General features: G+C 71.2%; 45 protein-coding genes and 3 pseudogenes (1 of these 48 running past the window's edge). 16 read left to right on the forward strand and 32 right to left on the reverse strand.

The features are described from left to right. The first annotated feature begins 1,119 nt into the window (after nucleotides 1-1,119). The 3 genes from ACWD5Q_RS15870 (at nucleotide 1,120) to ACWD5Q_RS15880 (ending at nucleotide 4,189) form a co-directional block, all read left to right on the forward strand. Nucleotides 1,120-1,962 carry an alpha/beta fold hydrolase gene (locus ACWD5Q_RS15870; RefSeq protein WP_451427572.1) on the forward strand — a complete coding sequence of 281 codons (843 nt, stop codon included), beginning with the start codon at nucleotides 1,120-1,122 and terminating at the stop codon, nucleotides 1,960-1,962. Between the two features lie 419 nt (nucleotides 1,963-2,381). Further along, on the forward strand, nucleotides 2,382-3,572 hold the full coding sequence (locus tag ACWD5Q_RS15875; RefSeq protein ID WP_451427573.1) for a Glu/Leu/Phe/Val dehydrogenase dimerization domain-containing protein: 1,191 nt from the start codon (nucleotides 2,382-2,384) through the stop codon (nucleotides 3,570-3,572). Beyond that, entirely contained in the window at nucleotides 3,569-4,189 is a 621-nt protein-coding gene (locus ACWD5Q_RS15880) for a TetR/AcrR family transcriptional regulator (RefSeq protein WP_451427574.1), read from the forward strand. Before ACWD5Q_RS15875 ends, ACWD5Q_RS15880 begins: the two co-directional genes overlap by 4 nt. A 337-nt stretch (nucleotides 4,190-4,526) precedes the next feature. On the opposite strand, the gene ACWD5Q_RS15885 is transcribed toward ACWD5Q_RS15880, so the two are convergent. Beyond that, the gene (locus ACWD5Q_RS15885) at nucleotides 4,527-5,312 is read right to left on the reverse strand and encodes an SGNH/GDSL hydrolase family protein (protein WP_451427657.1); all 786 of its coding nucleotides are present in this window, start codon (nucleotides 5,310-5,312) and stop codon (nucleotides 4,527-4,529) included. A 181-nt stretch (nucleotides 5,313-5,493) separates the two neighbouring features. Next, nucleotides 5,494-7,566, reverse strand: coding sequence for an alpha-galactosidase (locus tag ACWD5Q_RS15890; RefSeq protein ID WP_451427575.1), 2,073 nt, complete (start codon nucleotides 7,564-7,566; stop codon nucleotides 5,494-5,496). 195 nt (nucleotides 7,567-7,761) lie between these two features. Here ACWD5Q_RS15890 and ACWD5Q_RS15895 point away from each other — a divergent pair, with 195 nt between their 5' ends. Beyond that, nucleotides 7,762-8,559, forward strand: coding sequence for a tyrosine-protein phosphatase (locus ACWD5Q_RS15895; RefSeq protein ID WP_451427576.1), 798 nt, complete (start codon nucleotides 7,762-7,764; stop codon nucleotides 8,557-8,559). Nucleotides 8,560-8,607: 48 nt separating this feature from the next. Here the strand turns inward: ACWD5Q_RS15895 and ACWD5Q_RS15900 are convergent, their stop codons facing one another. The 20 genes from ACWD5Q_RS15900 to ACWD5Q_RS15995 form a co-directional block, all read right to left on the reverse strand. Continuing rightward, the gene (locus ACWD5Q_RS15900) at nucleotides 8,608-8,727 is read right to left on the reverse strand and encodes a DUF6126 family protein (RefSeq protein WP_451427577.1); all 120 of its coding nucleotides are present in this window, start codon (nucleotides 8,725-8,727) and stop codon (nucleotides 8,608-8,610) included. Beyond that, nucleotides 8,724-9,341 (reverse strand): helix-turn-helix domain-containing protein, encoded by a 618-nt coding sequence (locus ACWD5Q_RS15905; protein WP_451427578.1) that lies wholly within the window; start codon nucleotides 9,339-9,341, stop codon nucleotides 8,724-8,726. The genes ACWD5Q_RS15900 and ACWD5Q_RS15905 overlap by 4 nt, the downstream gene beginning before the upstream one ends. A 75-nt stretch (nucleotides 9,342-9,416) precedes the next feature. Further along, entirely contained in the window at nucleotides 9,417-10,814 is a 1,398-nt protein-coding gene (locus ACWD5Q_RS15910) for an aspartate aminotransferase family protein (RefSeq protein ID WP_451427579.1), read from the reverse strand. Continuing rightward, nucleotides 10,811-12,706 carry a 1-deoxy-D-xylulose-5-phosphate synthase gene (gene dxs, locus ACWD5Q_RS15915; RefSeq protein ID WP_451427580.1) on the reverse strand — a complete coding sequence of 632 codons (1,896 nt, stop codon included), beginning with the start codon at nucleotides 12,704-12,706 and terminating at the stop codon, nucleotides 10,811-10,813. Before dxs ends, ACWD5Q_RS15910 begins: the two co-directional genes overlap by 4 nt. A 29-nt stretch (nucleotides 12,707-12,735) precedes the next feature. Continuing rightward, nucleotides 12,736-13,893 (reverse strand): flavodoxin-dependent (E)-4-hydroxy-3-methylbut-2-enyl-diphosphate synthase, encoded by a 1,158-nt coding sequence (gene ispG / locus ACWD5Q_RS15920; protein WP_451427581.1) that lies wholly within the window; start codon nucleotides 13,891-13,893, stop codon nucleotides 12,736-12,738. A 4-nt stretch (nucleotides 13,894-13,897) separates the two neighbouring features. Beyond that, nucleotides 13,898-14,929 carry an adenosyl-hopene transferase HpnH gene (hpnH, locus tag ACWD5Q_RS15925; RefSeq protein ID WP_451427658.1) on the reverse strand — a complete coding sequence of 344 codons (1,032 nt, stop codon included), beginning with the start codon at nucleotides 14,927-14,929 and terminating at the stop codon, nucleotides 13,898-13,900. A 5-nt stretch (nucleotides 14,930-14,934) separates the two neighbouring features. Further along, nucleotides 14,935-15,576, reverse strand: coding sequence for a phosphorylase family protein (locus tag ACWD5Q_RS15930; protein WP_451427582.1), 642 nt, complete (start codon nucleotides 15,574-15,576; stop codon nucleotides 14,935-14,937). After that, entirely contained in the window at nucleotides 15,573-17,573 is a 2,001-nt protein-coding gene (shc, locus tag ACWD5Q_RS15935; RefSeq protein ID WP_451427583.1) for a squalene--hopene cyclase, read from the reverse strand. The genes ACWD5Q_RS15930 and shc overlap by 4 nt, the downstream gene beginning before the upstream one ends. A gap of 188 nt (nucleotides 17,574-17,761) precedes the next feature. Then, nucleotides 17,762-18,898 carry a polyprenyl synthetase family protein gene (locus ACWD5Q_RS15940; RefSeq protein ID WP_451427584.1) on the reverse strand — a complete coding sequence of 379 codons (1,137 nt, stop codon included), beginning with the start codon at nucleotides 18,896-18,898 and terminating at the stop codon, nucleotides 17,762-17,764. Between the two features lie 2 nt (nucleotides 18,899-18,900). Beyond that, a complete protein-coding gene (gene hpnE, locus ACWD5Q_RS15945) occupies nucleotides 18,901-20,346 on the reverse strand; it encodes a hydroxysqualene dehydroxylase HpnE (protein ID WP_451427585.1) in 1,446 nt (481 codons plus the stop codon). Beyond that, nucleotides 20,343-20,483, reverse strand: a complete 141-nt coding sequence (locus tag ACWD5Q_RS15950; protein ID WP_451427586.1) for a DUF6380 family protein — start codon at nucleotides 20,481-20,483, stop codon at nucleotides 20,343-20,345. Before ACWD5Q_RS15950 ends, hpnE begins: the two co-directional genes overlap by 4 nt. Then, entirely contained in the window at nucleotides 20,483-21,433 is a 951-nt protein-coding gene (gene hpnD / locus ACWD5Q_RS15955; RefSeq protein ID WP_451427587.1) for a presqualene diphosphate synthase HpnD, read from the reverse strand. Before hpnD ends, ACWD5Q_RS15950 begins: the two co-directional genes overlap by 1 nt. Beyond that, entirely contained in the window at nucleotides 21,430-22,314 is an 885-nt protein-coding gene (gene hpnC / locus ACWD5Q_RS15960; RefSeq protein WP_451427588.1) for a squalene synthase HpnC, read from the reverse strand. Before hpnC ends, hpnD begins: the two co-directional genes overlap by 4 nt. Before the next feature lie 379 nt (nucleotides 22,315-22,693). Beyond that, nucleotides 22,694-23,482, reverse strand: a complete 789-nt coding sequence (locus ACWD5Q_RS15965) for an ABC transporter ATP-binding protein (protein ID WP_451427589.1) — start codon at nucleotides 23,480-23,482, stop codon at nucleotides 22,694-22,696. After that, nucleotides 23,475-24,404 (reverse strand): ABC transporter permease, encoded by a 930-nt coding sequence (locus ACWD5Q_RS15970; protein ID WP_451427590.1) that lies wholly within the window; start codon nucleotides 24,402-24,404, stop codon nucleotides 23,475-23,477. The genes ACWD5Q_RS15965 and ACWD5Q_RS15970 overlap by 8 nt, the downstream gene beginning before the upstream one ends. Before the next feature lie 100 nt (nucleotides 24,405-24,504). After that, complete coding sequence (locus ACWD5Q_RS15975; RefSeq protein ID WP_451427591.1) at nucleotides 24,505-25,407, reverse strand: glycosyltransferase family 2 protein; 903 nt, start codon at nucleotides 25,405-25,407, stop codon at nucleotides 24,505-24,507. Further along, nucleotides 25,404-26,183 carry a CDP-alcohol phosphatidyltransferase family protein gene (locus ACWD5Q_RS15980; RefSeq protein WP_451427592.1) on the reverse strand — a complete coding sequence of 260 codons (780 nt, stop codon included), beginning with the start codon at nucleotides 26,181-26,183 and terminating at the stop codon, nucleotides 25,404-25,406. Before ACWD5Q_RS15980 ends, ACWD5Q_RS15975 begins: the two co-directional genes overlap by 4 nt. Next, on the reverse strand, nucleotides 26,161-27,222 hold the full coding sequence (locus ACWD5Q_RS15985) for an iron-containing alcohol dehydrogenase family protein (protein ID WP_451427593.1): 1,062 nt from the start codon (nucleotides 27,220-27,222) through the stop codon (nucleotides 26,161-26,163). The genes ACWD5Q_RS15980 and ACWD5Q_RS15985 overlap by 23 nt, the downstream gene beginning before the upstream one ends. Further along, nucleotides 27,210-27,962 carry a phosphocholine cytidylyltransferase family protein gene (locus ACWD5Q_RS15990; RefSeq protein ID WP_451427594.1) on the reverse strand — a complete coding sequence of 251 codons (753 nt, stop codon included), beginning with the start codon at nucleotides 27,960-27,962 and terminating at the stop codon, nucleotides 27,210-27,212. Before ACWD5Q_RS15990 ends, ACWD5Q_RS15985 begins: the two co-directional genes overlap by 13 nt. Beyond that, entirely contained in the window at nucleotides 27,959-29,821 is a 1,863-nt protein-coding gene (locus ACWD5Q_RS15995) for a DUF5941 domain-containing protein (RefSeq protein ID WP_451427659.1), read from the reverse strand. The genes ACWD5Q_RS15990 and ACWD5Q_RS15995 overlap by 4 nt, the downstream gene beginning before the upstream one ends. 414 nt (nucleotides 29,822-30,235) lie before the next feature. Between ACWD5Q_RS15995 and galE the strand changes: the two genes are divergently transcribed. Together galE and idi are read left to right on the forward strand one after the other, a co-directional pair. After that, entirely contained in the window at nucleotides 30,236-31,216 is a 981-nt protein-coding gene (galE, locus tag ACWD5Q_RS16000) for a UDP-glucose 4-epimerase GalE (protein ID WP_451427595.1), read from the forward strand. A 356-nt stretch (nucleotides 31,217-31,572) separates the two neighbouring features. Further along, a complete protein-coding gene (gene idi / locus ACWD5Q_RS16005; protein WP_451427596.1) occupies nucleotides 31,573-32,166 on the forward strand; it encodes an isopentenyl-diphosphate Delta-isomerase in 594 nt (197 codons plus the stop codon). A 114-nt stretch (nucleotides 32,167-32,280) separates the two neighbouring features. Here idi and ACWD5Q_RS16010 read toward each other — a convergent pair whose 3' ends face one another. Continuing rightward, a complete protein-coding gene (locus ACWD5Q_RS16010; protein WP_451427660.1) occupies nucleotides 32,281-32,790 on the reverse strand; it encodes an ATP-binding protein in 510 nt (169 codons plus the stop codon). A 290-nt stretch (nucleotides 32,791-33,080) separates the two neighbouring features. Here ACWD5Q_RS16010 and ACWD5Q_RS16015 point away from each other — a divergent pair, with 290 nt between their 5' ends. Next, the gene (locus tag ACWD5Q_RS16015; protein WP_451427597.1) at nucleotides 33,081-33,830 is read left to right on the forward strand and encodes an enoyl-CoA hydratase/isomerase family protein; all 750 of its coding nucleotides are present in this window, start codon (nucleotides 33,081-33,083) and stop codon (nucleotides 33,828-33,830) included. Here the strand turns inward: ACWD5Q_RS16015 and ACWD5Q_RS16020 are convergent. Next, nucleotides 33,808-33,918: pseudogene (locus ACWD5Q_RS16020) on the reverse strand (DJ-1/PfpI family protein); the annotation flags it as partial. The gene ACWD5Q_RS16015 and the pseudogene ACWD5Q_RS16020 sit on opposite strands and share 23 nt — an antisense overlap. A 99-nt stretch (nucleotides 33,919-34,017) precedes the next feature. Here ACWD5Q_RS16020 and ACWD5Q_RS16025 point away from each other — a divergent pair. Both ACWD5Q_RS16025 and ACWD5Q_RS16030 read left to right on the forward strand, forming a co-directional pair. After that, nucleotides 34,018-34,884 (forward strand): SCO6745 family protein, encoded by an 867-nt coding sequence (locus tag ACWD5Q_RS16025; protein WP_451427598.1) that lies wholly within the window; start codon nucleotides 34,018-34,020, stop codon nucleotides 34,882-34,884. 325 nt (nucleotides 34,885-35,209) lie between these two features. Then, complete coding sequence (locus ACWD5Q_RS16030) at nucleotides 35,210-37,600, forward strand: Tex family protein (RefSeq protein WP_451427599.1); 2,391 nt, start codon at nucleotides 35,210-35,212, stop codon at nucleotides 37,598-37,600. An 89-nt stretch (nucleotides 37,601-37,689) separates the two neighbouring features. On the opposite strand, the gene abc-f is transcribed toward ACWD5Q_RS16030, so the two are convergent. Further along, nucleotides 37,690-39,330, reverse strand: coding sequence for a ribosomal protection-like ABC-F family protein (abc-f, locus tag ACWD5Q_RS16035; protein WP_451427600.1), 1,641 nt, complete (start codon nucleotides 39,328-39,330; stop codon nucleotides 37,690-37,692). 265 nt (nucleotides 39,331-39,595) lie between these two features. Further along, nucleotides 39,596-41,008 (reverse strand): annotated as a pseudogene (locus ACWD5Q_RS16040) (CocE/NonD family hydrolase C-terminal non-catalytic domain-containing protein); the annotation flags it as partial. Nucleotides 41,009-41,230: 222 nt separating this feature from the next. Between ACWD5Q_RS16040 and ACWD5Q_RS16045 the strand changes: the two are divergent. Beyond that, nucleotides 41,231-42,724: a M1 family metallopeptidase gene (locus ACWD5Q_RS16045; RefSeq protein WP_451427601.1), complete on the forward strand. Its 1,494-nt coding sequence runs from the start codon at nucleotides 41,231-41,233 to the stop codon at nucleotides 42,722-42,724. Between the two features lie 221 nt (nucleotides 42,725-42,945). Here ACWD5Q_RS16045 and ACWD5Q_RS16050 read toward each other — a convergent pair whose 3' ends face one another. Continuing rightward, nucleotides 42,946-44,412, reverse strand: a complete 1,467-nt coding sequence (locus ACWD5Q_RS16050; RefSeq protein WP_451427602.1) for an amino acid permease — start codon at nucleotides 44,410-44,412, stop codon at nucleotides 42,946-42,948. 254 nt (nucleotides 44,413-44,666) lie between these two features. Here ACWD5Q_RS16050 and ACWD5Q_RS16055 point away from each other — a divergent pair, with 254 nt between their 5' ends. Further along, nucleotides 44,667-45,386, forward strand: a complete 720-nt coding sequence (locus tag ACWD5Q_RS16055) for a MerR family transcriptional regulator (protein WP_451427603.1) — start codon at nucleotides 44,667-44,669, stop codon at nucleotides 45,384-45,386. A 78-nt stretch (nucleotides 45,387-45,464) separates the two neighbouring features. Here ACWD5Q_RS16055 and ACWD5Q_RS16060 read toward each other — a convergent pair whose 3' ends face one another. The 3 genes from ACWD5Q_RS16060 to ACWD5Q_RS16070 form a co-directional block, all read right to left on the reverse strand. Next, on the reverse strand, nucleotides 45,465-47,663 hold the full coding sequence (locus tag ACWD5Q_RS16060) for a 3-hydroxyacyl-CoA dehydrogenase NAD-binding domain-containing protein (RefSeq protein ID WP_451427604.1): 2,199 nt from the start codon (nucleotides 47,661-47,663) through the stop codon (nucleotides 45,465-45,467). A gap of 57 nt (nucleotides 47,664-47,720) precedes the next feature. Then, on the reverse strand, nucleotides 47,721-48,935 hold the full coding sequence (locus ACWD5Q_RS16065) for an acetyl-CoA C-acetyltransferase (RefSeq protein ID WP_451427605.1): 1,215 nt from the start codon (nucleotides 48,933-48,935) through the stop codon (nucleotides 47,721-47,723). A 262-nt stretch (nucleotides 48,936-49,197) separates the two neighbouring features. Further along, entirely contained in the window at nucleotides 49,198-50,337 is a 1,140-nt protein-coding gene (locus ACWD5Q_RS16070; protein ID WP_451427606.1) for a CaiB/BaiF CoA transferase family protein, read from the reverse strand. A gap of 247 nt (nucleotides 50,338-50,584) precedes the next feature. Between ACWD5Q_RS16070 and ACWD5Q_RS16075 the strand changes: the two are divergent. Next, nucleotides 50,585-51,759: pseudogene (locus ACWD5Q_RS16075) on the forward strand (saccharopine dehydrogenase family protein). A 118-nt stretch (nucleotides 51,760-51,877) separates the two neighbouring features. Here the strand turns inward: ACWD5Q_RS16075 and ACWD5Q_RS16080 are convergent. Beyond that, a complete protein-coding gene (locus ACWD5Q_RS16080; protein WP_451427607.1) occupies nucleotides 51,878-52,585 on the reverse strand; it encodes an endonuclease V in 708 nt (235 codons plus the stop codon). 34 nt (nucleotides 52,586-52,619) lie between these two features. Then, nucleotides 52,620-52,943, reverse strand: a complete 324-nt coding sequence (locus ACWD5Q_RS16085; RefSeq protein ID WP_451427608.1) for a plasmid stabilization protein — start codon at nucleotides 52,941-52,943, stop codon at nucleotides 52,620-52,622. A 355-nt stretch (nucleotides 52,944-53,298) separates the two neighbouring features. Between ACWD5Q_RS16085 and ACWD5Q_RS16090 the strand changes: the two genes are divergently transcribed. The 4 genes from ACWD5Q_RS16090 to ACWD5Q_RS16105 form a co-directional block, all read left to right on the forward strand. Continuing rightward, nucleotides 53,299-53,715: an SsgA family sporulation/cell division regulator gene (locus ACWD5Q_RS16090; RefSeq protein WP_451427609.1), complete on the forward strand. Its 417-nt coding sequence runs from the start codon at nucleotides 53,299-53,301 to the stop codon at nucleotides 53,713-53,715. Nucleotides 53,716-54,207: 492 nt separating this feature from the next. Then, nucleotides 54,208-55,836 (forward strand): ABC-F family ATP-binding cassette domain-containing protein, encoded by a 1,629-nt coding sequence (locus tag ACWD5Q_RS16095; RefSeq protein ID WP_451427610.1) that lies wholly within the window; start codon nucleotides 54,208-54,210, stop codon nucleotides 55,834-55,836. Nucleotides 55,837-56,324: 488 nt separating this feature from the next. Further along, the gene (locus ACWD5Q_RS16100) at nucleotides 56,325-57,299 is read left to right on the forward strand and encodes an acyl-ACP desaturase (protein ID WP_451427611.1); all 975 of its coding nucleotides are present in this window, start codon (nucleotides 56,325-56,327) and stop codon (nucleotides 57,297-57,299) included. A 187-nt stretch (nucleotides 57,300-57,486) separates the two neighbouring features. Beyond that, nucleotides 57,487-57,671 carry the 5' portion of a hypothetical protein gene (locus ACWD5Q_RS16105; protein ID WP_451427612.1) on the forward strand. Its footprint extends 283 nt past the window's final position, so the window shows 185 of its 468 coding nt (coding positions 1-185); it begins with the start codon at nucleotides 57,487-57,489; its stop codon lies off the right edge, out of view.

Consider the following 57,671-nt stretch of genomic DNA (forward strand, 5'->3'; position numbering starts at 1 on the left):
CCCCGCCTCGGCCGATCAGCACCCCGCGCCACCAAACGCAGCACCCCCGGCTACCGCACCCTCCGCCCCGACGAGCCACCCACCAGCCGCGTCACACACGACATCCACATCCACCGCCTCGACCCCGAGGAGAAGATCAACGCCGAGCTGCAAAAGGCCGCTTAGGAAGCGACGTTGGGCTGTCATGTGGGCGCCGCCTCGTTCAGTTCCGTCCGCTAGGCGACGGCGAAGAAATCGGGTTGGACGCCTGCTCAACGCGGAAAACTCGCCGATACCAGTCCAGGCCGTCTTCCAGGTGGGCGACAGTGAAGGAAAGGTGGCGAATACCCGCGATCGTTGGCCCGGCGCCATGAGCCATAGTTCAATTCCCATCGTTTTCTGTGGAGACCGGCATTTAGCCTGGATACTCACGTCGCCCCCTGTAACAGGGTCAATCCGGGAGCTTCATTCTGCACCTCTGCTGCGTCCAGTCGAGTGGTCCGCGACGGCGCCGCTGCGGGCAGCACGCGCCAGAAGGCGCTCCAGGGTCGCGTGTGAGGGTGGCCGTCGGCGTGACGGGGTCGGCTTCCTGCACCCACAGGGGGTCACGGCCGGCGAGCTTGTGCACGGTTGACGGTGAGGCGTCGAGTCCTTGACCGTCGATCGTGATCGTCCGGTCGGGGAACTCGACTCGTGCGTGGCACCGCAGGTTGTTCGACGAACACGCCGCTTTCCCCGTGGAACTCACAGTCGCGGCTTGACACGCCAGGCGTCTGAGGTGTCTTTCTCGGTCCGGCAGCCGCCATCTGGTGTTGTATGCGACTCGCCCGCCTCACCACGTAGGGCATGGTCTTAAGACTGTGCGAGACAGATCAATGAGTAATTCGATGTGCGAGTGGGCGTCATACGCGGATCTCTGAGTAACCTCTCGGCTTGACCGCCATCGATTCAGGGCTACGCTGATCTGGCACCTTGACGTCGGCTCCCCGCTTTCCGCGCCGGAGACTCCCGTTCGGGTTCGCGCCGCCGCCCGGATACGGCAATCGCGGCGGCTATGGTCGACGCCTTGCGCACGATCCTTACCGTTCTCAGTGGCCTAAAAGGCCGATTTCACCTTGTACGCCGAGGAAGTGAAAGCACATGACGGCCATTGGGATCTTGAAATTTGGCGAGGGCAGACTGGCCATCGCAGTGGCGGTGCTCTCCGCCGTGACCGTGGTACCGGCTCACACCGCAGACGACCTCGGCAGGGCCCCGGGGGGCCAGAAGCCGACCGTGGTGCTCGTACACGGAGCATTCGCCGACGGGTCCAGCTGGAACGGAGTGGTGCAGCGCCTGCAGCGGGACGGCTACCAGGTCATCGCCCCGCCCAACACGCTGCGCGGCATACCCCAGGACTCGACGTACCTGAACAGCCTCCTGAAGACCATCAAGGGGCCGATCGTCCTCGTCGGACACTCCTACGGCGGCGAGGTGATCTCGCAGGCGGCCGCCGGACTCGACAACGTCAGGGCACTGGTGTACGTCAACGCGATCATGCCGGACAAGGGTGAGTCGTTCGCCGGCCTCTCCGGCAAGTTCCCGGCCACCCCGATCACCAAGGCGTTCAAACAAGTGCCGTTCCGCAACGGTGACGGCACCACGGGCACGGACGTGTACATCCAGGCCGCCGAGCTCCACGCGACCTTCGCTCAGGACCTCCCGCAGCAGCAGGCGTCAGTCATGGCGGCGACGCAACGCCCGATCGCGCAGTCGGCGTTCACCGACAAGCTCACCGCAGCGGCCTGGCGGGACAAACCGGTCTACGTGCTCATCGGCAGGCAGGACCGGGCCATAGACCCGAGCCTCGAGCGGTACGAGGCCAAACGCGCACACGCGCGCAGGACGGTGGAGATCAACTCCTCGCACGTGTCCCTGGTCTCCCACCCCCAGGCGGTCACGGATCTCATCGTGAGCGCCGCCCGCGACTCCGGTCACCGGTAGGCGAACGGGCAGCACCCCGAGCTCACGCGGCGAGGGGCCTCCCACACACCGGAGGCCCCTCGCCGACGTACCCGCTCGACCTACGTGCACGTACCCGGAAGCACCAGGGCGGGAGTTGAGGAGCCGGCCGCGGCCACCCACGACGCTACGAGTTCCACCTCAGTGAGGTTTTGAAGTGTGCGGCCTTGCCCGCGTAGCGACGGTGGAGGCGGTGGCATCCGGTGCCGGCGTCCGGCCGCGTGATGGAGTACCCGGCGAGCCTGGGGTGGACTCACCCTTGCGTCGGCAGGAAGGCAGGGCCCGGGCAGCCCCGCGCCGCGGGCGCGGGCCGGTCCACCGGCTCGGCGCACGATGGGCCGGCCCGTCCGCTCCGGGAGGCCTACGCGGGCAACTGAACGGCTGGTCAGTACAGTGTGCGCATGACCATCGATCGGAACGCTCCCCTCATGACGCTCGTCTGGACCGACCATGTCACCGGCCGGCGCGGCTACCTCGTCGTCGACCGGCTCGTCCGCGGGGTCGCCAGCGGCGGGCTGCGGATGCGGCCGGGCTGCACGCTGGACGAGGTCGCCGGGCTGGCCCGCGGCATGACCATGAAGGAGGCGCTCCACTACAACCCCGAGAGCCGCTACGTCCCGTTGGGTGGCGCCAAGGGCGGTATCGACTGCGATCCCCGGGCCCCGGAGGCGTACGACGTCCTCGTACGCTATCTGCGCGCCATGAAGCCGTACGTCGAGAGCGTCTGGACCACCGGCGAGGACCTGGGGCTCACCCAGGATCTGGTGGACCGGGCGGCGGCCGAGGTGGGGCTCGTGTCGTCGGTGCAGGCGGTGTATCCGCTGCTCGACGACGAGGCGGCGGCGCGCCGCCGCCTCGCTGACGCGTTCGCGGTCGAGGTGGACGGGATCGGGCTGGACGGGCTGGTCGGCGGGTGCGGGGTCGCCGAGTCCGTCCTCACCGCCCTGGACCGGGCCGAAGTGCCCTACGCGGGAACGCGCGTGGCCGTGCAGGGGTTCGGCACCATGGGCGGGGCCACGGCGCGTTTCCTGGCGCGGGCCGGCCTCGCGGTCGTCGCCGTCGCCGACATCAAGGGCACGATCGCCCATCCGGACGGGCTCGACGTGGAGGCGCTGCTCGCGGCGCGCGACGCGTACGGGACGGTGGACCGGGCGGCGTTGCGCCCCGACGACCGGGAACTGCCGGACGACGCCTGGCTGTCGGCTGAGGCGGAGGTGCTCGTACCGGCGGCGGTGTCGTACGCGGTCGACACGGTGAACCAGGTACGGATCGGCGCTCGGTGGATCGTCGAGGCGGCCAACATGCCGGTGCTGCCGGAGGCGGAGGAGCTGCTCGCGGCGCGCGGGGTGACCGTGCTGCCGGACGTGGTGGTCAACTCCGGGACGAACGCCTGGTGGTGGTGGACGCTGTTCGGCGACGTCGAGGCGGACGCGGACGAGGCGTTCGCGTACACGCGGCGGGCGATGCGGGAGCTGGTCGGCCGGATGCTCGACCGCGCGGAGGCGGACGGGACGAGTCCGCGAGCGGCCGCGCACGCCCTCGTAGCGGACCGGCTGCCGGTGATCGCGGAACGGTTCGGGTGGTACCGGTGACGAGGGTTCGGCTGAGTGTGGCCGAGCGGCGCGAGGAACTGCTCCGGGCCGCCGTCGGTCAGATCGAGGCGCGGGGCGTGGCGGCGGTGCGGATCGCCGATGTCGCCTCGGCCCTCGGGGTGAGCAACGCGCTGGTGCTGTACCACTTCTCGACCAAGGAGAAGCTGGTCGCGGAGGCCTTCGCCTACGCCGCCGAGGGCGACCTGGCCCATCTGCGCAAGCTGCTCGGGCGCCGTACGCCGGCGCTGCGCCGACTGCGGACGGCGGTGCGCTGGTACGCGCCGACCGGGCAGGCCAAGGGCTGGCGGCTGTGGATCGAGGGCTGGGCGGCGGCGCTGCGCGAGCCCGCGCTGCGGGAGGTCGCGCGGTACCTCGACCGGCAGTGGAAGGCCGCGATCACCGAGGTCGTGGCGGAGGGGGTGGCCGCGGGCGAGCTCCGCTGCCCCGACCCGGCGGCCACGGCGCTGCGGCTGACCGCGCTGCTCGACGGGCTGGCCGTGCAGATGACGGTGTACGGGGGCACGGTCTCACGGGCGCGCGCCCAGGAGTGGGTGGACGAAGCGCTCGCGCGCGAACTCGGCGTGGAGCGCGAGGAGTTGACGACGACGCGGAACTGACCTGCCCCTGCCTGCCAGGACCGTTCCACCGCGGAGGCCCACGGCCTGCGCACCGTACGGAGGCCCTGCACGACCCGCACCCCTCACAGAGGCCGGATGCCGGGGCCCGAGCCGAACCGGTGGCCGACTGGGGCCGGTGCGGCGATCCGCACCGGCCCGCCTGCCCGATCCGCACCAGACCGGCTCCGCGATCCACACCAGACCGACTCCGTGATCCGCACCGGGCCAACTGCGCGATCCATACCAGACCGCCTGCCTGTTCGGAACCGGACCGCCCACCTGCCCCGGACCGGCGCCCCAGAACGCGGCCCCGACCGCCCCGCCCATGCGATCCGGTTCAAACCGCCTGCGCGATCCGCATCTTGATGTCCTCCGGCGACAGAGCGCCCTTCGCCACCACGCGGTCCCCGGAGGACTCTCCGCGCAGCCGGCGCCCGATCCACGGGACCAGGTGCTCCCGCGCCCAGTGGATGTCGTCGCGCCGTACCTCGAACGTGCCGCGCGGCGGCATCGGCGGCCATGGCTGGTCCGGGTCGGCCGGGACCTCGATGCCGAGCACCTGGCCCGCCCGCAGGGCGACCCGGGTGTGTCCCTCGGGCGAGAGATGGAGGCGGTCGTCGTCCCAGGCGCGCCGGTCCTGCACGGTCTTCAGGGACCACAGGTCGAGCACCGGGCAGCCGTACCGGTCGGCGATGGCCCGGACATGCCCGTTGTACGTGGCGATCTTGCCGCGCAGATGCTTGAGCACGGGCACGCCACGGGTGTCGAAGCCGGTGGTGACCATGACGGTACCGACGGCCGAGGTGAGGTCGGCGACGGCGCGCTCGAAGCGCTCGGCGACCTCGTCGGGGTCGGTGCCGGGCCGGATGATGTCATTGCCGCCCGCGCAGAAGGAGACCAAGTCCGGGGCCATTTCCAGGGCCATGGGGATCTGGTCCGCGACGATCTGGTCGAGCAGTTTGCCGCGGACGGCGAGGTTCGTGTATCGGAAGTCGCCCTCGGGACAGCGGTCGGCGAGGAGCACCGCGAACCGGTCGGCCCACCCGACGAACTGTCCGTCGGGCCCCAGGTCGCCGACGCCCTCGGTGAAGCTGTCCCCCACCGCCACGTACGACCCGATCACTGATCTTTTGTCATTCTTCGAATCGTCTGCCACGTCGCACCATGATTCCCCTCCGGTGTGAGCTACGCGACCGCAAGAAAGGGTTGACGGACGGTGAGATAAACCACTCGACGCATTGGGGCCAATCCGGAATAAGCCTCTGAACAGGGATGTTGAGCGGCCCCGCCCTGGGCCGGCAGGCTCAGACGCGGTGCAGGCGGATGACCGTCGCGTCGAAGTCGCCGTGCAGTCCGGTCCGCAGACCGTGGTGCAGCAGCACGGCACCCCGGTGTGTTTCTCCTGTTTCGCGGCATTCGTATGTGGCCGTGGGATCGAGACCCCGAAGCCGCAGCGGCGCGACCGGCTCACCGTGGTGCTGCGCCTGGAGCAGGGCGAGGACGACGGTCTCGTCACCGAGGACGTACTGGACCGCGCTGAGGCCTCCCTCCGGAGGCCGCAGCCGGTAGAGGTCTCCGCGCTGCACCACAGGGCGGATCTCCTTGTAGAGGCCCACCCAGTCCCGGGCTTCGGCCAGCTCCTCCTCGGTCCACTCCGCCAGGTCGCCGCCGACACCGAGCACCCCGGCCATGGCGCTCACGAACCGGAAGCGCAGCGCGCTGACCCGCCCGTTGAGCTGGGTGTTGGGACTGTCGGTGACCCAGGCGGCCATGACCCGGGCCGGATGGATCTGGCTGAAGCCGTGCTGGATGGCGAGCCGGTCGAGCGGGTCGGTGTTGTCGGAGGTCCACACCTGGTCCGTACGGCTCATGATGCCGAGGTCGACGCGTCCGCCGCCGCCCGAGCAGGACTCGAAGGCGACCTGGGGGTGCGCGGCCCGCAGCCGGTCCAACAGGCCGTAGAGCGCTCGCACATGGTCGACCCACAGCCGCTGCGGGTACGCGTCACCGGGCCAGCCCGCGTCGGTGAAGCACCGGTTGAAGTCCCACTTCACATAGTCGATCGGGGCGCTGGTGAGGAGCGCGTCCAGCTGCTCCCACAGGTACTCCTGGACGTCCTCGCGCGCCAGGTTGAGCACGAGCTGGTTGCGGAACTCCGTGCGCCGCCGTCCCGGCTGGTACTGCACCCAGTCGGGGTGGGCGCGATAGAGGTCGCTGTCCGCGTTGACCATCTCGGGCTCGACCCAGATGCCGAACTGCATCCCGAGGGCGTGCACCTCGTCGGCGAGCGGCTTCAGTCCGTTCGGGAAGCGGTCGGGGTTGGGGGTCCAGTCGCCGAGTCCGGCCCGGTCGCTGGTGCGCGCCCCGAACCAGCCGTCGTCGATCACGAACAGCTCGACGCCCATCGCCGCGGCCCGCTGCGCCAGCGCCCGCTGCTGCTCCTCGGCGATGCCGAATCCGGTCGCCTCCCAGGAGTTGTAGAGCACGGGCCTGTCCCGGTCCGCGTCCGGGATGACATGGGCCCGCTGGTAGGCGTGCCAGGCACGGCTCGCGCCGCCGAAACCGCCCTCGCTCCACAGTCCGGCGAAGACGGGGGTGGTGTACGTCTCCCCCGCCGCCAGCCGCAGCAGGCCCGAGTCGTCGTAGCCGGCCCCGCCGGTGATCTGCACCCGTGCGTCGGGGAGTTGGGCGACGGCGAGCCGCCAACTGCCCGACCAGGCCAGCGCGCAGCCGTAGACCTCGCCGCGCTCCTCGGTGGCGTCCGTGTCGAGCGCGACCCACGGAAGGTGCTGGTGCCCGGTGTGGCCGCGGCGGCTGCCGATGACCTTCTCGCCGTAGGTGAGGCCGGACCGGACGAGCCGGGACTCGGCCGCCCACCGGCCGTGCAGCTGCGACAGCCGCCAGCCCGCACGCTCGGGCACGGTCCAGGTGGCCGAGTCGGCGCGCAGGAGTTCCACCGGGGTGGCGCCATCGTTGGCGAGGGTCACCCAGCGCTCGACGACATCGCCGCGCATGCGGTAGTGAAGGGTGATCAGCAGCCCTGTGTCGCTGAACCGCAGCCGCAGTTCCTCTCCGTCGGTCTCGTACGCCTCGAAGACCCACTCGGTGCCCCGGCGCTCCTCGGTGCGGACGGACAGGGCGGGACGGACGAACCGGGGGCCGCCCTCGACCGGGTACTCCTCGCGGCCGTCCAGTGGGGACTCGAAGGGCCGGTAGCGGGGGGCGGGCAGGGCGGCGAGGGCCTCCGCGTCGGCGAGGGCGATACGCGGGCCCCAGTGCAGATGCAGCAGTTCGTCGCCGTCGGTGAGCCGCAACGCATAGCTGCTCCCGGGCCCCGACAGCAGCCAGGTACGACCGTCAGCGCCGATCTCCAACATACAAGCCCTCACAGATCCGAACAGGTGCGACCAGTGCTCAACATCATCGGGCCCGAGGTGTCTCGCGGGCAACGGAATGCGGTCCGGATCCGGCCGGGCGCCCCGTCCGCGTTGATGGCGTGATCGGCCGATGTCGTATCGTCGAGGCGCGGCCCGTCGACGAGCAGCGTCGACGGACGGATGGGAGGAGCCCCCGTGACCCAGCAGGTCCCGTCTACCGAGCCCGAGCTGACCGGAGTGCGCAACTTCCGTGACCTGGGCGGCCTGCCGACCGCGGACGGGCGGCGCGTACGGCACGGAGTGCTCTTCCGCAGCGGCCACCTCGCACACGCGACGGAGCAGGACGCGGCGTTCCTCGCCTCTCTCGGTCTGCACACGGTCTTCGACTTCCGCAACGCGGCGGACATGAAGCTGGAGGGGCCGGACGTCGAACTGGCGGGCGTGCGCAACCTCAACCTTCCGCTGACGGACCCGGCGGACGGCGCCGAGTTCTGGAAGATGGTCCGCGACGGTGACCTGGAGCAGTTGCGTGAGCTGTGCTCCGACGACAAGGCCGCGAACCGCATGATCGCCTCGTACCGCACGATCATCCGGGAGCGCACGGCCGAGCACTCCCAGGTGCTGCGCGCGCTGGCCGAGGACAGCGTGCCCGCGCTGATGCACTGCGCCGCCGGCAAGGACCGCGCGGGCCTGTCGATCGCGGTGACGCTCCTCGCCCTCGGGGTCGAACGGGACGCGATCGCCGCGGACTATCTGGAGTCCAACGCCAAGCACCGCCGGTACAAGGTGTACCGCAACGGCTCCTCGCCCGACACGTACTCGCCCGAGGTGATGGAGCTGCTCAGCCCCCTCTTCGACGCACGGGCCGAGTACCTGGCGGCGGCGCTCGAGACCGTCGAGGAGACCTGGGGCGGCGTGGACGCCTATCTGGAGCGGGGGCTCGGTGTGACTCCGCAGCTGCGGGAGCGGCTGCGCGGGCGGCTGCTGGACTGAGCGGACCGGCCGCCGGACGGGAGAGGACCGGGCCCCGCCGGTCCGGTCCTACTTCGCGCCCACCTCGAACAGCAGGTAGATGAAGCCGGCGAGCAGGTGACCGACCGCGATGTAGACGACCAGCCGTATCCACAGGGCACGCGGCAACTTGTCTTCGATGTCGGTCATGGCGTTTCTCCAGGGTGCGGGCCGAGGCAGAGCGCGGCGAGCGGGCTCTGCAGCAGGGTGTGGACGAAGAGCAGGTCGGTTCCGCCGTGGTCGGCGGCCGCCAGACGGTGCGGGGTCAGCGAGTCGAAGTGGGCGCTGTCCCCCGGGTCGAGCACGTGCGCGGTGTCGCCGAGGCGCAGGCGCAGCCGTCCCTTGAGGACGTAGAGCCACTCCTCGCCGGGGTGGACGCGCACGATGTCGCCCTGGGTCCCGTACGGGACGTGGACCCGGAGGGCCTGCATGCCGCGTCCGGGCGCGCCGGCCTGCCAGTACGTCCAGCCGCCCGCCCGGGTCGGCTCCATGGCGGGGGCGCGCACGATGGCGTCCCGGTCGGCGACGGTCTCGCCGAGCAGTTCGGAGACTGTCGTACCGTAGACACGGGCGAGCGCGAGCAGCATCGGCAGCGACGGCTGGCGCTGTCCGGTCTCCAGCCGGGACAGGTGTGCGGGCGAGAGCCCGGCGGCGCGGGCCGCGGCCTCCAGGGTGAGCGAGGCGCGGCGGCGCAGCGCACGGAGCTGCGGCGCGACGGCGGGCAGGTCGTCGCCGGGGCCGGACTCGTTCTCGGGAGAGCTCATGCTCTCCATTGAGCCGCAGCTTTGCCTCTGCGGCAAATTCCTTGCCTCAGAGGCAAAACTCTTCCGCGGTCGTGCCTAGCGGTTCGCCACCGCCTGCTTGATCAGCGTCTTTCCGAAGTCCCACATCAGCCCGCCGCCGTGCGCGTCGTCCATCACGGCGGTGAAGGCGTCCACGAACCGGTCCACGTCCTGCTCGTCGATGATCAGCGGCGGGATCAGCTTGATCACCTCCAGGTGGTCGCCGGAGACCTGGGTGAGGATCCGGTGCCGTTGCAGCAGCGGGGCGACGACCATCTGCGCGAACAGGCCCTTGCGGGCCGCCTGGAGCATGGTCCACCGTCCGCGCAGTCTGAGCGAGCTGGGCCGGCCGAACTCGATGCCGATCATCAGGCCCCGGCCGCGTACCTCGCTGAGCATCTCGTACTTGTCCACGAGCGCCGCGAGCCGGGACTTCAGCTGCTCGCCGACGGCCCGGGCACCCGCGACGGTCTGCTCGTTCTCCATGACGGTGAGCACGGCGAGCCCGGCCGCCATCGCCTGGGCGTTGGACCCGAAGCTCGCCGAGTGCACGAGCACCCGGTCCATGGACGAGTAGACCTTCTTGAAGATCCACTCCTTGCCGAGGGTGGCGCCGACCGGCACATAGCCGCCCGAGAGCATCTTCGCCACACACACCAGGTCCGGGGCGACGCCGTCCTCGTGCTGGTAGGCGTAGAAGTCCCCGGTCCGGCCGAGCCCGGTCTGCACCTCGTCGGCGATGAGCAGAGCCTTGTGCCGGTGGAGCAGCTCCTGGGCGGCCCGCAGATAGCCGGGCGGGGCCTCGTGGACGCCCTTGCCCTGGATCGGCTCGACGATGAGGGCCGCCACGTCCCCCTTCCCCAACTCCCGGGCCAGGGCGTCGAGGTCGCCGAGCGGGACCGGCGTGTCGGGCAGCAGGGGGGCGAAGCCGTCGCGGAACCCGGACTCGCCGTTCACCGACAGGGACCCGGTGGTCAGCCCGTGGAAGGCATGGGTGCAGTACAGGATCCGCGGTCGGCCGGTGGCGTACCGGGCGAACTTCAGCGCGGTCTCGACCGCCTCCGTCCCGCTGTTGCCGAAGAACACCCGGTCCAGGTGGGGACTGTGCGCCAGCAGCTTCTCCGCCAGGAGCCCGGGCAGCGGCTGGCAGTCGAAGCGGGTGAGGTCGGCGAGCTGCGCGTCCAGGACGTCGTGCAGCGCCTTGCGCACCACGGGGTGGTGGCGGCCCAGGCCCATCACCCCGAAGCCGGAAAGCATGTCCAGGTAGTCGTTGCCGTCCTCGTCCCAGAAATGGGCACCCTCGGCCCGCTCGTAGACCTTGTCGAAGCCGATGGTGTGGAGCATGCGCGGGAGCTGGTGGTTGAGGTACCTGGCGTGCAGCTCGTAGCGCTCGGCCCCGCGCTCGGCGAGGAGCGCGCCGAGGTCGAACTCCCCGCCGCCGGAAGGGATGGTCATTCCTGTGTCTCCTTGGACAGCTCATCCTTGGCGGCCAGGCTGGCGCTGATCCGCCCCGCGATCTCGACGGGCGTGAGGCCGATGTCGGCGAGCACCTCGGCGCGCTTGGCGTGCTCGAGGAACTGCTCCGGGATCCCGAACCTGCGTACGGGGACGTCGACATCGGCGTCGCCGAGCGCCAGCGCGACCGCGGATCCGACACCGGCGGAGCGGCTGTTGTCCTCGACGACCGCGACGAGCCGGTGGCCGGCGGCCAGGTCCGGCAGGGACGGGTCGACGGGCTTGACCCAGCGCGGGTCGACGACCGTGCAGCCGATGCCGCGGGCCTCGAGCAGTTCGGCGGCCTGCAGACAGACGGGCGCCATCACACCGACGGCGACCAGCAGCACCTCGGGCCGCTGGGAGCGGTACAGCACGTCCAAGCCGCCCACCCGGTCCACCGCTGGGATCGCCGGGCCCACCGACTCCTTCGGGAAGCGGATCAGGGTCGGCGCGTCGTCGACCGCCACCGCCTCCCGCAGCTGTGCCCGCAGCTGGTCGGCATCGCGCGGAGCGGCGATCCTCAGGCCCGGTACGACCTGGAGGACCGACATGTCCCACATGCCGTTGTGCGACGCTCCGTCGACGCCCGTGACCCCGGCCCGGTCCAGGACGAAGGTGACGCCGCAGCGGTGCAGGGCGACGTCCATGAGGAGCTGGTCGAAGGCCCGGTTGAGGAAGGTCGCGTAGACGGCGACGACGGGGTGCAGTCCGCCGGTCGCGAGTCCGGCCGCGGACACCGCCGCGTGCTGCTCGGCTATGCCGACGTCCCACACCCGGTCGGGGAACCGCTCAGCGAACTTGGCCAGGCCCACGGGGTGCAGCATGGCGGCCGTGATGGCGACGACGTCCTCGCGCTCCTCACCGATCCGAGCGATCTCGTCGCCGAACACCGACGTCCATGAGGGGCCACCGGAGGGCTTCAGCGGCTCGCAGGTGCGCGGGTCCATCACGCCGACGCTGTGGAAGCGGTCCTCCTCGTGGGCGAGCGCGGGCTCGTAGCCGCGGCCCTTCTCGGTCAGGCAGTGGATCAGCACCGGCCCGTGGAACCGCTTCGCGCGGCGCAGCGCCGACTCGACGGCCCGGATGTCGTGTCCGTCGATGGGCCCCATGTACTTCAGGCCCAGGTCCTCGAAGAGTCCCTGGGGCGCGAACGCGTCCTTGAAGCCCTTCTTCGCGCCGTGCAGGGCCTCGTAGGCGATGGTGCCGACGACGGGCGTGCGCTGGAGCACGTCCTTGCCCCAGGCCAGCGCCTTCTCATAGCCGTCCGTCGTACGCAGGGTGGCGAGGTGGTTGGCGAGACCGCCGGTCGTGGGCGCGTACGAGCGCTCGTTGTCGTTGACGATGATGATCAGCGGGCGGTCCTTGGCGGCGGCGATGTTGTTGAGCGCCTCCCAGGCCATGCCGCCAGTGAGGGCTCCGTCGCCGATGACCGCGACGACATGCCCCTTCTCCCCCTGTACGTCGCGGGCCTTGGCAAGCCCGTCGGCCCAGCCGAGCGCGGTGGAGGCGTGGCTGTTCTCGATGATGTCGTGCTCGGACTCCTCGCGCGAGGGGTAGCCGGACAGGCCCCCCTTGCTGCGCAGCTTCGAGAAGTCCTGACGTCCTGTCAGTAGTTTGTGTACATAGCTCTGGTGGCCGGTGTCCCACAGGATGCGGTCGACCGGTGACTCGAAGGCCCGGTGGAGCGCGATGGAGAGTTCCACCACCCCCAGATTGGGCCCCAGATGCCCCCCCGTCCTGGCGACCGCGTCGATCAGGAACTCCCTGATCTCCTCGGCCAGTTGCCTCAGTTCCGCCTCGGACAGCGCCTTCAGGTCACGTGGTCCCCGGATGTTCTCCAGAATCGTCACGCTCGGGCCCCCTCTCACATCCGTGCTGTTCAGCTCACGCTGACGGCCGGTTCTCCAACCCCGGCGCCGTCTTTCTCCATCTGCTCGGCGAGCTTCATGGCCTCCTCGATCAGGGTCTCCACGATCTTCGACTCGGGCACGGTCTTGATGACCTCGCCCTTGACGAAGATCTGACCCTTGCCGTTGCCGGAGGCGACACCGAGGTCGGCCTCACGGGCCTCGCCCGGACCGTTCACGACACAGCCCATGACCGCGACCCGCAGCGGCACCTCCATACCGGTCAGGCCCGCCGTGACCTCCTCGGCCAGCGTGTACACATCCACCTGCGCGCGCCCGCAGGACGGGCAGGAGACGATCTCCAGACCCCGCTGGCGCAGGTTCAGCGACTCCAGGATCTGGATGCCGACCTTGACCTCCTCGACCGGAGGCGCGGACAGCGAGACGCGGATGGTGTCGCCGATGCCCTGCGACAGCAGCGCGCCGAAGGCGACCGCCGACTTGATCGTGCCCTGGAACGCCGGGCCCGCCTCCGTGACGCCCAGGTGCAGCGGGTACTCGCACTGGGCCGCCAGCTGGCGGTACGCCTCGATCATCACGACCGGGTCGTTGTGCTTGACGGAGATCTTGATGTCCCGGAAGTCGTGCTCCTCGAAGAGGGAGGCCTCCCACAGCGCCGACTCCACCAGCGCCTCCGGGGTGGCCTTGCCGTACTTCTGGAGCAGGCGCCGGTCCAGCGAACCCGCGTTCACGCCGATGCGGATCGGCGTGCCGTGGTCCCTGGCCGCCTTCGCGATCTCCCTGACCTTGTCGTCGAACTGCTTGATGTTGCCCGGGTTCACCCGGACGGCCGCACAGCCCGCCTCGATCGCCGCGAAGACGTACTTCGGCTGGAAGTGAATGTCCGCGATCACCGGGATCTGCGACTTCCGCGCGATCGTGGCCAGCGCGTCCGCGTCGTCCTGCGTCGGACACGCCACCCGCACGATCTGGCAGCCCGACGCCGTCAGCTCCGCGATCTGCTGCAACGTGGCACCGATGTCCGACGTACGCGTCGTCGTCATCGACTGCACCGACACCGGGGCACCGCCCCCGACCGCCACCGACCCGACGGTGATCCGCCGCGACACGCGTCGCTCGGCGATCGGCCGGGCCGGCACCTCGGGGATGCCCAAGGAAACGGCGGTCATGGCCTCACCCGTCGATTCCGGGCTTCTGGCCGACCGTCTCGCGCATGGCCCGCAGGGACTCCTTGAGGGAGCCCATGGTGGCGAGCACGGCAGTGGGCTCATAGCCGCAGTGCGCCATGCAGTTGGCGCAGCGCGGGTCCTTGCCGCGGCCGTACTTGTCCCAGTCGGTCTCCTCGATCAGCTCCCGGTACGTCGGCACATATCCGTCGCTCATCAGGTAGCAGGGCCGCTGCCAGCCGAACAGCGAGTAGTTCGGAATCGCCCAGGCCGTGCAGGGGAAGTCGACCTTGCCCTCGAGGAAATCGAGGAACAGCGGCGAGTGGTTGAGCCGCCAGCGGCGCCGGTTGCCGCCCGAGAACGCCTTCTTGAACAGCTCGCGGGTCTGCTCCACACCCAGGAAGTGCTCCTGGTCGGGCGCCTTCTCGTAGGCGTAGGCGGGCGAGATCATCATCTCGTCCACCTTCAGGTCGTCATTGAGGAAGTTGAGCACCTCGATGATGGTCTGCGGGGTGTCGGTGTTGAAGAAGGTCGAGTTGGTGGTGACCCGGAAGCCACGCCGCTTGGCCTCCTTGATGGCCTCCACCGCCTCGTCGAACACGCCCTCCTTGGCCACGGACTCGTCGTGCCGCTCGCGCAGGCCGTCGATGTGCACCGCGAACGCGAAGTACGGCGAAGGCGTGAACTTGTCCATCTTCTTGCGCAGCAACATGGCGTTGGTGCACAGGAAGACGAACTTCTTGTGGGCCACCAGCTGCCGCACGATCTCGTCGATCTGGGGGTGCATCAATGGTTCGCCACCGGCGATCGACACCATCGGCGCACCGGACTCCAGTACCGCACCCACCGCCTGGGCCACCGGCATGCGCTGCTTGAGCACTCCCGCCGGGTGCTGGATCTTGCCGCAGCCCTCGCACTTGAGATTGCAGGCGAAGAGGGGTTCAAGCTCGACGATGAGCGGGAACTTGTCCCGCTTACGCAGCTTCTGTTCGGCGAGATAGGTCGCCACCTTGATGGACTGGCGCAGCGGCATGGCCATCTGGCTCACCTCCGGGGGAGCAGCAAGGATCGGTGCCATTCAAAAAATGCTGGAAGGACGGCACGAAGTACGCGGAAAGCAGATATTCCACCGCGCAAGGTGCCGATCCGGACGAGTTCATGTTCTGGAGCGTCCACGACCACCCGGACGGCCGCAACCGGGCGGGCGCCCGTGTGCACGGCGCTGTGAAGCGTGGCCGCCGACTCCATGTCGACCGCGATCGCCCCGCTTGCGAGCAGTTCCGTACGCTCCTGACCTCGGACGACATGGTCCGAGCCGGTGAGCGGTCCGGCGTGGACCACGCGCCCCGGGAGGCGGCGCGCAAGCTCCTTGACGAGCAGGTCGGGGCGCACGCACGTGGTGGTACCGCGCGGGTCCCGGGTCTCCTCGGCGACGACCAGGTCACCGGGGTGCATACCGGGGGCCAGGCCCGCGCAGAAGCCCGTGGCGAGGACGGCCGCGCCGGCCTGGGCCGGGGCGGCGAGCGCCCGGGTGACCGAGCGTTCCGCCGCCCGGGGTCCCATACCCGTACGGAGTAGTGTGACGCGCCCGTCGGCGCCGGTACGGTCGCCGCTGCGCAGGGCGAGGTGCTCGATGCCGAGCGCGCAGGCGATCAGCAGCGGGGCCGTGTCGGACTTCTGGCTCATCTGCTCCCCTTGGCCACGGCGAACGGCTCGCCGTGGACGTAGCGGCCGAGCGCGGTGAGCGGGAAGACCTGCCGGTAGAGGTGGTAGTTGATGGAGAAGTCCCAGGGGAAGCCGGTGCCGGTGAAGTACGGCTCGTCCCAGGAGCCGTCCTCGTTCTGGGTCCGGGCGAGGAACTCGATGCCGCGTTCCGTCGCCCTGCTCTCCGCCTCCCCCGCGGCCAGCAGCGCGAGCAGCGCCCATGCCGTCTGCGAGGCGGTGGAGGCGCCCCGGCCGCTCCACTCCTTGGCGTTGTCGTAGGAGCGCAGATCCTCGCCCCAGCCGCCGTCGTCGTTCTGCACGCGCTCCAGCCAGGTCACCGCTCTGCGGATCGCCGGGTGTGCCGCGGGCAGACCGGCGGCCGCCAGCGCGGGCACCACCGAGCCGGTGCCGTAGACGTAGTTGACGCCCCAGCGGCCGAACCACGAGCCGTCCGGCTCCTGTTCGGCCAGCAGCCACTCGATGCCGCGGCGGGTGCGCGGGTCGTGGGAGAGGCCCTCGACCGCGAGCATCTCCACGACGTGCGCGGTGACATCGGCCGACGGCGGGTCGATGACCTCGCCGAAGTCGCAGAACGGCATCCGGTTGGGGAACGGGCTGGTGTTGTCGACGTCGAAGGCGCCCCACGCGCCGTTCTTCGACTGCATGCCGAGGTTCCAGCGCACCCCGCGCTCGATGGCGCGGTCGAGCCGCTCCGGATCGGGGTGGCTGACCCGGCGCAGCGCGAGGACGACCTCGGCGGTGTCGTCGATGTCCGGGTAGTTGTCGTTGTGGAACTCGAACGCCCAGCCGCCCGGCGGGAGTTCCGGGCGCTGAACCGACCAGTCGCCCGGCCGGCCGATCTGCTCGGCGAGCATCCAGTCCGCGGCCTTCACCAGCTGCGGATGGTCGGCGGGCACGCCCGCGTCGGCGAGCGCGATGGTCGCGAGGCAGGTGTCCCACACCGGGGACTGGCACGCCTCGATCATCCGGGAGCCGTCCTCGCGCCACACCGCGAAACGGTCCAGCGAGGCGAGACCCTCGCGCATCACGGGGTGCTGGAGGTCGTAGCCGAGCAGGTGCAGGGCGATGACCGAGTACACCGCGGGCGGCTGGATCCCGCCCCAGCAGCCGTCGTTCTCCTGCCGCTCGATGATCCAGCGGCCGGCGGCGTTCATGGCGGCCCTGCGCAGCCGGCGCGGGGCGACCTTGCGGAACTGGTGCAGCGCCTTGTCGAGCCGCTGGAAGACGCCGTCCCAGCTCACCAGGGGAGCAAGGCCCCGGGCCGGATTGGGGTCGTCGGGGTCGGTGTGCAGTTCGTCCAGCGGGAACGGCGCGGGCCGCACCGGGCGTTTCGCGGAGACGATGGTGAGCGGCACGATCGTCTGGCGGGCCCAGCACCCGAAGTCGTAGATGTTGAGGGGCATCCACTTGGGGAAGTAGATGAGTTCCGGCGGCAGTTCCGGCAGGTCCTCCCACTTCCACCAGCCGAAGAGGGCGAGCCAGATCCGGGTGAAGACGCGGGCGGCGGCGATGCCGCCCCGCTCGCGGACCCACGCGGCGGCCTTCGCCATGTGGGGCTCGTCCGGCGCGTCCCCCGCCAGCCGCAGGGCTACGTACGCCTCGATGGTGGCGGACAGTTCCCCGGATCCGCCGTAGAAGGTGGCCCAGGTGCCGTCCTCACGCTGCTCGCCGCGGATGAACAGGGCGGTGGCGTGAGTGGTCCGCTCATCGGAGATACTGAGGAACTGACGGAGCAGCAGGTCCTCGGCATCCATCGTGACGTTCGTCTCGAGGTCGCCCTTCCACCAGCCCTCCGGGTCCTGCTGCGTGAGCAGGAGGTCTGTCGCGCGCCGCATGGCGCGCTCGGCGGTGTCTCGGGTTCCGACCGTCCCGGCCGCCTCCGGGAGCGGTACGTCGGTTTCGCTGGCCGAGGCAGCGCGGGGCAGGGCCCCGGTGCTTCCGTCGGTCGTCGCTGTCATGGCATCCCCTTCGTGCAGTCGTGCAAATCGTGCTGCGTGGGTCCGCCGTCGGCCGGTGGTCTGCGCAGTGAGAGTCCCCTCGTTCATGGGGTTCCCCCCGCTCGGACGAAGCCGAGAGTCGGGGGAAACGCGAGTGTGAGGGGAGGTACCGGCCGGCGACTACGCGAGCTGTGTTCGACCGATACTGATCATCTCTTTCGTACGACGACGAAGTCGGCGAGCGCCGTGAACTGCGCGCGCACCTCCGGGGGCATCCGGACCGAGGCCAGCGCCTCGACCGCGATCGTGTGCTGGCGGCGTGCCTCCTGGGCGGTCCAGTCGCGACCGCCCGCCTCCTCGATGAGCGCGGCGCGCGCGGCGAACTCCTCCTCGGAGAAGTTCTCGAAGTCGCTGCTCTTGGCGTCCTCCGCGAGCAGCCGGCCGAGCCGCTCGGAGGCGGGGCCGCCGGCCGCCAGCGCTGCCACGACCGGCAGGGACTTCTTGCGCTGCCGCAGATCGCTCCAGGTCTGCTTTCCGGTGGCCTCCGGGTCGCCCCAGATGCCGAGGAGGTCGTCGACGGCCTGGAAGGCGAGGCCGAGGTGATAGCCGTACTTCTCCAGGGTGTCGGCGGTCGCGTCGTCGGCGCCGCCGAGGACCGCGCCGATGGAGGAGGCGCAGGCGAGCAGGGCGCCGGTCTTGTTGCCCTCCATCTCCAGACACTCCTCGACGCTGACGCGTTCGCGGTGCTCGTAGGAGATGTCCTGCGCCTGACCGTCGATCAGGGCGCGGGTGGCCGTGGTCAGACGCCGGGCGGCGCGTCCCGCCTCCACGGTGCCCAGCTCCAGCAGCACCTCGTTGGCGAGGGCGAACAGCGCGTCGCCGACGAGGATGGCCTGCGCGGGGCCGTGCACCTTCCATACGGTGTCGCGGTGGCGGCGCTGTTCGTCGCCGTCCATCAAGTCGTCGTGCAGCAGCGAGAAGTTGTGCACCAGCTCCACCGCGACCGCACCGGGCACGCCGACTTCGAACGCCTGGCCCGCGGCCTGCGCGGAGAGCAGGGCGAGAGCGGGACGCACGGCCTTGCCGCCGTCGCCGTCCGCGGGGTTGCCCTCGACGTCGATCCAGCCGAAGTGGTAGGCGGCGACGGTGTCCATCGGCGATGCCAGGCGGTCCACTGCCTCCCGCAGCACCGGGGTGGCCAGGCTCCGGCAGCGCTCCAGAAGCGCGGACACGTCCACCGCGGTCTCTCGAGCGGCCGTCTCGGCCGGGGGCACAGTGGGCACAGTCTCTCCTCTTGTTGCGATACCGGGGATGCGGGAACCGGTTCCGTGTGCAGGGACGCTCATGGTCATGCGGCCTCCTCGAAGAGGTCGGGGAGGTGAGCGCCGGACCGGCCCAGGGCGCCCAGTGCGGCGCCCGCCGCACTGACACCGCTGCGGACCGCACTCTCCATGGTCGCGGGCCACCCGGTGGCGGTCCACGCTCCGGCCAGATAGAGGCCGGGGGCTTTGGTGCGGGCGCCGGGCCGCAGCCGCCCGACGCCGGGGCTGGGGGCGAACGTGGCCGTGCGCTCCCGGGTCACGAAGAAGTCCTTCACCCCGGCGCCGCGGGCTGCGGGCAACAGCCGCTCGAGTTCCGGGAGATAGCGCTCGCGCAGCACCGACACCGGCTCGTCGATCTCGCCCTGGGCCACCGACTGGGACACCGCGAGGTACTGGCCCTCCCGCAGCCCGGAGGCCTCGGTGCGATCGAAGACCCACTGCACCGGGGAGCCGAGCGCCGCGAAGAAGGGGCTCCCGAGCACCTTGCGGTCGTAGACGACGTGGACGTTGAGGATCGGCGCCGTGCCGATCTCCAGCAGCCTTTCGGGAGCGTCGAGGGCTCCGGCGGGCAGGAGGTCGTGCGCCTCGCGCTGCGGCACGGCGAGGACCACCGCATCGGTCTCGATGCGCTCGCCGGGAACTTGAACGCTCCAGCCGCCGTTCTCGTTACGGGAGATGGAGGTGACACGTGTACGGATCTCGGTACGCACGCCCACGGAGTCGAGCGCCCTGCGGGCCAGCCGGTCGTGCAGTTCGCCCAGCGGGACGCGTGCCCAGCCGATGTCGGCAGCTCCCGGGTCGGACAGCAGACCCGTCTTGAACACCATCGCGGCGAGCCCGAGCGAGGTATCACCGGCCACCGCGTTGAGGGTGGCGACCCCGACCAGGTCCCACAGTGCCTCGACGGCACGCGCCGACTGACCGTGCGCGGCCAGCCAGCTGCCGAAGTCCTGCGCGTCGAGGGCGGGATCCGCGAGGTCCAGTGCTCGGAGCGCCAGTGCGGCACGCCCGACTCTGGCACGCTCGAGGAGCGAGAGATGGGGGTAGGTGGCCAGGCTGCGCCCGAGGTGCAGGGGTACGGGCAGCGCGTCGCGCCGTAGTCGGCCGAGCCGTCGTCCCGGGGTGCCGCCGGCGTCGAGAACGGGCACGTCGAGACGATCCTGCACAGGAGCCAGCGCGGACGCGTCGATGCGGTCGAGGAACCAGCGATAGGCGGTGCAGCAGCGCAGATAGACATGCTGGCCGTTGTCGACGGTCAGCTCGCCCCGGTGGAACGAGAAGGCGAGACCGCCCAGCCGCGGCCGTCCCTCCAGCAAGGTGACCCGCACTCCGGTGTCGGCGAGCGCCAGCGCGGCCGTGATCCCGGCGAGTCCCCCGCCGACCACCACGGCGGACGCGCCCGAGGCGGACGGCGCCCCGCGGTGGCCCGGGATGTCCGCGGGCGGGCCCTCCGGCTGTGTGCCGTCGCTCATCGTGCTTCCTCCCCAGCCGGTCCGCCGTGCTGCTTGAACGATGCATGGCCGACCGTCGCAGTCAGGGACGCCGCGCCGCGCCGGAGGGTTGCCTGGCGCCTTTCGCCGGTGGACTCACCGTGGCGGGAACCGCCCATCAGCCGCGCCTCCTGACGGTGCGCCGGGAGACGTTCCGGGTGTCGAGACCCGAGAGTCCGCGCACGGCGACGTACGCCTTCTCGTGTCCCGGCAGCGAGACCCGGCCGCGCAGCACGGCCTCGGGCTCGCGCTCGATGCGGTCGAGGAGCCGGCGGTAGATCCCGGCCATGGCCGCGACGCAGGCGCCGCTGCGCCGGTCGAGCATGGGCAGCAGCCGGTAACCCTCGGCGAAGAGCGCACGGGCCCGGCGCACTTCGAAGTGCACGAGGCCGGCGAAGTCGGAGCCTTCGGGCGGGATCGGTCCGGAGAAGCCGGCCGAGCAGCCGAACTTGGCGAGGTCGTCGGCGGGGAGGTAGACGCGTCCGCCCTCGGCGTCCTCACGGATGTCCCGGAGGATGTTGGTGAGTTGCAGCGCGAGGCCGAGCGTGTCGGCATACTCCGGCGCCCGCTCGGCGCCACGCGCCCCCGGTTCCGTACCGAACACGCCGAGGGAGAGACGTCCGATGGCCCCGGCCACACAGCGGCAGTAGACCTTGAGGTCGTCCCAGGTCTCGTAGGTCTCGCCGCGCACGTCCATGAGGACGCCGTCGATGAGTTCATCGAGACCGCCGAGCGGGATCGGGAAGTGCGCGGCGGCGTGGGTGAGGGCGACGGCGACCGGGTCGGTGTCGTCCTCGGCCACCTTTCCGTCCCGGATGCGGTCCAGCAGCGCCCGGGTCTCGTCCAGCCGTGCGCTCTTGACGTCGTCCGCCAGCGCGCCGTCGCCGATGTCGTCGACCCGCCGGGAGAACGCGTAGAGCGCCGACATCGCGCGGCGCTTGGGCGTCGGCAGCAGCCGGATGCCGTAGGCGAAGTTCCGGGCCTGCTGCCCGGTCACGGCCTCGCAGTAGCTGTACGCGGCGAGTACCGGCGGGGACACGTGCTGTTCCGACTCCACAGTCCGGATCACCCCTCTCCTCGCAAAATTACGCCCACCTCGCGCAGCAACCGCAGCTTGCCGGGCTTGCGCGGGCGGGACAGTACGTCGTAATCAGCGGCGGCGATCGCGCCGACCGCCGCCCTTCCTCCCGCCACGAAGCCTGCGAGCAGCAATCTCAGCCTGCCGTGCACGCTACCCACGAGGGGGCCGCCTTCATTCAAAAGATCGCATACGCGCTCCGCCTCGTGCGCGACAAGTGCACGCACAGACGCGCTCGTGGCACTTCTCGCGAGATCCGACTCCTGGACGTGAAAGCGCTTCATGTCCGCGGCAGGCAGATAGATCCGGTCGCGGCCCAGATCCTCGGCGACATCCTGGAGGTGCTCGACGATCTGCAGAGCCGTGCAGACCGCGTCGGAGCGGCGGACGCGCTCGGGGGTGGAGGTTCCGGTGACGGCCAGAACGAGCCGGCCGACCGGGTTGGCGGACAGTTCGCAGTAGGCGAGGAGGTCGTCGTACGTCTCGTACCGCTTGACGAGCTGGTCCTGGCGGTTGGCGGCGATCAGGCCGAGGAACGGCTCGGGGGTGAGGCCGGCGCGCCGGACCGTGACCTGGAGGCGGCGCAGCAGAGGATGACGTGGTGTCGAGCCGAAGACCCGGTGCAGATCGGCCTCGAAGGCGTCCAGGAGGGCGAGGCGGTCCTCGGCATCCTCGGGCGACACGCCGAGGAGGCGTGCGTCGGCGCCGCCGGGGGCGAGGTCGCCGTCGCCGATGTCGTCGACGAGACGCCCGAAGCCGTAGACAGCCATCAGGTCGCCGCGCCAGGCCCGGGGCAGAAAGAACGGTGCCACGGGGAAGTTCTCACCCGCGGCCTTGTCGAGGGTGGCGCGCTCGTGGGCGCCGGTGCGCATCGTCCCAGCTTCGGTCACCGCTCGCCGCCCGGCGCGGAGACGGCACATGCCTCGCGGAGCTGGAGACTTTCCGTAGCCATTGCCGTCACATCTCCCGTTCTACACTGCCGACCCAATACATCTTATTTCGGACACGCCGCCCGGCCGTCCACGCGGCACGGCAGGTAGGGGGTGGTAGGGCATTATCGCCCCAGTTGCCGCGAATCAGCACCGGTACAGCTTACGTTGTACAACTAAAGGAGCTCCGGCGGGGTGTCTCGCAGATCACAACAACACACCGATTGGTGTCAAGATTCCTAAGGCCGAACAGAGTTGGCCTTCCTTTTACAGTCGTGAGGCCCGGCCGGAGCGTTCCGGCCGGGCCCTCGGTCACGGGGGATTACTTGCCCGTGAACTTCTCGTACTCCCTGAGGACCTCTTCGGTCGGGCCGTCCATCCGCAGCTCACCACGCTCCAGCCACAGGACGCGGTCGCAGGTGTCACGGATCGACTTGTTGTTGTGACTGACCAGAAACACCGTGCCCGCTTCCTTGCGCAGCTCCCGGATGCGGTCCTCGGAGCGCTTCTGGAACTTGCGGTCACCGGTGGCCAGGGCCTCGTCGATCATGAGGACGTCGTGGTCCTTGGCGGCCGCGATGGAGAAGCGCAGCCGCGCCGCCATGCCGGAGGAGTAGGTGCGCATCGGCAGCGTGATGAAGTCACCCTTCTCGTTGATGCCGGAGAAGTCGACGATCTCCTGGTAGCGGGCCTTGATCTGCTCGCGGGACATGCCCATCGCGAGACCGCCCAGGATGACGTTGCGCTCGCCCGTCAGGTCGTTCATGAGGGCCGCGTTCACACCGAGCAGCGAGGGCTGGCCGTCGGTGTAGACCTTGCCCCGCTCGGCGGGCAGCAGTCCGGCGATGGCACGCAGCAGGGTGGACTTGCCGGAGCCGTTCGACCCGATCAGCCCGATGGCCTCGCCGCGGTAGGCGGCGAATGACACGCCCCTGACCGCGTGCACCTTGCGCACGCCGCGCGCCGTGTCGTCCGAGCCCCGCCTGAGGATGCGGCTGAGCGCGGCGGTCGCGCTGCCCTTGCCGGTCTTGGCGCCGTTGACACGGTAGACGATGTGCAGATCGTCCGCGATGACGGTGGGGATCTTGGCCCCGGTGTTCTGCTCAGCCACGGCCGTACCGCTCCTCCGCCTTCCAGAAATACACGAACCCGCCGGCGAAGACGACCAGCGCCCAGAACAGCGCGATGGCCCAGACGTGCGGCGGGAGGTTCTCGGCACCGTAGTCCTTGATGAGCGCGAAGCGCATCAGGTCCATGAAGACGGCGGCCGGGTTCACCTGCAACGCGCGGACCACCCATTCGGGGCGGCCGACGAGCATGTTGTGGATGGAGAACATGACGCCCGACATGTACATCCAGGTGCGCAGGATGAACGGCATCAGCTGGGCGAGGTCCGGGGTCCGGGCGCCCAGCCGCGCCACGATCAGCGCCAGCCCCGTGTTGAAGAGGAACTGCAGCAGCAGGATCGGGACGATCAGCAGCCAGGACAGGCTCGGGTAGCTGCCGAATCCCACGGCCACGGCGAACAGCACGATCATCGAGAAGAGCAGCTGCTGGAGCTGCTGGAGCGCGAACGAGACGGGCAGCGCGGCACGTGGGAAGTGCAGGGCGCGCACCAGGCCCAGATTGCCGGAGATCGCCCGGACTCCGGCCATGATCGAGCTCTGGGTGAAGGTGAAGACGAAGACGCCGGTCACCAGGAAGGGGATGTACGTGCCGTGCGACATCCCCCGGCTGGCCTTCAGGATCAGCCCGAAGATCAGGTAGTACACGAACGCGTTCAGCAGTGGGGTGGCGACCTGCCACAGCTGGCCGAGCTTGGCCTGGCTGTACTGGGCGGTGAGCTTCGCCGAGGAGAAGGCGAGGATGAAGTGGCGCCGTCCCCACAGCTGGCGGACGTAACTGACGAGCCCGGGCCGGGCACCGCTCACCGAGAGCCCGTACCTCGCGGCCAGGTCGGCCGCGCTCAGTCCGTCGTCGGACGACGGGCGGTCGCTCACCGCGACACCGCCGTCATACGTTGTCTCACTCACAGATTGGCAAACTCTCCGTTTTCGAAACACGCGGCCTGCCCGCGCACGGGTGGGAGCCGGGACATGGGTCCCACCCGCTGGTTTCCGACTACCGAGCTTGTCAGATGACCGGAGGCCGGCCCAGCCGGGTCAGCCGCCACACCGTACGCCACTTCATGGGGCGCCGGGGACCGCACGGCGTCGTCCAGCCCTCCTTGAAACCGCCGAACCACGCCTTCAAGGCGGCCCTGGAGGGGCGGCGCAAGAGCGTCAGCAGCATCCAGACGCCCAGATAGACGGGGGCGAGGGCGGCGGGGAGATTGCGGCGGGCCAGCCAGACCCGGTTGCGGGCGACCATCCGGTGGTAGACCGCGTGCCGGGAGGGCGCGGTCGTGGGGTGGTACAGGACCATGTCCGACCGGTAGTCGATCATCCAGCCCGCGTCCAGGGCCCGCCATGCGAGGTCGGTCTCCTCGTGGGCGTAGAAGAACTCGTCCGGCAGTCCGCCGACCTCGGCGAAGACCTTCGCACGGACCGCGTTGGCGCCGCCCAGGAAGGTGGTGACCCGGGAGGAGCGCATCGGGTCCGAGGCACGCAGGCGCGGCACATGGCGGCGCTGGGTCTCGCCGGTGTCCGGGTCGGCGATGCGGAAGCTGATGATGCCGAGGTCCGGGTCCGCGGCGAAGGCCTGACGGCACAGCTCGGCGGTGTCGTTGCGGGCGAGCAGGCCGTCGTCGTCCAGGAAGAGCAGCACATCGACATCGAGGCCATCGGTGCCATCGGTGCCGTCGCGGCGGAACGCCTCGATGCCGACGTTGCGGCCGCCGGGGATGCCGAGGTTCTCGGGCAGCTCGATGGTGCGGACGCCGTCGGGGACGTCGGGAACGGGCGAGCCGTTGCCGACCACGACCACCTCGACCGGGTCGCCGTCCTGCCGGGCGACCGAGTCGAGGAGGGCGCGCAGCTCGACGGGGCGGTTGCCCATCGTGATGACGACCGCCCCGACCTTTATGCCGCCGCTCACTTCAGCCTGCTGGAGGCGAGGATGGACACAAGGTGCAGCAGGGTCTGCAGCAGCGCGATGCCGGCCAGCACGGCGACGCCGAGCCGGGAGAAGAACAGGTCGCCCCTGACGTGGTCCACGATCGCCAGGACGAGGATCAGCAAAGACGCCTCGATCCCGAGGACCAGGCGGTGGAACTGCAGCGCCGAGGCCGCCCTGCGGGCCAGCGCGAGGCCGGAGGACCGCGGCTCGGCGGCCGCCTCCTTGACCGGCGGCAGCCCGCCCTGGTGCCGGGCGACACCGACGAGGTCGGTCTCGGCCTTGATCAGGACGGCACCGACGGCGGCGAGGGTGCCGAGGAAGGCCCACAGCCAGTCGATCCGGCCGGGCCCCCACAGATCGGCGGCGCGCAGCCCGAAGCCGACCAGCACCGCCGCGTCGCACAGGTACGCGCCGACCCGGTCCAGGTACACCCCGCCGAGCGAGAACTGCTTCTTCCAGCGGGCTATCTCGCCGTCGACGCAGTCGAGGAGCAGGTAGAGCTGGACCATCACCGCGCCGAGCACGGCGCCCGCGATGCCCGGCACCAGCAGGGCCGGAGCGGCGAGGACGCCGAAGACGGTCATCAGGTAGGTCAGCTGGTTGGGCGTGACCCTGGTGTTGACCAGGTAGCGGTCGACCCGCAGCGAGACCTCACGCATGTAGAGGCGTCCCGCCCAGTGCTCACCGCTGCGCCGGTCCTTCACCCCGGCGGGGTGGACGACGGGGCGGAGTTCAGCTACCGATGGCCTTGACATAGTCGGCGTATGTGTCCTTGATCTGGTCGGTCTTCAGGTCGAGGTGTTCGAGGATCGTGTAGCGGCCGGGCCGGGTCTGGGGGGCGAACTCCACGACCCGGACGAACTCGTCCACCGTGAAGCCGATCTCCTCCGGCAGTACGGGCAGCCCGTGCCGGCGCAGCACCTGGGCCATGTACGCCGACTCCTCGTGCGCCCCCCGCAGATACATCGCGAAGGCCGCACCCAGCCCGCACTGCTCGCCGTGGGCGGCCGCGCGCCGGGGGTACAACAGGTCGAACGCGTGATTGATCTCGTGGCACGCCCCGGAGGACGGGCGGGAGTCTCCCGACACCGACATGGCGATACCGCTGAGGACCAGCGCCTCGGCCAGCACCTGGAGGAAGTCGTTGTCGCCGATGCCTCCGGGGTGGCGCAGCACCGCCTCGCCGGCCTGCCGGGCCATCGCCGCGGCGAGACCGTCGATCTTCTCGCCGTTGACGCGGTTGGCCAGCTCCCAGTCCGCGATCGCGGAGATGTTCGACACGGCGTCGCCGATGCCCGCGCGCACGAAGCGCACCGGGGCCTCGCGGATGACATCGAGGTCGATGACGACCGCGATCGGGTTCGGCACACCGTAGGAGCCGCGGCCCGCGTCGTTGTCGAGGGTCGCGACGGGCGAGCACAGACCGTCGTGGGCGAGGTTCGTGGGCACGGCGACCAGCGGCAGGCCGACCCGCGCCGCGGCGAACTTGGCGCAGTCGATGATCTTGCCGCCGCCCAGGCCCACGAGCGCGTCGTAGTGGCCCGCCTTCATGTCGCCGGCCAGCCGGACCGCGTCGTCGAGGGTGCCGCCGCCGACCTCGTACCAGGTGGCGCCGGGCAGGCTGGGCGTGAGCCGCTCCCGCAGCCGGGCGCCGGAGCCGTCGCTCACGGCGACGGCCAGCTTACCCGAGTGCGAGATCCGCTCGTCCGCGAGCACGCTCGCCAGGTCGTCGAGGGCAGCCGGACGGATGTCGACGACGACCGGTGAGGGAATGAGCCTCGTCAGTACCGGCACGCGATCTCCCGCCCCCGGGCCAGGTCGTCGTGGTTGTCGATCTCGACCCACGGCACGTCGCCGATCGGCGCCACGTCGATCTTGAAGCCGCGGTCGACCAGTTCCTGGTAGCCGTGCTCGTAGAACTGCTGCGGGTCGGTCTCCCACACGGTCTTCAGCGCGTCGGTCAGCTCCCCGGCAGCGTCCCCCTCGATCAGGGTGACGCCGATGTACTCGCCGGTCGCCTCGGACGGCTCCATCAGCTTGGTGATCTTACGGACGCCCTTGTCGGGGTCCACGACGACCTTCATCTCCTCGTCGGCGAGCTGCTTGACCGTGTCGAGGGCGAGGATGATCCGCTTGCCGTCGCCGCGGGCCGCGAGCAGCGTCTTCTCGACGGAGACCGGGTGCACGGTGTCGCCGTTGGCGAGGATCACGCCGTCACCGAGGGCGCCACGGCCGCACCACAGGGAGTAGGCGTTGTTCCACTCCTCGGCCTTGTCGTTGTCGATGAGGGTGAGCTTCAGGCCGTACGTGCGCTCCAGGGCCTCCCTGCGCTCGTAGACGGCCTCCTTGCGGTAGCCGACGATGATCGCGGCCTCGGTCAGACCGATCTCGGCGAAGTTGCCGAGGGTGAGGTCGAGAACCGTGAGGCCGTCCTCCATGCCCGCGGGCCCCACCGGCACCAGAGCCTTGGGCAGGGTGTCGGTGTAGGGGCGCAGACGCCGTCCGGCGCCGGCCGCCAGCACGAGGCCGATCATGCGGGTTCTCCTTCGTCGTGTACGGCGGGTGCGCCGCCCTGGTGGGCGGCCACCCAGAAGCGGATGCTCTCCACGAGCACCACCAGGGCCACGTAGACGGCGAGGACCGTGAGCGCGACCTTGAACTGCTCGGCGGTGAGCAGCGCGGCCAGGACCGTGACCACCAGGGTCCGGCCTTCGTGCCCCCCGACCGCGCGCACCAGCCAGCGCGGCGGCGCGCCGGCGTCACCGCGGATGCGGTACACCGTGTCGTAGTGATGGTAGGCGACGGCCGCCACCAGCCCGAAAGCCGCGGGCAGTGCTCCGTTCACCTCGGATTTCGCCGCCAGCAAGAGAACCGTGCCGTATTCGGCGGCCCGGAAGAAGGGCGGGACCAGCCAGTCGAGGGGGCCCTTGAGGGGCCGCAGCACGGCGAGGGCGGACAGGATCACATAGCCGACGGCGCCCAGGACGCTTCTCCAGCCGGCGCCCCACAACAGGATCGGACACACCACCAGGACCCCGCCGGCGAGGGCGAGGTACGGCGCCGAGCGGAGGGTGATGCCGCGGGCGCAGCGCACCAGCAGGTCGACGAGGGGGCCGCTGTCGGTGAGGTCGGCGAGCGCCCGCGCGGCGCGGTCGGTCCTGCGGGCCTTGCGCGTGAGCGAGCGCAGCACACGGCCCGCCGTGGTGTAGGTGGCGGCGAAGGCGCAGCCGATGAGCAGCACGGTGAAGGTGATACGGGGGGTGGTGGCCGCTGTCAGGACGGCGATCAGCGCCCAGCGTTCACCGATCGGCAGGACGATCATCCGGCGCACCCAGACCGTCCAGCCGACGCTGTCGAGGCGGTCCGAGAGGGCGGCGGTGGGGCTGGTGTTGGCGGTGGCATCGTGATTCGCCTCGTTGAAGGCGAAGTCGACGACGTGCCGGCAGGTCTGCAGGACCATCGCGCCGAGGGCCAGCGCCCAGACGTCGTCGCCGCCGCGGGCGGCGCCGAGGGCGAGGCCCGCGTAGTAGGCGTACTCCTTGGCGCGGTCGAAGGTGGCGTCGAGCCAGGCGCCGAGCGTGGAGTACTGCAGCGAGTAGCGGGCGAGCTGGCCGTCGGTGCAGTCGAGGACGAAGGACAGGATCAGCAGGATGCCCGCGGCGACGAAGCCGCCTCGGCTGCCGGTGGCCGCGCAGCCCGCCGCGATCAGGGCGGTGAGCAGGGAGGCGGTGGTGACCTGATTGGGGGTCAGGCCCCGGCGGGCGCACCAGCGGGCGAGGTAGCGCGAGTACGGGCTGATGCAGTACGTGGTGAAGAAGCCGTCGCGGGCCTTGACGGCGCTGCGCAGGCGTACGGCCTCTTCGTCGACGGAGGCGACGGCCTGCCGTGCCTCGTTGCGGCTCTGCGGGTCGGTGGGGACGACGGCCACCAGCGTGCCCAGTTCGGGGCGGTGGACCGGGACGCCGTCGGCGCCGAGGGCCTCGGTGAGGCGCTCGGGGAGGTTGTCGGTGAGGGTGGAGGCGCCTGCCCGCTCGGCCGGGTCCCCGCGCTCGGGCGACGCCGAGAGGGCAAAGTGGGCACCACCGGTCGCCGCGGAGTTCTCGCGAGCGAGGGCGCGGGTCAGCGCCTGCCGGGCGGCGGGCTGCGCCGTGACCGCACCGGGCACGGCCGCGGCCGTGAAGCGGGGGTCGGTCAGGCCGAGGCGCAGCGCGTGCAGATGCCCCACGAAGCGGCTGTCGACGATCGCGACCCGCTGGTCCGCCGGCACGACGGCGAGGAGTGTCTCGGCGTCACCGGCGTCGGTGGCGACCCGCACGTCGAAGCCGAGGGACCGCAGATCGCCCTCGAGCGACGATCCGGGAACCGGCTGTCCGGTGAGGATGGCGGTCGACAGACGAACTCACTCCCTGAGGCCCGACGCGTACGGGCGCCGGTCGTGTGTGTGGTGTGGGGCGCCCGGGACGGGGGCCGGGCGGCATGTCGGCAGAGGCTATCGGATACCGGGAAGCCGGTGTTCACCGACCGTTCATGGACTGATCAACCCAGTCTGCATGTTCGCCGCCGCGATCATCATCGAGGATCGGAGGCGCGCGCAACAAACCGTGGGGCCAGACCTGCCCATTCCCGGCATCACGCGCGCACCGTGACGGGACACACACGACATGACGCATGTACCGGGACATGGGGCGGTGCCGCAGGACCGGGGCATGCGGCGGGACGACCGGGCCTTGCGGCGGGACGACCGGACCATGTGACGGGACGACCGGACCGTGCGGCGGGTTCGCCGGCAGGCATAGGGTGAGGGGCCATGACATGGCTGATCACCGGCGGGGCCGGTTACATCGGGGCGCACGTGGCGCGGGCGATGGCCGCGGAAGGTGAGCGCGTCCTGGTGCTCGACGACCTCTCCACCGGCATGCCGGCGCGGCTCCCGGAAAGCATTCCGCTGGTGCAGGGTTCCTCGCTGGACGGCCGGCTGCTGAAGCGGGTCCTGGCCGAGCACGCGGTCACCGGTGTGGTGCACCTGGCCGCGCGCAAGCAGGTCGGGGAGTCCGTGGCCCAGCCCACGCGCTACTACCAGGAGAACGTGGGCGGTCTCGCGACGCTGCTGGAGGCGGTCGCCGAGGCGGGGATCGAGCGGTTCCTGTTCTCCTCGTCGGCGGCCGTCTACGGCACCCCCGATGTGGATCTCATCACGGAGGACACGCCCTGCGCCCCGATGAGCCCGTACGGCGAGACGAAGCTCGCGGGTGAGTGGCTGGTGCGGGCGGCGGGCCGGGCGTACGGCATGGCGACCGTGTGTCTGCGCTACTTCAACGTGGCGGGGGCGGCCGAGCCGGAGCTGGCCGACACGGGCGTGTTCAACATCGTCCCGATGGTCTTCGACCGGCTGACCCGCGGCGAGGCGCCGCGGATCTTCGGTGACGACTATCCGACCCCGGACGGCACCTGCGTACGCGACTACATCCACGTCGCCGACCTCGCCGACGCGCACCTGGCGGCGGCCCGGCGGCTGGCCAAAGGCGCGGCGGGCGATCTGACCGTGAACATCGGCCGTGGTGAGGGGGTCTCGGTGCGTGAACTGGTCACGCTCATCGGCGAGGTGACCGGGGACACCACGGTCCCGGTCGTCGATGCGCGCCGCCCCGGTGACGCGCCCCGTGCGGTCGCGTCGGCCGCGCTGGCCGAGCGAGAGCTGGGGTGGAGGGCCCGGCGCGGGGTGCGGGAGATGGTGGAGTCGGCGTGGCGGGGCTGGCTGCTGCACCACCCGGAGGCGGGCCGCGGCTGAACGTCGGCGCCCGTTCGCCGCGGGGCGGGCCGCAGGAGTGGGGGGCCGGCGCGTGCGCCGGTCGTACGGCGCGCGCCCGGGCGCCGGAAATCGGTGGGGGCCCGGAGCGGCTGGGCTTGAGGTCGTACGGCGCGCGCCCGGGCGCCGGTCCCCGGCAGTGCACGGTGGGAACGGTTCCCGTTCCCTGGCACCGGGAACGATCACGATCAGGTTTCCGGCCACGTCCGGCGTCTGTTCCGTGCGGGCACAAAGGCCCGCACGGACCGCCCAGTGGGGACATGCGGGCGGTAGGAAGTGCCGGGAGTGCCGGATTCGTACGGCAGACTGGGAATGGACAACCGATGCGAAGGATGGGTATGCCGATCACACCTGCCACCGCGACACACCGTTCGTCGAACGGCACCGCTGACGCGATCCTGCTGGAGCTGGTCGACGAGAACGGCACCACGATCGGCACGGCGGAGAAGCTTGCCGCCCATCAGCCGCCCGGGCGGTTGCACCGCGCGTTCTCCGTGTTCCTCTTCGACGAGCACGGCCGGCTGCTGCTCCAGCAGCGGGCGCTCGGCAAATACCACTCCCCCGGTGTCTGGTCGAACACCTGCTGCGGCCACCCCTACCCGGGCGAGGCCCCGTTCGCGGCGGCGGCCCGGCGGACGTACGAGGAGCTGGGGATCTCCCCGTCGCTGATGGCCGAGGCGGGCACGGTGCGCTACAACCACCCGGACCCGGACTCCGGCCTGGTGGAGCAGGAGTACAACCATCTCTTCGTCGGGCTCGTGCAGTCCTCGGCGCACCCGGACCCGGAGGAGGTCGGGGCGACGGCCCTGGTGACCCCGGGGGAGCTTGCCGAGCGGCACGCGAACCTCCCGTTCTCGTCGTGGTTCATGACGGTCCTGGACGCGGCACGGCCGGCGATCAGAGAGCTGACGGGTCCGTCCGCGGGCTGGTGACCCGAGGGTCCGTCCGGCGGCCCGCGCGCCCGGACGGACGCCCCGGAGCGTACGGGCACCCCGCGGCAGGCGGGCACCCCAGGGCGGGCGGAGCCGTGGCGGCGGGGAACCGGCTCACAGGAACCGTGCGGGTTTGAGGGGGAGTGCGGCCCAGATCACCTTGCCGCCGCTCGCCGTGTGTTCGACGTCGCACACCCCGCCGGCCTCCCTGGTGACCTCGCGGACCAGCAGCAGTCCCCGGCCACCGGTCTGCCCATGGTCGGCCTCCAGCGCGCTCGGGCGGTAGGGGTGCTCGTCCTCCACCGACACCCTCACCCACTCCGGGCCCACGGCGACCTCGACGGCGAGCATCGGCGACAGCAGCGCCGCATGCCGCACCGCGTTGGTGACCAGTTCGGAGACGATCAGCAGCAGGGCGTGCACGGTGTCGTCCGAGACGGGCACACCCTGGCGGGCGAGCAGATCCCGGACGGCGTGCCTCGCCTGTGGCACCGAGGCCTCCACGGCGGCGGCCGTGAACCGCCAGACCCCCTCGTACGGCAGCGGCGCCGGCGGCCGTGGACCGTCCGGCTCGTACCCGCCGCGGTCAGGGCGCGGGTCTGCCCCCCGCCCTCTGTTCTCCATAGCCCGGTCGCCACCCTCGCGCTCGATTGTCACCACGCGTCGAGTGTTGGGAATGCACTGGTCCGTCCCGAATGACTGAACACAACTCGGCGGGTATCGACGGCATTTTGACCGTTGGCGTATGACACGGTCGTTTGCGTGACCGCTCCTGTCCTCCCCCGCGCCGACTTCGGAACTCTTCGGGTTGTACGGGTTCGGGGGCGGGACTCCGGCCGGCCCGCGCGGCGGTGCCTGCCGTCCGCGGACCCTTCGTGACCGGGCGTCCGGAAGGTGCGGATAGCATCCGGCCCATGGAGCCGCAGCTGCTGCACCGCGTCACCGACTCGGTCGCGACCGTCGTCATCCACCACCCGGCCAAGCGGAACGCCATGACGGCCGGCATGTGGAAGGCGCTGCCGCCGCTGCTCGGCGAACTCGCCGCCGATCCGGTCGTCCGGGCGCTGGTGCTCACCGGCGAGGGCGGGACCTTCTGCGCGGGCGCCGACATCTCGACGCTGCGGGGGTCGCCGGAGCGGGCCCAGCGCCTTGCCGTGCTGGCCGAGGAGGCACTGGCCGCCTTCCCGAAGCCGACGCTGGCGGCGATCCGCGGCCACTGCGTGGGCGGCGGGTCGCAGCTCGCGGCGGCCTGCGACCTGCGGTTCGCGGAAGAGGGGGCGCTCTTCGGGGTGACTCCCGCCAGGCTGGGCATCGTCTACCCGGCCTCGTCCACCCGCCGACTGGTGGCCCTGGTGGGTCCCGGCACCGCCAAGTACCTCCTGTTCTCGGGCGAGTTGATCGACTCGGAGCGGGCGCTGCGCACGGGCATGATCGACGAGGTGCTGCCCGAGGGCGAACTCGCCAAGCGGGTAGCGGAGTTCACCCGGGTGCTGGCCTCGCGCTCGCAACTGACCCAGGCCGCGGCCAAGGAGTTCGCGAACGGGCTGACGGACCGGGACGCGTACTGGGCCGAGCGGGCGCGCGCCGGCGGCGACACCGCGGAGGGCGTCACCGCGTTCCTGGAGCGCAGACCGCCCCGGTTCACCTGGACCCTGTCAGGATGAAGCGGCTCTCGGCGCGGAACTTCTCGACGAGGTGCGCGGGCGCCTTGTGCGGGGACCCGGCGTCGTAGGGCGGCTGCGGGTCGTACTCGAGCGGCGGCGGTACTCGGCCGGGGCCGCGCCACCTTTCCTGCCCTTGCGTGTCGGCCACAGGGTTCCCGCGTACCAACCAGTCGGTAACCTACCGCGCATGACGACTCCCCTCCCGGAACGCGCCGCACGGCGCTGCCACAACCTGATCAATCCCTTTCACTCGATGCACTACTTCTCACCGGATCTGCAACGGGAAATGACCGCCTTGGGCGTCGACCACCAGCGGGCCGCCTACTTCGCGGTACGGGCCGCGGCGATGGGAGCGGTGGGCGCGGGCGTGGTGACGGCGGCGTTCTACAACTTCAGCCCCGAGCTGGTGGCACGGCATGTGCCCGCCGTATGGAAGACGGCGTCCCCGGCGGCGGTGCTCGCGGCACGCGCGCGTGGCGTCGACGCGACCCTGCGTCGGCTGCTCGGCGAGGAGGCGGTCGCCGCCGAGGAGATGGCCGAGGCGGCGGAGCTGGCGCTGCGCGCCGCCGAGGCGTGCACCCGGCACGCGCGCCCCCTGTACGCGGCGCACGCCGACCTGCCGGTGCCGAAAGAGCCGCACCTGGCGTTCTGGCACGCGACCACGCTGCTGCGCGAGCACCGCGGCGACGGCCACCTCACGGTGCTGCTGGGAGCGGAGCTCGACCCGGTGGAGGCGCTCGTGACACACAGCGCGACGGGCAAGGGCATGTCCCCGAAGTGGGTCCTCGCCACCCGCGGCTGGGGCCGGGCGGACTGGGACGCGGCGTGCGGGCGGCTGCGCGAGCGGGGACTGCTCGGCGCGGACGGCGAGTTGACCGAGGCGGGCACCGCACTGCGCGGGGACATCGAGGCGGAGACCGACCGCCTCGACCGGGCCCCGTACGAACACCTCGGAGCCGCCGGCGTCGCCCGGCTGACGGAGCTGGCGGGCGCCCTGTTGACCAGGGCGCACCAGGCCGGCGCCTTCCCCGCCGACCTGCTCGGCAAGGGGTGAGGCAGCCGGCCGCACACCGGCGGACACGCCGGGGTGCGGCGGAAGGGGACAACCGGGTTCCGTGCGCGCGTCGCGGTGCCGCGCCGGACCGGCAGGGGCCGTCGCCACAGTGGTGACCGAGCCGTTCCGGGCTCTGGCCAGGCCGTTCGGCGGGACGGCGGCCTCGGCGCGGCGGGACGCGCGCCGGGTCCGAGAGGCCCGTGCCCCGGGGCGGCGAGGCACGGAGAGCGCCCCGCCTCCCCTCGATCCATGCCCTGACCGCCTGTTGTCGGTGCGACCTGCCACAATTGCCGCGCAACCTCAGTGGAGAAGGCGGTACGGGATCGTGACGACACCCGGGTCCCTCGGAGCAGGGTCCATCGAAGGCAGGATTGCCGAGGAGCTCGGCGTACGGGAGCGGCAGGTGAAGGCCGCGGTCGAGCTGCTCGACGGCGGCTCGACGGTGCCCTTCATCGCCCGCTACCGCAAGGAAGCGACCGAGATGCTCGACGACGCGCAACTGCGCACGATCGAGGAGCGGCTGCGCTATCTGCGGGAGCTGGAGGAGCGGCGCGCGGCGATCCTGGAGTCGGTGCGCGAGCAGGGCAAGCTCACCGAGGAGCTGGAGGCACGGATCCGGGGCGCGGAGACCAAGGCGCGCCTGGAGGACATCTGTCTGCCGTACAAGCCCAAGCGGCGCACCAAGGCGCAGATCGCGCGTGAGGCCGGACTGGAGCCGCTGGCCGAAGGCCTGCTCGGCGACGCGTCGGTGGAGCCGCTCGCGGCTGCCGCCGCCTTCGTCGACGCCGACAAGGGAGTGGCCGACCCGCAGGCCGCGCTCGACGGCGCACGGGCGATCCTCACCGAGCGGTTCTCGGAGGACGCGGACCTGATCGGCGAGCTGCGCGAGCGCATGTGGGTGCGCGGGCGCCTCGCCGCCACGGTACGCGAGGGCAAGGAGGAGGCGGGCGCCAAGTTCGCCGACTACTTCGACTTCGCGGAGCCCTTCACCGAGCTTCCCTCCCACCGCGTCCTCGCCATGCTGCGCGGCGAGAAGGAGGAGGTCCTCGACCTGGTCCTGGAGCCGGAGGAGCCCACGGAGGGCCCGTCGTCGTACGAGGGGATCGTGGCGAACCGCTTCGGGATCGGCGACCGGGGCCGCCCCGCCGACAAGTGGCTGGTGGACACGGTCCGTTGGGCCTGGCGCACCCGCCTCCTGGTGCACCTCGGCATCGATCTGCGGCTACGGCTGCGCACGGCGGCCGAGGACGAGGCGGTGACAGTCTTCGCGGCGAACCTGCGCGACCTGCTGCTCGCCGCCCCGGCCGGCACGCGGGCCACGCTCGGCCTGGACCCCGGGTTCCGTACGGGCGTGAAGGTGGCCGTGGTGGACGCGACCGGCAAGGTCGTCGCGACGGACGTCATCTACCCGCATGTGCCGGCCAACAAGTGGGACGAGGCGATCGCCAAGCTGGCGCGCCTGGCCAAGGAGCACGCGGTCGAGCTGGTGGCGATCGGCAACGGCACGGCGTCACGCGAGACCGACAAGCTCGCCGCCGAGCTGATCGGCAAGCACCCGGAGCTGAAGCTCACCAAGGTGATGGTCTCCGAGGCGGGCGCCTCGGTGTACTCCGCCTCGGCGTTCGCCTCGCAGGAGCTGCCGGACATGGATGTGTCGCTGCGCGGCGCGGTCTCCATCGCCCGCCGGCTGCAGGACCCGCTCGCCGAGCTGGTGAAGATCGACCCGAAGTCCATCGGCGTCGGCCAGTACCAGCACGACCTGTCCGAGGTGAAGCTGTCGCGCTCGCTGGACGCGGTGGTCGAGGACTGTGTGAACGGCGTGGGCGTGGACGTCAACACGGCGTCGGCCCCGCTGCTCTCCCAGGTCTCCGGCATCTCCTCCGGGCTCGCCGAGAACATCGTGGCCCACCGGGACTCCCACGGCCCGTTCACCTCGCGCTCGCAACTGAAGAACGTGACCCGGCTCGGCCCCAAGGCGTACGAGCAGTGCGCGGGCTTCCTGCGGATCCGCGGCGGTGACGACCCGCTGGACGCCTCCAGCGTGCACCCGGAGGCGTACCCGGTGGTCCGCCGCATGGTGAAGACCGCGGGCCAGGAGGTGGCCTCGCTGATCGGCAACACGACGGTGCTGCGCTCGCTGAAGGCGTCCGAGTTCGTGGACGAGACGTTCGGCCTGCCGACCGTGACCGACATCCTGAAGGAGCTGGAGAAGCCCGGGCGCGACCCGCGGCCCGCGTTCAAGACGGCCACCTTCAAGGAGGGCGTCGAGAAGATCTCCGACCTGTCCTCGGGGATGGTCCTGGAGGGCGTGGTCACGAACGTCGCCGCCTTCGGCGCCTTCGTGGACGTCGGCGTCCACCAGGACGGCCTGGTGCATGTCTCCGCGATGTCCAAGACGTTCGTCAAGGACCCGCGGGACGTGGTGAAGCCGGGCGACATCGTCAAGGTCAAGGTGCTGGACGTCGACATCCCGCGCAAGCGGATCTCGCTGACCCTGCGGCTGGACGACGAGGCCGCCCCGCAGGGCGAGCAGGGCGGTGGCGGCCGCCAGCAGCGCGGCGGGCGTCCCCCGCAGCAGCGGCAGCAGCAGGGCCGCCAGGGCGGCGGCTCGCGGCAGGGCGGCGGCTCCCGCCAGGCGCCCGCGCCGGCCAACAGCGCGATGGCCGACGCACTGCGCCGCGCCGGGCTGCTCGACGCCAAGAACGGCCGACGCTGAGCCGTCCGGGTCCGGGCCTCCGTGGTGCCACGGGGGTCCGGACCCGTTCGGCCCGCGGGCCCGGCGCCCGCCAGGCTCGTACCGCCTCGCTAGCGCTCCGTCACCTTGCCGTCCGCCACTTCCAGTCGGCGGGTGACCCGGACCGCGTCCAGCATCCGGCGGTCGTGGGTGACCAGGAGCAGCGTGCCCGCGTAGGAGTCCAGGGCCGCTTCCAGCTGTTCGATGGCCGGCAGGTCGAGGTGGTTGGTGGGCTCGTCCAGCACCAGAAGGTTGACGCCCCGGCCCTGGAGCAGGGCGAGGGCGGCCCTGGTGCGCTCGCCCGGGGAGAGGGTCACCGCCGGACGCAGGACGTGGTCCGCCTTCAGACCGAACTTGGCCAGCAGGGTGCGGACCTCGGCCGGTTCCGTGTCGGGGACCGCCGCGCGGAACGCGTCCAGCAGGGTTTCCGAGCCGTGGAAGTGGGCGCGGGCCTGGTCGACCTCGCCGATCAGGACGCCCGGACCGAGGGTGGCCCGGCCCGCGTCGAGGGGGATGCGGCCCAGCAGCGCGCCGAGCAGCGTGGACTTGCCCGCGCCGTTCGCCCCCGTCACCGCCACCCGGTCCGCCCAGTCGATCTGCAAGGACACCGGGCCGAAGGTGAAGTCCCCGCGCCGCACCTCGGCGTCCCGGAGGGTCGCGACGACCGCGCCCGAACGCGGGGCCGACGCGATCTCCATGCGCAGTTCCCACTCCTTGCGAGGTTCCTCGACGACCTCGAGGCGCTCGATCATGCGCTGGGTCTGCCGGGCCTTCGCGGCCTGCTTCTCGCTGGCCTCGCTGCGGAACTTACGGCCGATCTTGTCGTTGTCGTTGCCCGCCTTGCGGCGCGCGTTCTTCACGCCCTTGTCCATCCAGGCGCGCTGCGTCTGCGCCCGATCCTGGAGGCCGGCCTTCTTGTCGGCGTACTCCTCGTACTCCTCGCGGGCGTGCCGGCGGTCCCGCTCGCGCTCCTCCAGATAGGCCTCGTAACCGCCGCCGTAGAGGTTGATCTGCCGCTGCGCCAGGTCGAGTTCGAGGACCTTGGTGACCGTGCGGGTGAGGAACTCGCGGTCGTGGCTGACCACCACCGTGCCGGCCCGCAGTCCGCTGACGAACCGCTCCAGGCGGTCCAGGCCGTCCAGGTCCAGGTCGTTCGTCGGCTCGTCGAGCAGGAACACGTCGTAGCGCGACAGCAGCAGCGAGGCGAGGCCGGCGCGGGCCGCCTGGCCACCGGACAGGGACGTCATGGGCTGGTCCAGGCCGACACCCAGTCCGAGGGAGTCGGCGACCTCCTCGGCGCGCTCGTCGAGGTCCGCGCCACCGAGGCCGAGCCAGCGCTCCAGGCTCACCGCGTACGCGTCGTCGGCACCGGGCGCGCCGTCGACGAGCCCCTGCGTGGCCTCGTCCATCCGCCGCTGCGCCTCGGCCACGCCCGTGCGGCGCGCCAGGAACTCCCGCACGGTCTCCCCCGGTCTGCGCTCCGGCTCCTGGGGCAGATGGCCGACCGTCGCGGTCGGCGGCGACAGGCGCAGCTCACCCCGCTCGGGGCTGACCAGTCCGGCGAGCATCCGCAGCAGGGTGGACTTTCCGGCGCCGTTGGCACCGACGAGCCCGATCACATCACCGGGTGCGACGACGAGGTCGAGCCCGGAGAACAGCGAGCGGTCGCCGTGGCCGGCGGCGAGGTCCTTGGCGACGAGAGTGGCAGTCATCAGAGCGCCGATCCTAGCGACAGACGGCCCACCCTCACGAGGGGCCTGGGCGTCGGGGCGTGGGCGTATGGATGTATGGGAGGCGGCCGGGCCCGTGAGTCCGGCCGCCTCGCTGCATCGTCGTCAGGCTCACCGCCATGCCGGCCCGCCTACAGCAATGTCGGCCTGCCGGTCGCATCGGCGACGCGGACACCGCGTTCCCGGCCGCCTCACCGCATCCTGGACCGCCTCACCGGAATTTCGGCCGCTGTCAGGGTCCGTGCCGTCATCGGCCCTCCCCCGGCACACGGCGGACGGTGTGCGGGGTCGGTACGCCGTCCGCCGTGGCCGCCGAAGGCGCGGCGGCCGGGGAGCCGGACAGGGCCCGCGCGAACGCGGCCGTCCCTCCCACGAGCGGCACCCGGGCGGCCGAACGGGAGAGGTCGACGGTCAGCGTGGGGGTGCTCGATGGGGGATCGATGAGGTCCTTGTCGGTGCCGGCGACGATCAGCGCGAGCCGGTGGCCCTCCGGGACGACATGGTCGGTCGCGGCCAGGTCGAGCGTGATCGGGTACGCCGTGCCCGGGGTGAGCGGAACGCCCTTCCGGTCCGAGGCGTAGTGGCCGAGATCGGCCCAGCCCCGGCTGAACACCGTGGCGGTGACGTCGGTCCTCTTGGCCTGGGTGACCTTGAAGCAGGCGCTGTCGCCGGCCGTGCTCGCGCCCCAGCAGGTGCGGTCGGTGAGTGTGGTGACGCCCTCGCCGGAGTCGGCGTAGGCGCGGATGGTGTCGGGGCCGAGGTCGACGAGCACCGCGGAGAGGTGGGCCGTGGAGGTGGTCGGGGTGACGGTGACGGTGACCGTGGAGGAACCGGACACCCGCAGGTCCCGCGACAGGGGCGGGGTGATGAACCCAGCCTTGTTCGCGGTGGGTTCGTCCAGGTACGCGGCTCAGTCGGTCTCGCTCAACCGTGGGTCGTCGGTGAAGGTCTCGGTGCCCGTGCCGGTGCGCAGACCGAGGGTGCCGACGCCGGACTGGGTACCCCGGGCCGGGCGCAGCGTGGTCGTCGCCGTGCCCCGGGGCGGCCAGACCGTGGAGGTGACCCACTGGTCGGGGTGGCGCTCGATGTCGGCCATGGGTGCGCGGTCGATGCCGTTGTCGTAGCCGAGGAGTTCGTGGTCGAACCAGCGGTGCAGCGTGTCCACCCACGCGGCGCGCCGGAAGTCGAAGGGGTCGACATGACCGGTCTGCGAGAGCCAGATCTTGCGCTGTACGCCGTTCTTCGCAAGCGCGTTCCACCACTGGCCGAAGTGCTTGGTGCGGACGTTGAGGTCCTGCGTGCCGTGGATGAGGAAGACGCTGGCGCGGACCTTGCTCGCGTTCTTCACGTAGTCGCGCTCGGTCCACAGCGGCGTCCAGTCACCCGTGCGTGGCGCGCCGGCGATGAGCTTGCGCTGGACCGCGGCGCACGTGGCGCGGGCGTCGGGGCTGTCGACGTAGCCGGAGAGCCAGTCGGGGCCCGAGTCGTACAGCGGGGCGCCCTTGGCGAAGTAGTAGTCGTACCAGGAGGAGATGGCGCTGATCGGCACGATGGTCTTCAGGCCCTTGACGCCGGTGGCGGCGACGCCGTTGGCGATGGTGCCGTCCCAGCTCTTGCCGATCATGCCGGTCCGCCCGTCGGTCCAGGTGGCCCTGGCGCGTACATGCGGGGGACGGTACAGCGGTCAACTCCCGTGCAGAAGAGGGCGGCTGCCGAAGCATGAGGCTTCCGGGGCGGGAAGGCCCAGGCAGCGTGGTGGGACGGTTTCGCTCATGACGGCCGGATGGCGATCGTGTGACGGACGGTGCCATGGACATGCTCGGGCGCACAGGGACTGAATAGGCTCCGAACGGATCTCGTGCCCCTATGACTTGGAGCTCTCGTGCACCGCAGACTCATCGCACCGGGCGCACTCGCGGCGGCCTCCCTGTTGCTGGCGATCCCGGCATCGGCGGCCGGCTTCCAGCCCGGCGCTCCGGGGATCGGCGACCCCTATTACCCGTACTACGGCAACGGCGGATACGACGTCTCCCACTACGACCTGCGGCTGACGTACCAGCCGCGGTCGGACGAACTGGAGGGCACCGCGACGATCCTCGCGAGGACGACGCAGGACCTGTCCCGGTTCGACCTGGACTTTCTGCTCGATGTCAGCGAGGTGCGGGTGAACGGCGCGAAGGCGGCCTTCGCCACCTCCGGCCAGCACGAACTGGTGATCACCCCGGCCGCCCCGCTGCTGAAGGGCACGCCCGTCACCGTCGTGGTGCGCTACCGCGGGGTGCCGTCCACGAAGAGCGCGTACGGCTTCACCACCTGGCACCGCACCCCGGACGGCGCCGTCGCGGCCGACGAGCCCGAGTCGGCGTGGTGGTGGTTCCCGAGCAACGACCACCCGCTCGACAAGGCGACGTACGACGTGTCGGTGGCCGTGCCGGACGGCACCCAGGCGATCTCCAACGGCACGCTGCAGTCGACGAGTTCGAAGCTCGGCTGGACCCGCTACAACTGGCGGTCCGGCAAGCCGCAGGCGACGTATCTGGCCACGCTCGCGATCGGCAGGTTCGACATCACAACCGGGACGACGTCGGCCGGCGTCCCGGTCATCAACGCGTACAGCAAGGACCTCGGCGACAACGACGGGGCGGCGCGGGCGAGCGTGGAGCGGACCGGGGAGATCGTCGACTGGCTGACGGGCTACCTCGGGCCGTACCCGTTCGACTCGGTCGGCGGATACGTGCCGAACACCACCACCGGGTACGCGCTGGAGACGCAGACCCGCGTCTACTACAGCCCGAAGCAGTTCGCGAACGGCTCGAACACGTCGGTCGTCGTGCACGAGCTGGCGCACCAGTGGTACGGCGACGACGTGTCGCTGAAGGGCTGGAAGGACATCTGGATCAACGAGGGCTTCGCGCGGTACGCCCAGTGGCTGTGGTCGGAGCACGAGGGCGAGGGCACGGCACAGGAGCTGGCGGACTACGTGTACGCCTCGCACCCGGCCGACGACGCGTTCTGGACGGTCAGGCCCGGTGACCCGGGCCCTGACCACCAGTTCGACGCGGCGGTCTACGACCGGGGGGCGCTCGCCGTCCAGACGCTGCGCAACGCGGTCGGGGACGACGCGTTCTTCGCCATCCTGAAGGGCTGGCCCAAGGAGCACGCGTACGGCAACGCGTCGGTCGCCGACTTCCAGGCCTACGCGGAGAAGGTGTCCGGGAAGCCGCTGGCCGCGCTCTTCGACACCTGGCTGTTCCAGCCGTCGAAGCCGGCCGCGACCGCGGCGCGCGCCGCGATGGCCGCTCGGGCGGCCACCGCTCCCGTCCGGCCCAAGTCGTGGAAGCAGATCGAGGCGACGAACGGCGTCCACGCGGGCTGATCAGCCGCGTGCCGCCGGAAGTCCGGGCCGGACCAGCGCGGTCCGGCCCGCCCGGCCGGCTCCGGCTCCGGCTCCGGCTCCGGCTCCGCGGTGTGGACGCGGAGCCGGACCCCGGGCGGCCGGAGGGCGCCACCGACGGCGCGGTGGCGCCACCCCGGACACACGCGGTCCCCGGCATGACGCCACCGTGGAAGGCCCCACTGGCAGTGGGGGGTGAGCCGCTACTTCGTCAGGTCGCTCAGCTCCTGGTCCGAGCCCGCCGCGATCCTGCGGCGCAGTGCGAACCAGCCGCCGACGAGCAGCGCCGCCACCACCGGGATGAGGAGCAGTGTCTTGCGGCCGACCTCGGGGTCGTTCCCCATCAGGCCGAGCACGGCCACCAGGAAGGCCACGGTCACGATCTCCGTCACCGGGCTGCCGGGCAGCCGGAAGGACGGCCGGGTGACCAGCCCCGCCTTGGCGCGGCGGACGAAGACCAGGTGGCAGACCATGATGATCACCCAGGTGCTGATGATGCCGAGGGACGCCACGTTCAGCACGATCTCGAACGCCTGGCTCGGCACGAGGTAGTTCAGGCCGACGCCGAGCACACAGACCGCGCAGGTGAGCAGGATGCCGCCGTAGGGGACCTGGCTGCGGTTCATCCGTGCCGTGAACTTGGGCGCCGAACCCGCCATGGCCATGGAGCGCAGGATGCGGCCGGTGGAGTAGAGGCCGGAGTTCAGCGAGGACATCGCGGCCGTCAGCACGACCAGGTTCATCACGTCGCCGGCGCCCTGGACACCGATCTTCGACAGCACGGTGACGAAGGGGCTCTGGTCCGCGGAGTACACGGAGCCCGGCAGCAGCAGCGCGAGCAGGATCACCGAACCGACGTAGAAGAGACCCACCCGCCACATGATCGAGTTCACCGCGCGCGGGACGACCTTCTCCGGCTCGGCGGTCTCGCCCGCGGCGACACCGACCAGTTCGAGCGCCGCGTAGGCGAAGATCACGCCCTGCATCACGAGGACGACGGGCATGACGCCGTGCGGGAAGACACCGCCGTGGTCGGTGATCAGGCTCAGACCCGGCGTCCGGCCGCCGACCTCGTGCTGCGTGGCCAGCAGGAAGATGCCGACGAACATGAAGCTCACCAGCGTGGCGACCTTGATGATGGCGAACCAGAACTCCATCTCGCCGAAGATCTTCACCGAGATCAGGTTCACGGCCAGGACGACCGCGAGGGCGATCAGGGCGAGCACCCACTGCGGGATCGAGGTGAAGAAGCTCCAGTAGTGGGTGTACAGCGCGATCGCGGTGATGTCGGCGATACCGGTCGTCGACCAGTTGAGGAAGTACATCCAGCCGGCGACGTAGGCGCCCTTCTCGCCGAGGAACTCGCGCGCGTACGACACGAAGGAACCGGACGACGGCCGGTACAGCACCAGCTCGCCGAGGGCACGGACGACGAAGAAGGCGAAGACGCCGCACACCAGGTAGGCCAGCGCGAGAGCGGGTCCCGCGTTGTGCAGCCGGCCGCCCGCGCCCAGGAAGAGACCCGTGCCGATCGCTCCGCCGATCGCGATCATGTTGACGTGGCGGTGCTTGAGGTCCTTGCTGTAGCCGGCATCGCCCGCGTCCGCGGGCGTCCGGGCCGCATCCTGGACGGATGCAACCGCAGACGTGTTCACGGCGTCCTTGCTCACCAGGGGATCTACTCTCTGCTGCGCCCGGCGCGGGGATGGTGCGCGGGTGTCCGGATGGGGCACGGCCCGGCCACCGCTGACGCAGCGCAGACCAAGGGGTCACTTTCCCTCGCCGATCACCCCGTTTGCGATGGCGCACGTCACATAGCGGCACTTCTCACGTGATCACCACATTCCTGTCGCCTGTTCGCCACAAGCCCGTGCTGAGTCCGTTCCACTGTCACAGCGGTGGTGGGACAGCGATACTGCTGCACATGACGACCGAGACCGAGGAGCCGACGCTCACCGTCGACGAGCTGGCCGCGCGTGCGGGCGTCACGGTCCGCACCGTCCGCTTCTACAGCGCCAAGGGCCTGCTTCCGCCGCCCGTGATCGGCCCCCGGCGGGTGGGCCGCTACGGGCAGGCGCACCTGGCCCGGCTCGCGCTCATCGAGGAGTTGCAGCGCCAGGGCATGACGCTGGCCGCGATCGAGCGCCATCTGCGGCAGCTGCCGGCGGACCTGAGCGCGCGGGACCTCGCCATCCACCGGGCGGTCGTGGCGTCCTGGGCGCCGGACACGGTCGAGACGATGACGCGCGAGGAACTTCGGCGACGGGCGGGGCGGCCGCTCGGTGCGGAGGACCTGACGCGGCTGGCGGCGATGGGCGTGGCCGTGCCGGACGACGACGAAGACGCGTACCGCGTGGATCCGGGGCTGCTGCGGCTCGGTGTCGAGCTGCTCGACGTGCCTCTCGGTCTGGACACGGTCCTCGCCGCCCGGGGGGTGCTGACCGAGCACTCGCGTGCGGCGGCGCGCGCGTTGTCGCGGCTGCTGCGGGAGGCGGTCGCCGAGCGCGACGCCACGGAGGTGAAGTCGCTCTCGGCCCATATGCAGCCGCTGGTGGTGCAGGCCCTGCTCACCACGTTCCAGCGCTCCCTGAGGGAGGAGCTGCGCGAGTGGCTCACGGACGGGGAGCCGGCGCGGGAGTCCTGAAGGCCCGCGGGATTCAGGTCGGGACGCGCGGCCGAGGGGGCCCGGCGCAGGAACCGGGCCCCGGCGTCCCTGGACGGCTCAGCGCGCGTCGGTGAAGCGCTCGCCCTTCTCCGCCTTCTCCACCAGCAGCGCGGGCGGTGTGAACCGCTCGCCGTAGCGCTCGGCGAGCTGCCGGGCTCGGGCCACGAAGCCGGGCAGGCCGGTTCCGACCCCGGCGCCGCCCTCGTAGCCGTTGATGTACTGCAGGACACCGCCCGTCCAGCCGGGGAAGCCGATCCCGAAGATCGAGCCGATGTTTGCGTCGGCAACGGACGTCAGCACGCCCTCCTCCAGGAGCCGGACCGTGTCCAGCGCCTCGGAGAACAGCATGCGCTCCTGCATGTCCTCGAACGGGATCGTGTGCCCCGGCTTGGTGAAGTGCTCCCGCAGGCCCGGCCACAGCCGGCCGCGCGTGCCGTCCTCGCCGTAGTCGTAGAAGCCGGCGCCGCCGCTGCGGCCGGTGCGCCCGAACTCGTCGACCATGCGGTCGATGACGGCCTCGGCCGGGTGCGTGGTCCAGGTGCCGCCCGCCTCCTCGACGGCCCGCTTCGACTCGTTCCGGATCTTGCGCGGCAGGGTGAGCGTCAGCTCGTCCATCAGGGACAGCACCTTCGCCGGATAGCCCGCCTGCGCCGCCGCCTGCTCGACGGAGGCGGGCTCGAGGCCCTCGCCGACCATCGCGACGCCTTCGTTGATGAAGTGGCCGATGACCCGGGAGGTGAAGAAGCCGCGCGAGTCGTTGACGACGATCGGCGTCTTGTTGATCTGCCGGACCAGGTCGAAGGCGCGCGCCAGCGCCGCGTCACCGGTCCGCTCGCCCTTGATGATCTCGACGAGCGGCATCTTGTCGACGGGGGAGAAGAAGTGCAGCCCGATGAAGTCGGACTGCCGCTCCACGCCCTCGGCGAGTGCGGTGATCGGGAGGGTGGAGGTGTTGGAGCACAGCAGCGCGTCGGGCTCGACGATGTGCTCGATCTCCTGGAACACCTTGTGCTTGAGCGCCGGGTCCTCGAACACGGCCTCGATGACGGCGTCGCAGCCCGCGAGGTCGGCGGCCTCGGCGGTGGGCGTGATGCGGGCGAGCAGCGCGTCCGCCTTCTCCTGCGTCGTACGCCCCCTGGCGACCGCCTTGGCGCACAGCTTCTCCGAGTAGGCCTTGCCCCGGGCCGCCGCTTCCGGGGAGACGTCCTTGAGGACGACCTCGATGCCGGCGCGGGCGCAGGAGTAGGCGATGCCCGCGCCCATCATCCCGGCACCGAGGACGGCCACCCTGCGGACCTGGCGGGGCTCGATGCCCTTCGGGCGGTTGGCGCCGGAGTTGACCGCCTGGAGGTCGAAGAAGAACGCCTGGATCATGTTCTTCGCGGTCTGCCCGGTGACCAGCTCGGTGAAGTAGCGCGCCTCGATGGTCAGGGCGGTCGCGAAGTCGACCTGGGAGCCCTCGACGGCCGCCGCGAGGATGTTGCGCGGCGCCGGGTAGGGGGCGCCGTTCAGCTGCTTGCGGAGGTTGGCGGGGAAGGCGGGCAGGTTGGCGGCGAACTTCGGGTTGGACGGCGTACCGCCCGGGATCCGGTAGCCCGGCTTGTCCCAGGGCTGCTGCGACTCGGGGTGGGCGTCGATGAAGGCGCGGGCCTTGTCCAGCATCTCCTCGGGGGTGGCGGCCACGTCGTGGACGAGACCGTTCTCCAGGGCGCGCCGGGGCGAGTACTGGGTGCCCTGCAGCAGCACCTTGAGCAGCGCGTCGGCGATGCCCATCAGGCGCACGGTACGGGTGACGCCGCCGCCCGCCGGGAGCAGGCCGAGCGTGACCTCCGGCAGGCCGATCTTGGAGCCGGGGGCGTCTAGGGCGATGCGGTGGTGGGAGGCGAGCGCGATCTCGTAGCCGCCGCCCAGGGCCGAGCCGTTGATCGCCGCGACGACCGGCTTGCCCAGGGTCTCGATGCGGCGCAGGGAGTTCTTGATCGCCACACCGGTGTCGAAGACCTGCTGGGCGTCCTCGGGGCCGGCCTTGATCATGTCCTTGAGGTCGCCGCCGGCGAAGAAGGTCTTCTTCGCGGAGGTGTAGATGATGCCGCGGATGGAGTCCTTCTCGGCCTCGGCGCGCTCGGCGACCGCCGCGATCGACTCCGTGAACGCCTGGTTCATGGTGTTCGCGGACTGGTTCGGGTCGTCGAGGACGAGGGTGACGACGCCGGTGGCGTCCTGCTCCCAGCGGATGGTGGTGGGCTCAGTGCTCATCAGGGGTGCTCCGTAAGATCCGTTGATCCGTCGATCCGTTGATCCGTTGGGGGAAGGTCAGACGCGTTCGACGATGGTGGCGATGCCCATGCCGCCGCCCACGCACAGCGTGGCCAGCCCGTACCGCTTGTCCTGGCGCTCCAGCTCGTCCACCAGCGTGCCCAGCAGCATGGCGCCCGTCGCGCCGAGCGGGTGCCCCAGGGCGATGGCGCCGCCGTTGACGTTGATCTTGTCCAGGGACAGGTCCATGTCCTTCGCGAAGCGCAGCACGACCGCGGCGAACGCCTCGTTCATCTCGACCAGGTCGATGTCGTCGATCGTCAGCCCGGCCTTGGCGAGCGCCTTGCGGCTGGCGGGTGCGGGGCCGGTCAGCATGATCGTCGGCTCGGAGCCGGACACGGCCGCCGAGACGATCCGGGCCCGCGGCCGCAGCCCGTACCGCTCACCGATCTCCTTGGAGCCGATGGCGACGAGCGCCGCGCCGTCCACGATGCCGGAGGAGTTGCCCGCGTGGTGGACGTGGTTGATCTCCTCGATCCAGTGGTACCTCTGCAGCGCCACGGCGTCGAAGCCGCCGAGGTCGCCGATGTCCGCGAACGACGGCGAAAGCTTCGCGAGCGAGTCGGCCGTGGTGCCCGGCCGCATGTGCTCGTCGCGGTCGAGGACGACCAGTCCGCTGCGGTCCGTCACGGGGACCACGGACTTCTCGAAGCGGCCGTCCTTCCAGGCGGCCGCGGCCCGCTCCTGGGACAGCGCGGCGTATTCGTCGACGTCCCGCCGGGAGAAGCCCTCGACGGTGGCGATGAGGTCGGCGCTGATGCCCTGCGGCACGAAGTTGGTGGCCAGGTTCGTCATGGGGTCGGCGAACCAGGCGCCGCCGTCCGAGGCCATCGGCACCCGCGACATCGACTCGACGCCGCCCGCGAGCACCAGGTCCTCCCAGCCCGAGCGAACCTTCACGGCAGCCAGATTGACGGCCTCGAGACCGGACGCGCAGAAGCGGTTCTCCTGGAATCCGGCCACCGTGTCGGGCAGTCCGGCGGCGAGCGCGGAGATACGGGCGATGTCGGAGCCCTGGTCGCCGACCGGGCTGACGACGCCGAGCACGACGTCGTCGATCGCGGCCGGGTCGAGGTCCGGGAACCGCCGCCGGATCTCGTGGATCAGTCCCACCACCAGGTCGATGGGCTTGGTGCCGTGCAGGGCGCCGTTCACCTTGCCGCGTCCGCGCGGGGTGCGGATCGCGTCGTACACATACGCTTCGGTGCTCACTGGTAAGCCTTTCGGGAGGGTCGGCCGAGCGGGGGACGACCGGAGATCCTTTTCATGATCCCGGTGGTCCCGTCGGGGATGGTCGGAATACGGCCGTCGGTGCGGGCCCTGGCGGCGTGGTGGACGCGGTGCTCCGTGAGGGAGGCATACCCGCGGTGCGGCGTGCGACAGCGGTCCGTGGCCCGCGTCCGCGGTGCGGTCGACGAGGGACCCGGGCAGCGGGCCGACCCGGCGAGCGCGTTCGGGGACTCGTTCGAGGGCTTCATCCGTCGCCCTCCCGCACGAGTCCGGGTACGTCCCAGTCGCGCGCGACCTCCTCGGTGTCGGCGCCGGGCCGCGCCGGTCCGCCGCGTACCGCCGTCCGGGTGACCGAGAAGCGGGGTGCCGGCGCCGGCTGGGTGATGCCGGCGTGGTCGGTGAAGGTGCCACGGGCGGCGAGATGGGGGTGGGCGGGGGCCTCGCGGAGTGAGAGGACGGGCGCCACGCACGCGTCGGAGCCCTCGAAGAGAGCGGTCCACTCCTCACGGGTGCGCGTCTTGAATCGGGCGGCGACGGCCTCCCGCAGCTCGCCCCAGCGGGTCACGTCCGTGCGGGCCGGTGCCTGGTCGCCGAGGCCCAGCAGATCCACGAACTCCTCGTAGAACTGCTGCTCCAGGGCACCCACCGCCATGTACCGGCCGTCGGCCGTCTCGTAGGTGCCGTAGAAGGGGCAGCCGCCGTCGAGGAGGTTGACGCCCCGGCGGTCCTGCCAGCCACCGGCCGCGAGCATGCCGTGGATCATCGAGGCCAGGTGCGCGGCGCCGTCGACGATCGCCGCGTCCACGACCTGTCCCGTGCCCGTCGCGCGGGCGTGGTGGAGGGCGGCGAGGACGCCGACGACCAGATAGAGCGAGCCGCCCGCGTAGTCGCCGACGAGATTGGCGGGGACGGCGGGCGGCGCGTCCGGGGCGCCGATCAGGCCGAGCGTGCCGGTGACCGCGATGTACGCGATGTCGTGCCCGGCGCGCGGGGCCAGCGGGCCCTCCTGGCCCCAGCCGGTCATCCGGCCGTAGACGAGTCGCGGGTTGCGGGTGTGGCAGGTCTCGGGGCCGACGCCGAGGCGCTCGGCCACGCCGGGGCGGTAGCCCTCGATCAGGATGTCGGCGCGTTCCACCAGGTCGAGGACGCTGCCCAGGCCGTGCTCGGTCTTCAGGTCGACGATCACCGAGCGCTTGTTGCGGTTCGTGACGTCGAGCTCGGGGTTGATCGCGAGGCCCGGGCCGCCCGGCCGCTCGACCCGCACGACGTCCGCGCCGAGGTCGGCGAGGAGCATGGCGGCGAACGGGCCGGGCCCGATGCCCGCCAGCTCGACGACCCGCACGCCGGTCAGGGGTCCCTGCCCCGGCGACCCTGCCACTGCCATCAGGCCCCCAGCCTCGTGACATCACCGATGTGACACCACTGATGTTAAGAACGTGTTCCACTTCGGGCAAGAGCTGGACGAGCAAGCGCTTAGTCAAAGACGGCCGCAGAGCATCCGGTCGGCCGCCCCGGCCGCCGCCCGGAGGGACGAACCACCCGGTCGCGGGCCTTGCACCGACCTCGTCACTCGACGGTCCGGCTCTCACGCTAGCCTCAGCCACCGGCAACGGCACGGGCGGAGAGGTGTCATGGGCAGGCTGAAGACGGAGCGCGCGTACGACGTCGTGCTGTTCGGCGCCACGGGTTTCGTGGGTGCGCTCACCGCGCGGTACCTCGCCGCGCACGCTCCCGAGGGACTGCGCTGGGCACTGGCGGGCCGCAACTCCGAGAAGCTGGAGCGACTGCGGGAACGGCTGGCGGGGCCCGCCGGGCCCGGTGTGCTGCGGGCGGACGTCTCGGACCCGGAGTCGCTGCGCGAACTCGCCGGCTCCGCGCGCGTACTCGCCACCACGGTCGGGCCCTATCTGGAGTACGGCGAGGAGCTGGTGGCCGCCTGCGCCGACGCGGGCACCGACTATCTCGACCTCTGCGGCGAGGCCGAGTTCGTCGACCTCGTGTATGTGCGGCACGACGCACGCGCGCGGGAGACGGGGGCACGCCTCGTGCACGCGTGCGGGTTCGACTCCGTTCCGCACGACCTGGGGGCGTACTTCACCGTCCAGCAGCTGCCCGAGGGGTGCCGCTGAGGGTGGACGGATACATCCGTGCGGAGGGGATGTTCTCGGGCGGCACGTTCGCCTCCGCGCTCGGCCAGATGGCGCGCGGGCCGCAGCTGCTGGCGGCGGCCCGGGACCGCGCACGGTACGAGCCGCGCCTGCCGGGACGGCGGGCACAGGCTCCTCTCGGCGCACCTCGGTTCGCGCGGGAGGTCGGCGCCTGGGCGCTGCCGCTGCCGACCGTCGACGCCCAGGTGGTGCGCCGCTCGGCCCGGGCGCTGGAGCGGTACGGGCCGGACTTCCGCTACCGGCACTACGCGGCGGTCGCGACCCTGTCCTACGCGGTGGGCGGTGTCGTGGCCGCGGGCGCCCTGTTCACGGCCGCGCAACTGCCGCCCGCGCGGCAGTGGCTGTCGGACCGGCTCAGGCCCGGGGACGGGCCGGATCCCGAGAAGCGGGCCAAGAGCTGGTTCACGGTGCGGTTCGTGGGAGAGGGCGGCGGTCGGCGTGTGTACACGGAGGTCGCGGGCGGGGACCCGGGCTACGACGAGACGGCGAAGATGTTCGCCGAGTCGGCCCTGTCCCTCGCGCTCGACGAGCTGCCGCGCACGTCCGGCCAGGTGACGACCGCCGAGGCCCTGGGCAACGCCCTCATCGAGCGCCTGCGCACGGCGGGCATCACCTTCCGGGTGGCGGCGCGTCGGTAGCGCCGGGGCGCCGAAGACGCCCCCTGTGGCGTGCTGGACGGCTCAGCGCGGCACGCCCGCCCGGTGACGGCGGCTCGGGCGGTTCAGCGCGACGTGCCCGCTCGGCTGCTGCTGCGGCTCAGCCGGGCGCGCCCGCTCGGCCCACCGTCTCCTTCAGAGCGCGGCGGCACAGCGCGTCCGCGCGCCGGGTGGACTCCGGGAGGCGGTACTTCGGCGCCAGCGCGAGGGTGTGGGCGCAGGCGTGGTCGAGGCTGACGCGGTGTCCGACCGAGACGAACACCGGTTTGACGCCCGCCTGAGTGCGCACCGCACGGCCGACCTCGTCCGCGCCGGCGCGGAGGGGGCTCGTGCTGCCGCGCGGCCCGTCCGGCTCCTCGTAGGCGAAGGTGAAGGGATTCTTGGCCACGCCGATCGTGGGCAGCCCGGTGAGGACGCCGAGGTGGCTCGCCAGCCCGAAGCGGCGCGGATGGGCGAGGCCGTAGCCGTCGCACACCACCAGCCCGGGGTCCCGGTCGAGGGCGTCCAGGGCGGCCAGCACGGTGGGCACCTCGCGGAAGGCGAGCAGTCCGGGCACATACGGGAAGGAGACCTCGCCGACGGCGGTGGCCTCGGCGAGCACGGCGAGCGTGGCCGCGTCGAGCACGACGGCCGCCGCCGCGACCACGCCGCGCTCGTCGTCGTAGGCGACATCGACTCCCGTGACCCGGCCCGTTCCGGGTGGCGGCCCCGGTTCGTCCAGGACCACCCGGCCGCGCAGTTCGTCCTGGGCGGCCCGGGCTTCTTCCGCGGTCGCGGGCCACCCCGCGGGGATACGTACGATCGTCATGGTGGGGTCGAGCGTACGGCCCCGCGCTCCGGTGTCACGCGCCCAGCGCACGCTTCAGTTCGCTCTTGTTCATGTCCGAACGGCCTCGGATGTTGCGCCGCTTGGCCTCCTCGTAGAGCTGGTCGTACGTCGGCCCCTGGGAACCGTGGCCCGAGCGCTGTCCGCCTCGCCTGCCGGACGACATGTCCTTGAGGGACGTGCGGCTCGCGGTCTCGGACTCACCGGCACGGGCGCGTTCCTTGTTCACGGTGCGGGCCGCGATCTCCTCGGCGCGCTCCCTGCTCTCCCCCCGGTCGAGCGCGCTCTCCTTGATGTGCTCGTACTGACGTTCCCGCTTGGGGCTGGAGCCGCGTGGCATGACCGGTCACTTCCTCTCGGTGCGGATCTCCGCCGAGTACCCCTTCTCGCCGGGATCACCGTTCAGGGCTCCGGGCGGGCCGCCCGCCCGCCCCTTCGCGCCGGAAACCCGGCGGGACAGCGGCCGCACCGGACGGCCTCGCCCGGGAACCGCACATCCGCGCCCGGTGTCCTCTCGGGTGTCCCGGCGACCGCGGGACCGAAAAGATCCGTGACACCCGCCTCAGGGGCATGGTCTCGGTGACATAGGTCACTCGCCGTTCAGGCGCACGGATGGGCCGATTCCAGCGTCTCTTCAGGTGCCCGGTCCCATCCGCCCGAGTCCGTCCGTCCAGCCGTCACAAGGGAGCAAGGCGTTGTCCACCCTCATCGAGCAGCCCGTGGAGGCCCGTCTCGTCGCCGCCGCGCCGCGGATGCCGACCATTCCGGCCATGCTCCACTACGACCGGCGCGACCCGTTCGCCGTCCGTATGACCTTCCCGGCCCCCGCCACCCTCGAGGGTGTCGAGGTCTGCTGGAGCTTCGCCCGCGAGCTGCTCGCGGCCGGTCTGGAGGGCCCCGAGGGACACGGCGACGTCAGGGTGCGGCCCTACGGCTTCGACCGCACCGTCCTGGAGTTCCACGCCCCGCAGGGCACGGCCGTGGTGCACATCCACTCGCAGGAGGTCCGGCGCTTCCTGCAGCGGACCACGGAGCTGGTGCCGCTCGGTCTGGAGCACCTGCACGTGGACCTGGACCACGACCTGGCGGAGCTGATGCGGGACGCATGCTGACCTCACCTCCGCGACGGCCGTCGGCGCGCCACGGCGGGACCGGCCGCACGACGCCGCCCCTGGGGAGTGCCGCGTCCGGCGGTCAGCGGCCCGCCTCCGGCCGCCGGTCCAGCTCACCGTAAAAGAGTCCGCCGGCCGGTGTCCCGTGGCGCGGTGCGGGACTCGGGTATCCCGTACGGAGGTGCGGACGAACACCGGGCGCCCGCTGGACGCGGCTGGGGCCGCCGTTAATCGCGTTGACACCCCCCGGTCCCGTTCCTACCGTGGACCACGGTCCTGTTGCCGTCGATAGGAGAAGGACGTTGCTCGTCTGAGGTCTTGAGACACCGCGTCACACAGCGCTGTCCGTGTCTGTGTGCGTCGCGTGCGACCTCGGCGTACGAGCCGTCCCGTCCTTTCGGTGCGGGGCCCTTTCCGTGTCCTCGGACCGTCGCCCCTTGCGGTGTCTCACACGCGTTGCCCCCACCCGCTTCGAGCAACCGCGAGGCCCGTATGTCACCCACCCCTGCCATCACCCTTACCTCCCTGTCCTTTTCCTGGCCCGACGGCATCCCCGTCTTCGACGACCTCCAGCTCGCGATCGGCGCGGGCCGGACGGGGCTCGTCGGCGCCAACGGAGCGGGCAAGTCCACCCTCCTGAAGCTGATCGCCGGTGAACTCGTCCCGACCGGCGGCAGCGTGCGTGTCGCGGGCGAGGTCGGCTACCTGCCGCAGAACGTCACGCTCGACACCGCGCTGCGCGTGGACGAGGCGCTCGGCATCGCCGCGCAGCGCGCCGCACTGCACGCCATCGAGGCGGGCGACGTGGCCGAGGAGCACTTCACCACCGTCGGCGACGACTGGGACGTGGAGGAGCGCGCCGAGGCGATGCTCGGTGAACTCGGCCTCGGGCACATCGGCCTGGACCGCACCATCGGGGAGGTCTCGGGCGGCGAGTCCGTCCTGCTGCGGCTGGCCGCACTGCTGCTGCGCCGCCCCGAGGTGCTCCTGCTGGACGAGCCCACCAACAACCTCGACCTGTACGCGCGCCGGCGGCTGTACGCGGCGGTCGAGGCGTGGTCGGGGGTCATGGTGGTGGTCAGCCACGACCGTGACCTCCTGGACCTGGTCGACCAGATCGCGGACCTGCGCTCCGGAGAGGTCGTCTGGTTCGGCGGCACCTTCTCCGCCTACGAGGAGGCCCTGGCCGTCGAGCAGGAGGCGGCGGAGCGCATGGTGCGCGTCGCCGCGGCGGACTTCCGCAAGCAGAAGCGGGAACTGGCCGACGCCCAGGTCAAGCTGGCCCGCCGCAAGCGGTACGGCCAGCGGATGTGGGACAGCAAACGCGAACCGAAGATCGTCATGGGAGCGCGCAAGCGGGCGGCTCAGGAGTCCGCGGGCAAGCACCGCATCCTGCACGAGGAGCGGCTCGCCGAGGCCAGGGAGCGCCTCGACGAGGTGGCCGGTGCGGTACGGGACGACGACGAGATCCGTGTCGACCTGCCGTACACCGCCGTCCCGCCGGGCCGGTCGGTGCTCACGCTCAGGGATGTGGAACTGGCCTACGGCGCGCGGGTGGCCGGCAGCCTCGATGTGCACGGACCCGAGCGGATCGCGCTGATCGGGCGCAACGGCGCGGGCAAGACCACCCTGCTGCGGACGATCGCCGGCGAGCTTCAGCCGGTGGCGGGCGAGGTGACGGCGCATGTGCCGCTGCGTTTCCTGCCGCAGCGGCTGGACGTCCTCGACGACGGGCTGACGGTCACGCAGAACGTGGCGCGGTTCGCGCCGGGCGCCGGCGACAACCGGATCCGGGCGCGGCTGGCCCGCTTTCTGTTCCGTGGCACGCGGGCGGACCAGCCGGCCGGGACCCTGTCGGGCGGCGAGCGCTTCCGCGCGGCCCTGGCCGCGCTGATGCTCGCCGAGCCGGCGCCACAGCTCCTGATGCTCGACGAGCCCACCAACAACCTGGACATGGCGAGCGTGCGGCAGCTCACCACGGCCCTGGAGTCGTACGAGGGGGCGCTGATCGTGGCCGGGCACGATCTGCCGTTCCTGGAGTCGATCGGCATCACGCGCTGGCTGCTGTTCGACGGCGAACTCACGGCGACCACACCGGAAGCCGTCAGGCATCCGGCGTAGCACCGAAGGCCTCGGGGCCCTGGAACCTTGCCGGGTTCGCGGGGCCCCGGGCCCTCCCAGGCACGGTCGTCAAGACGTCCGGGGGGCGTGGGCAGGCCGCGTGTGCCGGGCGGGAAGCGGTGCGAACCCGGGGCTCGGTCCCCGGGGAACGGCCAGGTCCCGGTGGACATCAGCGAGTTCCGAGAAGCTGGAGGGCGGTGTGACGTGCCTCTCGGTGCGCCTGCGGGCGCTGTACCGCCGCCGACCCGCTGAGCGGCCTGTCTCCTTCGCCCCCGTGGCCCCCCGATCCCACGGGGTCTTCGGCGTACCCGTCGGCAGTCGCGGCCCCGTCGGACGCCCCATGAGGGCACCTGTCGGAGCACCCTGCCGACGCAGCGTTTTTACAGCGCGCTTAACCTACGGCTTCGTAACCTACGACCTCGTAGCCTACGATCCCGTAGGTTCCGGTGCCGCTCGCCGGTTTGCTCAGCGTCCCCCTGGAGTTTCCCGTGACGATCACCTCCCCCCACCTCGGCAGCCCGTCCGTCTGGACCGACGCCCGGCTGCTGTACGCCCTGGAGGAAGTGGTCGAGAAGGAGCTGAACCGCCATCTGCAGGTCGCCAAGGACTGGATGCCGCACGAGTACGTTCCGTGGAGCGACGGCCGCAACTTCCCCGGCTTCTTCGAGGACGGCACGGCCTGGGAGAAGGAGCAGTCCCAGGTCACCGAGATCGGCCGGATCGCGCTGGTCGTCAATCTGCTGACGGAGGACAACCTTCCCAGCTACCACCACGAGATCGCCTCCCTCTTCGGCCGTGACGGGGCCTGGGGCACCTGGGTGCACCGCTGGACCGCGGAGGAGGGCCGGCACGGCATCGTGATGCGCGACTATCTGCTCACCTCGCGCGCGGTCGACCCCGACCAGCTCGAACGGTTCCGCATGGCGCACATGAGCGAGGGCTTCGAGTCGGACAACCGGCACTCGATGCTGCACTCCGTCGCGTACGTCGCCTTCCAGGAGCTGGCCACCCGGATCTCGCACCGCAACACCGGCCACCAGTCCGGCGACCCGGTCTGCGACCGGATGCTCGCCCGTATCGCGACCGACGAGAACCTCCACATGGTCTTCTACCGGAACCTGCTGAAGGCCGCGTTCGAGATCGCGCCCGACCCCACCATGCAGGCGGTCCGGGACGTCGTGGTGAACTTCCGTATGCCGGGCCACGGTATCCCCGGTTTCGAGCGCGCCGCCGCGCAGATGGCGATCGGCGAGGTCTACAATCTGCGCATCCACCACGACGACGTGCTCCAGCCGGTGCTGCGCTTTCTGAAGGTCCTGCAGATCGACGGGCTCGGCCCCGAGGGCCGCCGGGCCCAGGAGGAACTCGGCCTGTTCCTGAGCGGACTCGACGCCGAGGCCCTGAAGTTCGACGAGCGGCTCCAGGCGCGCAAGGCCCGCATGGCGGCGCGCGCGGGGGCGTAGCGCGGGCGCCGAAGGCAGCTCCGGACGACGCCGTGACGATTCCGCGGCAAACGCCAGGCCGCGCCACCCTTTTGCCAAGGGGAACCGTCCCTCAGCATGCATATGCCGGTTGGTGTTCCCCCGCGGGCATTTCCGGCCCAGTCCCCGTACTACGCCTGGTCGGGCCGGACGGCCCCTGGAGCTGCTCATGACGAACGCGATGTGGACACCCGGCGTGGAGTGGCTCACCGCCGCCGCGCCGGACCCTCGGACGGTCGAGCGGGCGCGGCTCCCGGGTGACGGGACGGTGCTGATGGAGGCCGGGCGCCACTGGGACCTGGTGAGCGTCCCCCGCCAACTCGGCCTGCTCACCCTGGACATCCTGTGGTACGA

The organism is Streptomyces sp. NPDC002513 (assembly GCF_053595355.1).

Bases quoted from the DNA above. Each gene is read 5' to 3' on its own strand.
- ACWD5Q_RS15870 (WP_451427572.1), top strand. From the start codon at position 1,120: ATGACGGCCATTGGGATCTTGAAATTTGGCGAGGGCAGACTGGCCATC.
- ACWD5Q_RS15875 (WP_451427573.1), top strand. From the start codon at position 2,382: ATGACCATCGATCGGAACGCTCCCCTCATGACGCTCGTCTGGACCGAC.
- ACWD5Q_RS15890 (WP_451427575.1), bottom strand. From the start codon at position 7,566: ATGTTGGAGATCGGCGCTGACGGTCGTACCTGGCTGCTGTCGGGGCCC.
- ACWD5Q_RS15900 (WP_451427577.1), bottom strand. From the start codon at position 8,727: ATGACCGACATCGAAGACAAGTTGCCGCGTGCCCTGTGGATACGGCTG.
- ACWD5Q_RS15905 (WP_451427578.1), bottom strand. From the start codon at position 9,341: ATGAGCTCTCCCGAGAACGAGTCCGGCCCCGGCGACGACCTGCCCGCC.
- ACWD5Q_RS15910 (WP_451427579.1), bottom strand. From the start codon at position 10,814: ATGACCATCCCTTCCGGCGGCGGGGAGTTCGACCTCGGCGCGCTCCTC.
- ispG (WP_451427581.1), bottom strand. From the start codon at position 13,893: ATGACCGCCGTTTCCTTGGGCATCCCCGAGGTGCCGGCCCGGCCGATC.
- hpnH (WP_451427658.1), bottom strand. From the start codon at position 14,929: ATGGCCATGCCGCTGCGCCAGTCCATCAAGGTGGCGACCTATCTCGCC.
- ACWD5Q_RS15930 (WP_451427582.1), bottom strand. From the start codon at position 15,576: ATGAGCCAGAAGTCCGACACGGCCCCGCTGCTGATCGCCTGCGCGCTC.
- shc (WP_451427583.1), bottom strand. From the start codon at position 17,573: ATGACAGCGACGACCGACGGAAGCACCGGGGCCCTGCCCCGCGCTGCC.
- ACWD5Q_RS15940 (WP_451427584.1), bottom strand. From the start codon at position 18,898: ATGAGCGTCCCTGCACACGGAACCGGTTCCCGCATCCCCGGTATCGCA.
- hpnE (WP_451427585.1), bottom strand. From the start codon at position 20,346: ATGAGCGACGGCACACAGCCGGAGGGCCCGCCCGCGGACATCCCGGGC.
- ACWD5Q_RS15950 (WP_451427586.1), bottom strand. From the start codon at position 20,483: ATGGGCGGTTCCCGCCACGGTGAGTCCACCGGCGAAAGGCGCCAGGCA.
- hpnC (WP_451427588.1), bottom strand. From the start codon at position 22,314: ATGCGCACCGGCGCCCACGAGCGCGCCACCCTCGACAAGGCCGCGGGT.
- ACWD5Q_RS15980 (WP_451427592.1), bottom strand. From the start codon at position 26,183: ATGTCAAGGCCATCGGTAGCTGAACTCCGCCCCGTCGTCCACCCCGCC.
- ACWD5Q_RS15990 (WP_451427594.1), bottom strand. From the start codon at position 27,962: ATGATCGGCCTCGTGCTGGCGGCCGGCGCCGGACGGCGTCTGCGCCCC.
- galE (WP_451427595.1), top strand. From the start codon at position 30,236: ATGACATGGCTGATCACCGGCGGGGCCGGTTACATCGGGGCGCACGTG.
- idi (WP_451427596.1), top strand. From the start codon at position 31,573: ATGCCGATCACACCTGCCACCGCGACACACCGTTCGTCGAACGGCACC.
- ACWD5Q_RS16010 (WP_451427660.1), bottom strand. From the start codon at position 32,790: ATGGAGAACAGAGGGCGGGGGGCAGACCCGCGCCCTGACCGCGGCGGG.
- ACWD5Q_RS16015 (WP_451427597.1), top strand. From the start codon at position 33,081: ATGGAGCCGCAGCTGCTGCACCGCGTCACCGACTCGGTCGCGACCGTC.
- ACWD5Q_RS16025 (WP_451427598.1), top strand. From the start codon at position 34,018: ATGACGACTCCCCTCCCGGAACGCGCCGCACGGCGCTGCCACAACCTG.
- abc-f (WP_451427600.1), bottom strand. From the start codon at position 39,330: ATGACTGCCACTCTCGTCGCCAAGGACCTCGCCGCCGGCCACGGCGAC.
- ACWD5Q_RS16055 (WP_451427603.1), top strand. From the start codon at position 44,667: ATGACGACCGAGACCGAGGAGCCGACGCTCACCGTCGACGAGCTGGCC.
- ACWD5Q_RS16060 (WP_451427604.1), bottom strand. From the start codon at position 47,663: ATGAGCACTGAGCCCACCACCATCCGCTGGGAGCAGGACGCCACCGGC.
- ACWD5Q_RS16070 (WP_451427606.1), bottom strand. From the start codon at position 50,337: ATGGCAGTGGCAGGGTCGCCGGGGCAGGGACCCCTGACCGGCGTGCGG.
- ACWD5Q_RS16080 (WP_451427607.1), bottom strand. From the start codon at position 52,585: ATGACGATCGTACGTATCCCCGCGGGGTGGCCCGCGACCGCGGAAGAA.
- ACWD5Q_RS16085 (WP_451427608.1), bottom strand. From the start codon at position 52,943: ATGCCACGCGGCTCCAGCCCCAAGCGGGAACGTCAGTACGAGCACATC.
- ACWD5Q_RS16095 (WP_451427610.1), top strand. From the start codon at position 54,208: ATGTCACCCACCCCTGCCATCACCCTTACCTCCCTGTCCTTTTCCTGG.